Here is a 57,671-nt window from a genome sequence, read left to right on the forward strand (position 1 = left end):
TTGTTGATGAGATTAAAAATGGTAGTTTTGCCGGATCCATTCGGGCCGATTAATCCGATTACCTGTCCTTTTTCCAGGGAAAAGCTGATCTCATGCACAGCGCACAGCCCGCCGAAGTTTTTCACAATCCGTCTAACCTCGAAGAAGGCCACTTTTTTCGCCTCCGTTCATTTTTCTGAGCGCCATTTTCCTCAACCCGTCCAGTTCGCCGACAATGCCATTAGGCAGGAACATAATCACCAGACAGACCAGAATACCAAAGGCCAGTACGCTGGCTGCGCCCATCCGGGTGCGGAAAACCTCGCTCAACAAAATATAAATGGCCGCTCCTACGGCCGGGCCCCACAAAGTGGCCACCCCGCCCAGCATAACAACCAGAATGATCATTACCGATACATTGGCCAGGGAAAAAACCACGTTGGGATCGATAAAAGCGATATAATTCATGTAAAAGGCGCCGGTTAAACCGGTAATGAAAGCACTTGGCAAAAAAGCGAAAAGCTTGTATCTGGTGGTGGGTATGCCCAGTGATTCCGCAGCATCCTGATCTTCACGGATGGAAATGAAATAATAGCCGAACCTGGATTTGATCAGTAAGCCGGTAATGGTCAGGGAAAGAAAAAACAGACCCAGGGCCATATAGTAATAGGGTAATTTCATGGTGATTTTGGGAATAATCATAATTCCTTTGGCTCCATTGGTAAAAGTAACCCAGTTGATGAAAACCAAACGGAATATTTCCCCCAGGGCGAGCATGGCCAGGGCAAAATAGGGTCCCCGCAAGCGGAAGCAAATCAAGCCGACCGGAATACTGATCAATGTGCTGACCAGCGGTCCCAGCAAAAGCCCCCACCAGGGTGAAATGTTGTAATGCAGGGCCAGGATCCCCGCTGTGTAAGCACCCAGTCCGAAAAAAGCGGCATGTCCAAAGGAAACCTGGCCGGCGTAGCCGCCCAGCAGGTTCCAGGCAGTGCCGAGGGCGGCCCAGATCAGAATGGTGATTAAGATGTGCTGATGATAGGGGGCGCGGAAAACAAGCGGCAATAAAATGGCAACTATCGCTACAGTGATATTGATCAATACTTTTTTCATCGCTGTTTCACCTCTTCACCAGGCTTTTGATTCCGCCGGGCATGAACAGGAGCACCAGTAAAAAGACTACCAGCCCGACCACATCCTTGTAGCCCATGGAGATGTAAGTGGCTCCCAGCGACTCGGCGATACCCAGGGTCAACCCTCCCAAAAGGGCACCGGCGGTGCTGCCCATGCCGCCCAGGATGGTGATGATGAACGCCTTGGCGGTGAATAAATGACCGATGTCGGGCCACAGATAAAACATCGGCAGCAACAGGGAGCCGCCGGCGGCAGCAAAGGCCGAGCCCAGGCCAAAAGTAATCATGGTCACCCGGGAAACGTTGACACCCATGTAAACCGCCGCATCCCTGTCCTGGGCGGTTGCTCTGATGGTCATACCGAGATCCGTCCGATTCAAAAAGAGATGCAGTAAATATGTGAAAACCATGGCAATGACAAAGCCGATGGTCATGGGCACACTGACCGACATTTTTCCCAAAAACACCGTTTTCCCCGAGAAGCCAGTACTTACGGAAAGATAATCGGATTTAAATATAAAACGGATAACTTCAGTCAACACCAGCGAGATACCCACTGTCAGCAACACCTGGTTTTCCGGCAGGATGGAATCCACTTCAACCAGCCGGTTAATCATATACCTTTGAATCAGACTGCCGAGTACGAACAGGAGCAGCATCGATATGAACATTCCGGCATATGGATTAATATGCCAGAGCACGAAACAAATATAAGTTACATACATGCCCACCATGACCAAGGCCCCATGGGCCAGATTGACAATCTTCATTACCCCCATAATCAGGGTCATCCCGATGGCAATCAGGGCGTACATGCCGCCGAGCAAAAAACCGCTGATTAGTGTCTGTCCCAGTAAGTGCATAATTTAAGCCCCCTGTCCTGAAAAAACAAACCCGGGATGGTTTGATATTACCGCGCCTTGACGCATGACAGCAGCAAAAGCGAATCGTTTTAAAAGACAGGGGGGAGATCCCCCCTGCCGGCGGTGTTACCTTTCGTTCCATTTGGGTACCGGGAAAACATACTTGGCCGTGGATACATCCTGCGGCCAGATTACCTGCAGATTGCCCTTGAGCCATTGCACAACATAAGTGTTTGGTTTATCCTGGTTGGTGTACCCATCCCAGTCCTCAAACTTGATTGGTCCCATGATGGTCATCAGATCGGTTTCCTTGAGCGACTTTTGAATGCCCGCCGGTGTCAACTCCTTGGCCCTTTGCATCGCATCAGCAATCACATACATGGTGGCATAGGCCTGAGCGCCGTGATAATCAGGCTCCTTGTTGTATTTCTCTTTATATTTAGTGAAATAATCCTTTGCTCCCGGCCATTTGACATTGGGAATCCAGAGTGTGGTGGAGGCTACGTAATCAGAGGCATTGCCGGCGTTTTCCTTGAACTCGGGCATGGTATAACCCGCGCCGCCACCGATAAATAATTTGGTGTTCAGGTTCAGTTCCTTCATTTGCTTGACAATCATCGCCGCATCCATCACGTAGGAAACAGCAAAGACGATGTCCGGATTGCTTTTGCCCATGTTGGCCAGCATCGGCTTAAAGTCTATGGCGCCGGATTCATAGGATTGGTCAAAGACAATATTAATCCCCTTTTTCTGACAGGCGGTACGAAAAGCTTTGGCCGAACTGGTGCCGAAATCGGTATTTTCGTAAATGATGGCCGCCGTCTTTGGTTTGATTACCTTATCCATCATATCCCACAGGGCTTCCGTGTACTTGCTGGCCGGGGCGGCGGCACCGCGGAAGACCCACTGCCAGCCCTGTTTGGTGATGTCATCAGCCGAACCGGTAACCACCAAAAACGGTACGCCCATGGTTTGCGCCGAACCGGCAATTACCTTGGTGCAGGAACTGCTGTAGCCGCCGCTCAGCATGGCCACTTTGTCCTGGTTGATCAACTTTTCCGCCGCCGACTTGGCTACATCCTGCTTGCTTTGATCGTCTTCAAACATCAGTTTGATTTCCTTGCCGCCAACGCTGGTTTTACCTGCCGCCTTCAATTCATCGTAAGCCAGCTGGAAAGAGTTCTTTTCCATGGTGCCAAACATGGCCTCGCTACCGGTCAAAGGCAAAATGACCCCAATTTTTACTTCACCGGCCGCACTGCTTTTGCTGCTATTTCCGCAGCCGCCGGTCAACATGACGGTAAAAACCAGTATCACCGCCAGCACTATGGAGGAAATCTTTTTCACGTCAGTCCACCCCTTCTTCTAAATGGTTAACCTGGTTAAATCTACTCCGGGGTTAAAATTCAGACAAGTGCCAAACGACCAACTCTTCAGATAACGTCATTCAGCGCACCGGCTTTTTGACACCCCCCTTCCCGGACCATTTCCCCCGGGGTGAAAGCGGCATACCGGAAACCACACCGGCACCTCCCGGCGCAGGTCTGATCCGCTCCGGCCATCCACACCCGGGCGTAACTTGCAACTGATAGGTAAAATTCTATAAATTTGCGCAAATACCTGCCCGGTGGGAAAAAATATGCCCACGACCAGCGTGGACATGAGATGTGACGGCAATCTTCCGGCGGGGGCATTTTTCCCGGAAACGCGCCTTTTGTATAAATATCCCCCTCTACATACCCGCAACATAACGGCGGCATTCCGGCAGTGGAAGTTATTCCGTTTTCAACAACAAGCGGCATACTTCACCGGCAGTAATATACTCAATAAATGCTTTGGTTACAAAGCTGCCCAACCAGTCCTGGCCATGGGTCACGTAAAAACGGCGCGTCAGATCCAGGCCGTCCACGTCGTTTACCCGGTGCACCCGCCCCAGGGCCAGAAGGTCGTTTGCCGCCCAAAGCGAGACAACGCTTGCCCCCCTTCCGGCCTGTACAGCCGTAATCACAGCCCGGGTGCTGCCCAGTTCCATGACCACCCGGCTCTTATCCAACGCATAGCCCTTTTCGTTCAGCTTGCTTTCCAATGTGCGCCGGGTACCGGATCCCGGTTCACGCAATATCAGCGGCCCGGCCAGCAATTCCTCCACCGTTGCGGACTGCCGCCCGTACAGAGGGTGCCCGGGCGGGACAATCAGCACCAGTTCGTCGCCCAACCAGGGCAGGCAGGTCAATCCTTCGCCCGCCACCGGCGCACCGGTGATACCCAGATCAATTTCCCGCTCTTTCAACCAGCGGTCAACCTGACCGCTGCCGGCTACTTTCAAGGTCACCTGCACTCCCGGATGATGCTCTTTAAAACCCCCGATCAACAGGGGTAACAAATACTCACCGGGAATGGTACTGGCCCCGACCAGCAGGTGACCGGTTTGCAGACCACGCAATCCGGCCAGTCCTTCCTTGATCTTCTGATAATGGCGCAACATTTGCCGGGCTTCCGGATAGAGCAAATGACCGGCTTCGGTGAGGATTACCTTTTTATCCCCGCGCAGGAACAAGGTGGCGCCCAGGCTTTCTTCCAGCGACTTGATTTGAAAACTGACGGCCGGCTGGCTCATGTACAACTGCCGGGCCGCCCGGGTGAAACTCTGCAGTTCGGCCACCCGCACAAAGGCTTCCAGTTGCTTAAAATTCATTCCTTCCTACCCCGCCGACAGTACCGCCCGGGCCGCCTCCAATACGGCCAGGCGTACGTATTCTTTGGATAAACCGCCCTGCATGTAGACCACATAAGGTTCTCTCACCGGGGCATCGGCGCTCAATTCAATTGAGGCGCCCTGGACAAAAGTTCCGGCGGCCATAATCACCGGATCGCCGTAACCCGGCATGTCCCAGGGCTTGGGCTGAACATGGGCGTCTACCGGCGAAGCACCCTGTATGGCCCGGCAAAAAGCCTCCAACCGCCGGGGCGAACCCAGTGTAATGGCCTGGATGATGTCGGTGCGCGGTTCCCCGGCCGCGGGATAAACCGGAAAACCCAGCCGTTCAAAAAGCCGGGCGGCAAAGACAGCTCCTTTCAACGCTTCCGCCACCACATGCGGGGCCAGGAAAAGGCCCTGGAACATCAGCCGCTGAAAGTCCGGCGCCGGACCCACTTCGGCTCCGATGCCGGGAGCCGTCCAGCGGTTGGCGGCCATCTCCACGTAACGGCGGCGTCCGGCCACATAACCGCCGCCGGGCGCCAGACCGCCGCCCGGATTCTTGATCAGCGAACCGGCCACCAGGTCGGCCCCGGCCGCGGACGGCTCCATTTCTTCCACAAATTCTCCGTAGCAGTTGTCGACAAAGATTACCGCCCCGGGCTGTTTATCCCGGATCAGCCCGATCAGCCGCTGCATACTTTTCATATCCAGGGACGGGCGCAGGCTGTACCCCCGGGAACGCTGCAGCATCACCATACGGGTGCGTGGATTGAGCGCCGCCGCAATCCCCGCCGGATCGATCTCCCCGCCGGGCAGCAGATCCACCTGACGGTAGATGACACCCATCTCTTTCAATGAACCCGGGGCCTCCCCCCGCAGGCCGATCATTTCTTCCAGTGTATCATATGGGGTTCCCTGCACGGCCAGCAATTCATCGCCCGGGCGCAGCACGCCGAAAAGGCACAGGGCAATGGCATGGGTGCCGCTGACGATTTGACCGCGCACCAGTGCGCTCTCCGCACCGAACACCCGGGCATACACCGCTTCCAGCGCCTCCCGGCCGGCATCGCCGTAGCCATACCCGGTGCCGCCGCGCAAATGATAGTCGCTTACCCGCACCTCATGAAAAGCCGCCAGTATACGGGCATGATTCTGCAGCGCCCGTTCGTCCACCGTACGGTAATAAGGAATCACTTCCTGCTCCACTTCTCCGGCCAGAGCCGCTAAATCGATCAATGCCCTCACTTCTCCTATTTCGCATCTACGACCATGATTTTTTTGCACACAACTCACAGATAAAAAAGGTTGGTGGTCGTACCCCGTCGCTCCAATGCTCCGGGCCCGGCGAAAAAAAGTTTTCTTGTAAAACTAAGCTTCTGACCGCAGCGGCATCTGGTCGCTCCTCCGGTACGACCATCATCTTCATGAGCGGCCATTTTCATATACATATTTCCCCGCACGGACATCTGAATTTCACCCGCCCGGCGTGAACAAAAATATTTTACACCTTTTTCCGGCTTCCTGCTTGAAAAATTTTATCTTTCCGGCCCGGCCCCGCCCGCACGCAAAAGGGGCCGGTGCGCTTTTTGGGAATACAGCGCACCGGCCTGATCATATTTTTTCACATTAACGGCCATGTCTTTTAGAACACAACCCAGGAATGAAAAAGGTCTTTTTCATATTATAATCCCAGGTAAGCCTCCTGCAGCTTCCGGTCCGCCAGCAACTCACCGGCCGGGGCGGACAGGCTGATCCGGCCCCCCTCCAGCACATAGCCCCGGTCCGCCCGGAGCAGCGCCTCCTCCACATCCTGCTCCACCAGCAGGACGGTTGTGCCCTGTTCCCGGATCTGCAACACCAGGTCGAGCAGCATTTCGACCACCACCGGGGCCAGTCCCAGGCTCATTTCATCCAGAAGAAGCAGCGCAGGCCGGGACATCAACGAACGCCCCAGGGCGCACATCTGCTGTTCCCCGCCGCTCAAGGTACCCGCCGTTTGCCGGCGCCGCTCGCCCAGGCGGGGGAAAAGGCCGTAAATCCTTTCCAGATCCGCTTTTATTTCGCCGTCCCGGCGCAGAAAAGCACCCATAAGCAGGTTTTCCTCCACGGACATGCCGGCGAAAAGCCTTCTTCCCTGGGGGGTCATGTTGATGCCCAGACCGACTATTCGGTCGGTGGCCAGGCCGGTCAACTCCCGCCCGCGATAGGTGATGCTGCCCGACCAGGGGGCGAGCAGGCCCATGATCGTGCGCAACAGGGTTGTTTTACCAGCGCCGTTGACACCGATCAGAGCCACAATTTCACCGGCGTTGACCTCCAGGCTGAGATCCCAGATTATTGCCGTATCACCATATCCGGCTTTTAAATGGCTGATTTTTAACACCCGCTCACCCCCCCGGAGCCATTCGCCGCCGCTGTTTCCCGGTTCTGCACATAACGGCGGCCCAGGTAGGCTTCCTGCACCCGGCTCAACCCGACCACCTGCTCCGGCGGGCCGTCGGCAATCAGGCTGCCCTGGTGCAGTACGAGCACCCGGTCCGAAATGCCCATGATTACCCGCATCAGGTGTTCAATAACCAACATGGTGACGCCCCGGTCACGCAGGACCCGCAAAATCTGGATCGCCCGGTCCAGTTCGGCCGGGTTCAAGCCGGCCATCACCTCGTCCAGCAGCAGCAGTTTCGGTTTCAAGGCCAGCGCCCGGGCCAGCTGCAGGCGCTTTTGCTCCGGCAGGGACAGGTCCCGGCCCGGTACACCCGCCTTTGTCTCCAGTTCGCAAAGCTGCATGATGCCGTCAACTTCCGTCTCCAGCTTGCGTCCGCGTAGTCCGCCGGTCCAGCCGGCCAGACGGATGTTTTCACGCAGGGTCAAGTCGTTGAAGATACGGGTGACCTGAAAGGTGCGTACCAGCCCCAGCCGGGCGATGCGCCAGACCGGCAGGTGATCAACCCGGAGCGAGTGGAAATAGATTTCCCCCCGGTTTGGCCGGTCCGCCCCGCCGATCAGGTTGACCAGCGTGCTTTTGCCGGCGCCGTTGGGTCCGATCAGACCGGTAATACTGCCTTCAGTGAGGGAAAAAGAAATGCCTTCCAGCACCTGCAGGCCGCCGAAACTCTTGCCGACTTCCCGCACTTCCAGAATATCCATTCAACCGCGCAAGGGACGGGCTCCCCGGCGCTCCCCCCCTTTCGCCGGCCGGTGCACGCCCAGGATGCCCCGGGGCAAAAAGAGCACCACCGCCATAATACCCAGTCCCAGCAGCAAGGAAGAGGCGTTTTTGGAAAATGACATGGCCAGCTGGGTGAGCACGCCGATGATCACGGCGCCCAATACCGGGCCGGCCACTGTTCCCGCCCCGCCCATCAAGGTCATCACCAGCATGAAAACGGTGATGCCCGGATCAAAAACAGTGGGCGGATCGATGTAACTCTGCCAGAGGGCGTAAACCACCCCCACCATGGCCCCCAAAACAGCGGAAAGGGCAAAGGCCGTGCTTTTGGCCAGCACCGTATTCACCCCCACGGACTGGGCCGCCAGTTCGTCGGACTTGATGGCCAGCAGGATGTTGCCGAAATGGGAATTGATGATCAAATAGGTGCCGGCGGCGGCCAGCACGGCGATACCAAGCATCAGGTAATAAAATATTTTTCCCGAACCCAAAAGGGGCAGGGAAAAACCCTGTCCGCCGCCCAGAAAGTTGACATTGGTCACCACCGCCATGGTGGCTTCGGCCAGGGCCAGGGTGGCGATGGAAAAATAATGTCCCCGCAGGCGCAGCAGCGGCAGGCCCAGCACCAGGCCGAACAACCCGCTGCCCAGCACGGCCGCCAGGGCGGCATCAATATAAGGCCAGTGCAAATTGACGCTCAGCGCCGCCGCCAGTACGGCGCCCAATCCGAAAAAGGCCACATTGCCGAAGGAGGGATAGCCGGTCAGCCCTCCGATCAAATTCCAACTGGAAGCCAGGGCGGCATACATGGCAATACCGGTGGCCACCTGAATGAGATAATCATTGGATGTCAGCGGCAGTAAAAGCGCCGCCAGGACCACCACTGCAAACAGGGCGTAATTAACGCGTTTGCTCATCGCGCCGCCCTCCCCAGTACGCCGGTGGGGCGTATAATCAATACCAGCAGCAACAGCCCGAAGGTAATCACATTGACATAAGTGGGGCCGAAGACTACGGAACCCACCGCCTCCAGGAGGCCCAGGATCAATCCGCCCGCCAGCGGCCCCCAGGACGTGCCCACACCGCCCAGGATGGTTACCACAAAGGCGCCCACTGTCAGCGGGCCGCCGGCCGCCGGGGAGAATGTGTTGCTTAAACCGAAAAAGACGCCGCCCACCGCGGCCAGGCCGGAACCCAGCCCAAAGGTGAGGGCGTAGACGGCGGGTATTTTGATCCCCATCAGGCGGGCGGACTCCCGCTCCATGGCGGTGGCCCGGATTGCCCGGCCGGTGCGGCTGTATTCCAGGAACAGCCACAGTAAAACCGACAATACAATCAGGAAAAGCAGGGCCAGCAAACGCACCACGGGCAGCTCGATTCCCGCCAGGTGCAGGGATGCGTTGGCATAGCCGGTGTTGATCGATTTGTAATCGGCGCTGAACAAAAGAATCATCAAGTTGGCCAGCACAAAATCCATCCCGAATGTCAGTAGCAGGGTCATAAACAGGTTGGCGCTGATCACCCGGTTGATAATCCACAACTGCAACAAATAACCGGCGGCAAAAAACAATAAAAAGATTAACGGCAGGGAAAGAAAAGGATCAATACCCAGGCTGTTCAGCAATGTCAGGGCCAGGTAGGCCGCCAGAATCTGAAATGAGCCGTGGGCCAGGTTGATTAAATCCATTACCCCCCACTGCAGGGAAAAGGCCAGCGCCGAAATGCCCAGCACCCCTCCCTGTAAAATGCCGTTTACGATGATCTGCCCCCACAGATGCATGGTCTCTCCCGGAAAAGCCGGCTTGTCCGGCTGTCCGGAATTCCCTCCCCTCGCTGATGTTAGACGGTTGAGTGGAGCCGTTTGAGTCGCGCTCAAACGGCTCTGGAATGATTAGCGCTTGCTCCAGGGGGGCAAGGGGATATCCTTGATGTTCTTGTCAAAGGGAGCCGGCCAAACGGTGACAGCCTTGCCGTTTTGAATCTGGATCACTGGCAGGACCAGCCCTTTGATGCTCCCATTGGGCTCAATGGTAAAGCTGCCGTCGAACAGGTGCACCGTACCCAGACCGGCCAGGGCATCCCGCACTTTTTGCGGGTCCGCCGAACCGGCCTTCTGGATGGCCAACCCCATCATTTCCGCCGCAGCCGAGGCCATGGCGGCATGATAGTCGGGCTCGGTGCCGAAAGACTGCTTGTAAAGGGCGGCGTACTGTGCCGCCGTGCCGAATACGTCATCCTTGTACGGCAAATCCGGCGTCCACAGGCTGGCACCCAGCACACCCTCGGCATCCTTGCCCAGGTTCTGGGCAAACGCCGGCATGGTCGGTCCCACCGTGAAGGCCATCGCCTTGAAGTTGACGTTCATCTGTTTGGCTTGTTTGACCAGTTGCACCGCTTCTTCAAAGTGGCCGGTGCCAATCAACGCATCGGCTTTCTTTTGGGCGATCTGAGTCAGCTGTGAAGAAAGATCGGTGGCCCCGGACGGGTACTGGGCACTGTATACCACATCGAAGCCGTGGCTTTTGGCGTAGGCCTCGCCGCCCTGATCCGCCTCCTGGGAAAAGAGATCATCGGCATGCAGGAAGGCCACTGTTTTTATACCCCTGCCCTTGAGCAGATCCAGCACCGAACCCAGGTATTCACCGGAATAGGGGTAGCTGGAAAAGATGTACTTGTAACCCCGCTCAAAAATCTTTTTGGCTCCCCCGCCGGCGGCGATCATCGGCACTTTATGGCTTTCGGCCACGGTGCTGGCGGCAAAAATATTCGGCGAGGCGTACGGGCTGAGGAACAGCTTGATGCCGTCCTGGGTAATCATCTGTTCGGTCAATGATTTGTCGTTATCCGGCTTGCTCTGGTCATCCTTGAAAACCAGGTTGATTTTATACCGCTTGCCGCCCACCAGCAGGCCGCCCTGCTTGTTCACCACGTCCTGCCACAGGGTATAACCGTCATGGACCAGTTTTCCCTCGTTGGCCAGCGCCCCCGTAGCGGCATCCGGCGCGCCGATGGTAATGGTATCGGCTGCCGACGCGTTGGAAGTGTTTTGTTTCGCCCCCTGGGAACCGCAACCGGCCAGTGCCGCAACCAGCAGCAGTGATACGGCCATGAACAATCCGGTCAGTTTTACCGATTTGCGCACCAAACATCCCTTCCTTTCAAAAGCTACAATTTCTAGACATGCTGACACTACCTCCGGTCAAAATGCATGCAAATTCCGCCTTCCGGTCACCTCCCAGCTCCTGCGTGAAATTCCCCCAAACCCCATGCAGGAACCAAAACCACTTGATTCAGGAAGGAATGTAAACTTACCCAAGTCGCAATTTTCTGTCATTGTTAAACGGATCATTTCTCTACATAATGCAGTATTCCTGCATTAAAACGGTAAAAATATAAACCGGCGGCCAGGCCGCCGGCAATATCCGCTCCAAATATGTTACATAATTTGGATGCTTTCCGCATTTATTTTTGGGCCTGATCTCCGGCTGGTTTCAGGCGGCAGAGAAAATGGCGCAGAACTTTCGGTTCATATGTGAATTCCAAACCCCGCACCTGGTCGCGCCGCCGCCAAATTTCCGCCAGCGCATCGACAACGTAATCCATATGACGGTCGGTGTAAACCCGGCGCGGGATGGTCAGACGCATAAACTCAACGCCGGCCTTTTTTTGTTCACCTGTGCGGGGGTCACGCCCGAGAAGCAGGGAACCCACTTCAACCGCCCGCACACCTGATTCGATGTAGAGCTCGATGCAGAGCGCCTGAGCGGGGAATTGCCCGGCCGGTATGTGGGGTAGAAATTTACCGGCGTCTACAAAAACGGCGTGGCCGCCCACGGGCCATTGAATTGGGATACCGCACCGGCGCAATTCCTGACCGAGATATTCTACCTGTCCGATCCGGCTTTCCAGGTAATCCACATCCAAACCTTCCTGGAGTCCAACGGCCAGAGCTTCCATATCCCGGCCGGAAAGACCGCCGTAAGTTATGAACCCTTCCATCGGGACACAGCTAGCAGCCGCCGCCTGATAAAGCTCCTCATCCTCTTTAATGCCAATCAGGCCGCCCATGTTGACGATCGCATCCTTTTTGGCGCTCATCGTAAAGAAATCCGCCAGGGCATACATCTCACGGACAATTTCTTTTATGCTTTTGCCGGCATAACCGGACTCACGTTTTTTGATAAAGTAAGCATTTTCGGCAAAACGGGCCGAATCAATATTTATCTTCAGGCCGTATTTATCCGCAATCGCACGCACCCCGCGCATATTTTCCATTGATACGGGCTGCCCCCCGGCCGAGTTACAGGTGATGGTTATATTGATAAAGGCAATATTTTCCGCTCCTTTTTCCCTGATAAAGTGCTCCATTTTGTCCAGATCCACATTTCCCTTAAACGGATGTTCCTTCCCCGTGTCAAAAGCATCATCAATAACCAGGTCTGCAGGAATCATACCGTTCAGTTCGATATGCGCTATAGTCGTGTCAAAGTGCATGTTGCCAATCACATATTGTTTCTGACGGCGCATCAAGTGGGGAAAAAGAACTTGCTCCGCCCCGCGGCCCTGGTGGGTCGGAATGACGAAATTAAAATTAAAAATGTCTTTTACGGCATCTTTGACTTTGAAGAATGATCTGCTGCCGGCATAAGCCTCGTCACCAAGCATCAATGCTGACCACTGACGGTCACTCATGGCGCCCGTGCCGGAATCCGTAAGCAGATCGATATAGACATCCTCCGATTTGAGAAGAAACGGATTATATCCGGCCTCCTTGATTTTTTGCATTCGTTCCGCACGGGAAATCATACGAATCGGCTCCACCATCTTGATGCGATAGGGTTCGGCTTTTCTGGCCACATTGCTCTCCTCCTTTATATCAGAAAAACTTTAACATTTCGTTTCTCAAAATGCATTTGTGCAAAAACCATGCCAGTCCGGCAGGCCCCGCAACCGGGCGCTCCCGGCAAAGATATTTATCACTGCCGCGGCAATAAAAAAGCGCTGAAATAATTCAGCGCCGGACAATTTATCTTTATGCTGCCCTGGAACCGGCCCGCGCCTTGCTTTCAGCCGCCTTTTTGGCCTTAAATCCAAGCCAGAGAACAAGAATCCAGAACGGCAAAACATAAACCGCCTGTTTCATACTGTCTATGGTAAACATTAGGGCAATAATCATGACAAGAAAGACAAGGGCCAGGTAATTCGTCCAGGGATGCCCCGGGGTTTTAAAGACAAGTTTTTCCGCCTCTTTCCCTTTGGCCTGCCGGAACTTGAGGTTGGTAATGATAATGCTCGCCCAGTTGATGACGGCCGCAATCACCGCCACCGAAAGCAAATACATAAAAACTTTCCCCGGAATCAAATAATTGAGCAGAACAGCGACCAGAGTCAAAGCAGAGGAGATCAGTATCCCAATCAGCGGCACCCCTTTCCGGTTGAGCCTTGCGATAAACCGCGGCGCATTACCTTGCACGGCCAGACTGTACAACATGCGTCCGTTGCTGTAAATACCACTGTTATATACCGAAAGTGCCGCGGTCAGGACAACAACATTTAAAATTGCCGCCGCCGCTGGAATACCGATTTTAGAAAAGATCTGGACAAACGGGCTTCCGTCCAAACCGACCTTATTCCAGGGATAAATTATCATCATGATACTTAGCGCGCCAACATAGAAAATGAGAATACGCCACATAACCTGGTTAATCGCCCGGGGAATGGTTTTCTGCGGATTCTCGGCCTCGCCGGCCGTGATCCCGATCAGTTCGATCCCGCCAAAGCTAAACATGACGACAACCAGAGATTGAAAGAATCCCCATGTTCCATTCGGGAAGAAGCCGCCGTGTATCCAAAGGTTATGGAAACCAGTAGCCCGGCCGTTGATCCCGGTAAAAATTAAAAGAATTCCGAGAACAATCATGCCGAGAATAGCCGCAACTTTGATGATGGCAAACCAGAATTCAAATTCACCGTACATTTTCACGTTAGCAAGGTTGGCCATGGTGATAAGAACCAGAAAAACCAGCGCAGATACCCAGTGCGGTACAGCTGGAAACCAGTAATTAACATAAATCCCCACCGCCGTCAGTTCGGCCATACTGACTATTATATAGTTAAACCAGTAATTCCAGCCGGACAGGAAGCCGGGAAACTCTCCCCAGTATTTATAGGCGTAGTAACTAAATGATCCGGATACGGGCTCGTCCACTGACATTTCTCCCAGCATCCGCATGATTAAAAATATGACCACTCCGCCTGCAACGTAGGAAAGTGTGATTGCCGGACCGGCCAGTTTGATTGTTTCAGCCGACCCGTAAAACAGTCCGGTGCCAATGGCCCCGCCCAGGGCAATCATCTGGATATGCCGGTTCTTAAGCCCCCTCTGCATAGAGCCGGGTTCGCTCATACCCATATTACCATCCTTTCTTTCGCAATGATTTGAGGCTGCCTACCCGGAAAGAAATAGTGCAAGTCTTATGCCAATTTAAAAATAATACAGAAAGGTGGATCTGCCCGGCACGATAAAAAAAGTTGACAAGATTTTTTTACAGTGATAAAAATTTTTATCACTGCTCAAGGCCATACTTTTTCATTTTGTTCAGGATGGTGGTATTGGAAACACCCAGCACCCTTCCGGCCTGACGCGAGGACTTGCAGGTTTTCAAAACTTTTTCCAGAACCTGTTTTTCTACTTGCGCGACAATATCTTTTAGCGGCGGCCATTCCCCGTTAACCGGGATGTGCAGGGAAAAATATTTATTATCCAGGGACCCGTTAAATTTTGAACGGCACAAGTCCTCCCACTCGTAAAGAAGATCCGGATTAACTTCTGTAACATCGGTAACGTTTACAATCCTCTCCAGCATATTTTCCAGCTGGCGGACATTGCCCGGCCAGGGCAGGGACATCAGCAGCTCAAGGCTCTCCCTGGTCAAATGGATCCCCTTTTTGCCGTGTTTGACCGCGATATTACGCAGAAGGTGTTGGGCAATAATGGGGATATCTTCCTTTCGTTCACGCAAGGGCGGTATTTTAAGCGGAATAACATTGAGGCGGTAATATAAATCCTCACGAAATTCTCCCCTTTCAATCATTTCTTCTAAATCGCGGTGGGTGGCGGCAAGAATGCGGACATCAACCGGAATCTCCTTCGCACCGCCGACCCGCCGGATGGTCCCCTCCTGCAGGACACGCAGCAGGCGAACCTGCATTTGGGGTGAAATTTCACCGATTTCATCAAGAAAAAGGGTGCCGCGCCTGGCGTTTTCAAACAGGCCTTTCTTCCCGCCCCGGTTTGCCCCGGTAAAAGCGCCTTCCTCATAGCCAAAAAGCTCGCTCTCAAGCAGAGTGTCCGGCAGCGCCGCACAATTTACGGCGATAAACGGTCCGGAAGCACGGGAACTTTCGTGGTGGATGGCCCGGGCAAAGAGTTCCTTACCGGTACCGCTTTCCCCGCGCAAAAGAATGGTGGAACTACCCCTGGCTACGATTTTAGCCGTCTCCACCAGTTTCTTCATGGCCGGACTGTGGTGGATGATACTGTCAAAAGTTATTGCCCTGCTGCGCTCAACCCGGGAGAGAATCTCCTCCACCTGACGATAATCTTTGATGGTGGAAACCGCCCCGATGATTTGACCCCTGTCATTAAGGACCGGCCGGTCGCTTGTTAAAAAACGAATGATCTTATTACCTGTATTGATTTTGCATTCCTTTAAACTGTGGGATTTCCCGCTTTTTAGCGTTGTCAAAAGCGGCGGCTCCGCACGGAAAAGCTCTTCCACGTCCTGCCCGGTGGCCCTGTCAACACTTGAGTGCAAGATGCGGCAGGCAACTTCGTTGATATGGGTTATTTTCCCTTCACGGTTAATGGCCACGATTCCCTCACTCACGGAATTTAGAATGGTGCGCAGCTCATGTTCCCGTTCTTCATAAGGCATATGTTCCCTGAAACGTATCCCCAGCACTCCATCGACTTTTTTCAGTTCATCAAATAATTTATTGACACAGCCGGGTAAGGAGCGGAATTTGATCATCATACCTTTTTCCGGAACCGCTTCCATACTGATTTTATCAATATTATTCTTTTCGAATAACTCGAAAATATCATACCCCAGTCCGGGGCGGTCCCGAAAATCAATCTGTATCACAAACTCCTGGTGACTCACCGCTTTTTCACCTTCTCCCCAAATATCAGCCTTACGTACTGCCATTACTCTCAATGCTATTATTTTATATAACTATATCAGCGGACGAAAATGGCTGCAATATGCCCCCTGTTAATACCAAAAAAAGGGGGGCCTACAGGCCCTCCTTTGTCAATGATCCGGCAGCTACTGCCCCCTTTCCCGCGCCCGGTCCAGATCCTCCCTGGTAATGCTCATCAACTCCTGGCGGCTCAAATGGGCCCGGCCCACCAGCCGCACGGCCTGCTGGCGCATGGCCCGTTCAATCAGGTTGCGCACCAGCCGGGCGTTGCCGCTGTGCTCGTGCCGGAGACGCTCGGCTTCCAGCATCTGACGCAGCTCTTCCCGGGCGCCCGGCGACAGTGCGTACTGCCTTTTGCTCAGCATCAAATCGGCAATGGCCAGCAAATCCTGGGTGCTGTAATCGGGAAATGAAATCTGGAGCGGAAAACGGGAGCGCAGGCCGGGGTTGGATTCAATAAACCATTCCATCTCCTGCCGGTAACCGGCCAGAATCAAAACCAGGTTTTCCCGGTGATCCTCCATCCCTTTGACCAGAGCGTCAATGGCCTCCTTGCCGAAGTCCTTGTCCCCGCCCCGGGCCAGGGAATAGGCTTCATCAATGAACAATATGCCGCCCAGCGCCTTTTTGATCTGTTCGCGGGTCTTTTGAGCCGTATGTCCGATATATTCGCCCACCAGATCGGCCCGTTCCACTTCCACCAGATGCCCTTTGGGCAAAACACCCACCTCTTTGAACAGACGGCCGATAATCCGGGCGACCGTGGTTTTGCCGGTGCCGGGGTTGCCCTTGAAGATCATGTGCAGCACCTGCGGTTCGGTGACCAGTTTTTCTTTTTGCCGGCGCCGCTGAATCTCAACGTAGGCGTAAATTTCTGCGATCAGCTTTTTTACGCCCTGCAGTCCGACCAGAGTACGCAGTTCCTGCATGATTTCCTGCACCCGCTGACTGTCCGGCCCCGGTTGGCTTTTCTCAGGTTCGTGATTGGCGGGAACAACGGTCAGTCTCCTCCTGCCGCTCCCGTCCGTACTGTCCGGTTCACTGCCCTGATTCTGCCAAATCCTTACTTTCATCAAGCATCACTCACCTCACCGGCATGTTCACTTTTATTTATACGCGGCAAAGCGGACATCATTGCGCAAAAAAAAAAGGCCTCCCGCCGGGAGGCCGCAGCCGCCATCAGTCTAACTGGTTTTCGGCTCGGCAAAAGAGGTATTTACCGGGCGCACCGGGCTGATGGTGGAGATGGCGTGCTTGTAAACCATCATCTGCTTGCCGTCGCTTTCCAGAATAACGGTGAAATTATCAAACCCGCGGACCATTCCCTTCAACTGAAAGCCATTGACCAGGAAGATGGTCACCGGGATGCTCTCTTTACGTACCTGGTTTAAAAAAGCATCCTGTAAATTTATTTGCGGTTTAGTCATTAGAGGTCCCCCCATATGGAAATTTTTTTCTACTCACTTCTTCGACGCACCCGGCCATACTCCTGCCAGCCGTTGATTAATTTCTTGGGCCATTGCCGCCGGGCCGGAGTATGCTTCCACATCCAGCCAGGTGATCCGCTTATCCGCCCGGAACCAGGTGTATTGCCTTTTGGCAAAACGCCTGGTGTTTTTTTTCAACAGCTCCACCGCCTCTTCCCGGGAACACTCCCCGCGCAGAAAGGCGGCTATTTCTTTGTAACCCAGCCCCTGCATGGCCGGAAGCTGCGGACCGTAGCCGCGGTTTAACAGGCCCTTCACTTCCTCGATCAGGCCGGCACCGAGCATTTCTTCCACCCGGGCCTCAACGCGCCGGTAAAGGGCCGCCCGTTCCATCGCCAGACCGAACATCACCGGACGGTAATCATTTTTTCCTTCGTTCCGGTCACGAAAAGCAGACATGCTCCGGCCGGTCAGATGATGTACTTCCAGTGCCCGGATCACCCGTTTCAAATTGTTCGGATGGATCCGGACCGCCGCTCCGGCATCCACCGCCGCCAGCAGGCGGTGCACCGCGGACGGCCCCTCCCGGACGGCCAACTCCTGCATTTGCCGCCTGAACGCGGGATCAACGCCGGCCGGAGTGAAGGTGAAATGATCAATAACGGCACGGATGTATAATCCAGTGCCGCCCGCCAGTAATGGCAGCTTGCCCCGCCGGTGAATGTCTTCAATACAGTCCCGGGCCTGCCGCTGGTAAAGGGCCACATTATAATCCTGATCCGGATCAACCACATCGATCAGATGATGCGGGATGCCGCGCCGTTCGGCCATGGAAGGCTTGGCCGTGCCGATGTCCATGCCCCGGTAGACCAGCATGGAATCGGCGGAAACCACTTCCCCGTTCAACTGCCCGGCCAAAGCCACCGCCAGGGCGGTTTTGCCCGTAGCCGTGGGACCGGCGATGACCAGCAGGGGGATGGATATTTCCGTCACCGGCATCCCCCCCCTGTTTCAATCACCCCGTAAGCCACCGGCGAGTAGCGGCCCCCTTCAATCCGGTCCACCCCCAGACGGGCAAACTCGGCGCTGCCCCGGCGTTCTTTGATGACCACCCGCCGCCGGGCCACCCGCCGGGCCAGTTCGACCGCCCGCAAACTCAAGGGGGCGGGATCGGCCAGCAGGCGCAGCGGTTCAATGGCGGCGGAACGGCGGCGCGGCCGGCGGAACATGGGATCAAAATAAACCAGGTCAAAACTGTTTGCCGGCAATCCGGTCAGACAGGACCGGTGATCACAGGTGAGCACCTCCACCCGGCGCATGGCCGGCAGCAGGCCCGGCACGTGCTCCACGCCGTAATGGGCAAGGCCGTACGCCACCAGCGCCGCCAGCAGCGGCGAAGCTTCCAGACCGGTCACCCGGCCGTCCGCACCGCTGACAAAAGAAGCCACAACCGCGTCTGTGCCCAAACCCAAAGTGCAATCCAAAATGGCGTCTCCTGGCAGCAGTTCCATGGCCTTAATCATTTGGTCAGTTTTCCCGGCCAGCAAACCCTTTATACGCAAAACGGCCAGGCTGGGATGAAAAAATACCTCTTCCCCGGCGCTGATATATGCCACCCGCCGGTATGATACAACCAGGGCGCCGGACGCACCGTACCGGCCGGTGAGCTCCTCCAGGGAGCGGTTTTCCCGGGGCACCACCGGCAGGTTCAACAAACGGCCGAAATAACCGGCCAGTTCGGCCTGCTCCGGACCGGACCGCAGCGCCGTGGTGACAATGCATTGAACAGTCACAAATTTCCTCCGTAATTGAAGAATATCCGTTATTACGTAGCGTCAGATGCGCTTGAAGCGGTGGGCCAGCTCGTGCCCGGAAATCAGTACCACCGTCGGCCGTCCGTGCGGGCAGGTAAAGGGGGTTTCCGTCCGGGCCAGTTGCTCCAGCAGGGAGAGCATGGCCTCAACAGATAACCGGGCGCCGGATTTCACCGCCGCCCGGCAGGCCGCTTCCGCGGCCAGGTGATGCAGCAGGTCACGGCGGGATGGCGATCGTCCAGGGACGGCCAGAGCGGCCAGCACATCCCGGAAATAGGACTCCGGATCGGGAAATTCCACCGGTAGCCCGCGCACCAAAACTGCGCCGCCGCTCAAGTGCTCCAGTACAAACCCGAGCGCATCAAACAGCTCCTTATGCCCGGCCAACAGTTCCTCCTCGCGCAGGCTCAACTGCAGCAGCACCGGTTCCACCAGCATCTGAGCGGCTGTCCCCCGTGTTTCCATAGTGTTCATCATCTGCTCATAAAACACCCGTTCATGGGCGGCATGCTGATCGATCACATAAAGGCCGTTTTCTCCGGCGGCCAGGATATAGGTGGGCGGCAGCTGGCCCAGCACCTGCAAAACAGGAAAATCGCGCCCGGGGGCCGTATTTGCGGCAGTCTCCCCGCCGGCCCCCGCGAACCCGGCCGGCGGGGCATCTCCGGCCGAAAAAAAGGCCGCCGGTTCGGCCAGGGAAAGACGCAGCTGTTTCGCCTCCAGGCGGGCGGCCGGGATGATTACTGCCAAATCCCGTCCATCCGCCGGCGCCTCCGCAGTCCTTTTCATTTCCACCGGCGCCCGGTTGCCGGCTGCCGGCGGCATTTCCAGCGCCGCCGGCGCATCCGGCGACTTTTGCCGGTTGCTGTCCGCCGGGCATGACTTTTCCCCAGCTCCTGCCAGCGTGCCGGGGATGACCAGACCGGTCTGCAATGACTCCCGCACCGCCCGGGTGATCAGGGCGGCCAATTCCCGTTCCCGGAAAAGCCTGATCTCCAATTTAGCCGGATGCACATTGACGTCCACCAGTGACGGGTCCAGGGATATATACAGCACGGCCACCGGAAAACGGCCGGCGGGCAACAGGGTGTGGTAGGCCTCCTGAACCGCCGCGGCAGCCAGCGGGCTGTGTACGTAACGGCCGTTGATAAAAACAGTAATCTGGCGGCGGGAACTGCGATGCAGGGAGGGCAGTCCGGCAAAACCCTCAACCTGCGCCAGTTCCGTCCGCCGCTCGAACGGCACCATCTCCCGGACGAGTGAAATCCCCAGCACAACCGCCAGGGCATCCTTTATCCGGCCGTTACCCGGCGTGCGAAAGACTTCCCTTCCGTTGTGGGTAAAAACGATGCTTACATCCGGTCTGGCCATCGCCAGATAGCCGGCGGCATCACCGGCCAGCCCCCCCTCGGTACCCGGTGATTTCATATATTTGCGCCGGGCCGGGGTGTTGTAAAACAACCTGCTGACCGTAATGCCGGTGCCCGGGGCCAGGGCCGCCGGACCGCAGGCTGTTTCCCGCCCCCCCTGCAATTCCAGGCGGATACCCTCCACCCGGCCGGCCGGACGGGTTTTTAAAAGCACGTGGCTGACCGCGGCGATGCTGGCCAGGGCTTCCCCCCGGAAACCAAAGGTCCGCACCCGTTCCAGGTCGGCGGCCGAGTGGATTTTGCTGGTGGCGTAACGCTGAAAGGCCAGACGGGCATCCTCTTCCTCCATACCGCAGCCGTTGTCGGTAACGGTTATCTTCTCCAGGCCGCCGCCGGCAATCTCCACCGTGATCACGCCCGCCCCGGCGTCCAGGGCGTTTTCCATCAACTCCTTGACCACGGAAGCCGGTCTCTCCACTACCTCCCCGGCCGCAATCTGATTGGCCGTCAATTCGTCCAGCAAAACAATCCGGGACAAGCCTACTCCCCTGCCTTTGGCCCTTCTGACACCCATTCCTGTCCTTTCTCCCGTTCAAAGGCCAGACAGGTGTCGGTGGATTTATCCTGCATATAAACGTAAGCAAAATGGGACATTTTTTCTTTAGCCTGCTCATAGGCCTCATAAGCCTCGCCCTGGCAGGCGGCACAGGCGCTGAACGGCACGGAAACGCAAAATACACGCAACGGCCGGCCGTAACCACGGTCGGCCCGGGAATCAATGGTGATATATCCCGGGCAGGACGGGCAGAGACGCACTTTTTCCTGCTGTTCTTCTTCGATATAATCAGTGTCGTAATAAATTTGCTTGCGCCGTTGATAGAAGGTACCGGCACCGAAGATTTTTTCCAAATCCACCTGATCCCTGGTTTCCCAGACAGATAACAACTGTTCCACCATCCGTTGCACTCTGGCCACCCGTTCGGGGCTGTCCTGAAATTGGGACGGCCAGTTTTCCGGCTCGCGTACATAGGAGTAGTCCTGTCCGGCCAGGGCGAGCAAGATGGCCAGATTAACATAGGGCAGCGCCGTTTCAATGGCGTAGCCGCCTTCCAGTACGGCCAGATGGGGATTCAGCTTGCGGGTGAACTCGGCGTAGCCCCGGGCGGTAAAACGCATACTGCCCAGGGGGTCTGTGAAATGGTTGTCCTGCCCAGCCGAGTTGATGATGAATTCCGGCTGAAAATCCTTGACCACGGGTAAGACCAGATTATCAACCACGTAGTGGAAGGTCTCGTCCCCCAACCCCGGCGGCAGCGGGATGTTCAGCGTACGGGCATAAGCCCCCGGGCCGCCCAATTCGGTGGTGAAGCCGGTGCCCGGGTAAATAGTGCGCCCGTCCTGGTGAAAGGAAATAAACAGCACGTCCGGATCGTGATAAAAGATGTCCTGCGTGCCGTCTCCGTGATGCACGTCCGAATCCACAATCGCCACCCGGCGGATGCCGTGACGGCGGCGCAGGTACTCGACCAGAATGGCCTCATTGTTGATGTTGCAAAACCCGCGGTTGCCGTGCACCACCCGCATGGCATGGTGCCCCGGCGGCCGGACCAGGGCGAAGCCGTTTTTGATTTCACCGTTGAAAATACTGTCCCCCAAAAGAGTAGCTGAACCGGCGGCAATCAAATGCGCCTCGGTGACCTGGCTCTGCACCCGCGGTACACAAAAGTGCACCCGGGCGATGTCATGGGTGGTGACCAACCGGGGAGCGTACTCGATAATCGAGGGAAGATCAAGCACTCCTTCTTCAAAAATTTGATCCCTGGTATACAGCAAACGCTCTTCCCGTTCCGGGTGGGTGGGGGAGATGGCCCAGTCGAAGGCAGGGAAAAAGATCAGTCCGGTGCGTTTATTCCTCAAAGCCGGTTCCTCCCCTGTTGACATAATGCAAAATACCCCTTTCGGTCTGCACGGTAATATCGATTAAACGCCCCACGGTCACCCAATCCCGCACCATATTGAAAACGTCCCGCCGGGTCACCTCCACCCGGCCCAGATCACCGTCCAGACCGTAACGGGCGGCACGTTTGGCCAGCCAGTTCTTGGCCAGCTCGAGCGCCTTGTCTTCCCCGAAGGGGTGCTCCTCCAGCCGTGCTTGATAACCTTCCTCCTGAATACTGTAAACTCCCTGTTCGGTATCGGCATGCAAAGTGACCTGCAGGGTGGGCCGGGCCACCGCCGCTCCGATCGCGTTGGCCACCGGCGCATAGGGCGGGATCACCGGATCACAGCCCAGCCGAGCGGCAATCTGGGAAACAAAACCGGCCGCCCCGCCACCCACGCCGACCACCGTCTGCGGCCGCACTTTCTTCTTCTGCAATACCTCCCATACCCGGTAGGCCGGCTCCTGTTCCCAGCGGAAAAACATACCCTCTATTTCCCGGGCGATGGTTTCCACTACCAGGCTGGTGACCCGGCCGGCCACCTCGCCGGCCGGCAGTCCCAGCGGCGCCCCGATGGTGTCCATGGCTTCGCGTGCTTTTTCCACATCCCCCAGCCTGGTCAAACCGAGCACCCGCAGGGCGTCGGTGGGTGTGGGCAGCGGACCGCCCAGGCAATAGGGCAGGCCAAGCCGTTCGGAATAGACAATGATTTCCTTGCCCACCCGTTCAACCACGCTGTCACCGCCCACAGGCACGGATTTTACCGCCAGGGCGCGCACATGGGTGGGCATGTCGTCCACCGTGGCTCCCCGGGAGGCCAGCAGCGGCTGCCCGGACAGGATCAGGGCCAGATCGGTGGTGGTGCCGCCGATATCCACCACTACCGAGGTTTCGCCGGGCGGGGTCAACGCCTGCACACCCAATGTGCTGGCCGCCGGGCCGCTGAAAATGGTTTCCACCGGCACTTCCAGCGAACTTTCCAGGGGCAGGGTGCCGCCATCGGCTTTCAGGATGAACACATTACCCCCGATTCCCCGCTGCTGCAAGGCTTGCTGCACCGAACGGACAAAGAATTCATATTTTTCCCGGGTGGCACAGGTGAGATAGGTGGTGACCACCCGGCGGGGGAAGTTGAGCTGACCGGCCACCCGGTGTCCCAGTTCCTGGTGCATGTTCGGGTAGTTCCAGCGCATCCTGGCCTCCACTTCTTTTTCGTGACGGTTGTTGCGGGAAGAAAATTTGCCTACCACCGCTATCTTGTGGTAACCTTTGCCGGCCAGCGCATGGGCGGCATCGTCAACCTGACGCAGGTTGAGTGGAATTACTTCCCGGCCCCGGTAATCAATCGCCCCGTTGATAATATATACATCGGTCGGGTAACGGTAACGCTGATGGCTCAAGCCGGGGCCGGGCATCAAAATCATGCCCACCGGATCATATTTCTTTCCGGCAATCAAGTTGGTAATCATGGTGGTGCTGAACACCACCCGCTCCACGGTTTCTGCCGACACTCCCCGCAGGATCATGTCCAGTGCCTCCAGGAGAGTGGCCAGCAAATCATCCCGGGTAGGCACCTTGGCCGAAGCCCGGACCAGCCCCTGCTCCAGCAACACCGCATCGGTACAGGTCCCGCCCACATCCACACCAATGTACACACGCGCACCTCCTGCCTATGAGCCGCCGGCTCAAAAATCCGCCCGGCATTCCCGGACGGCGTTTTCATCCCCCCGGGTCAACATTTCATGCCAGCGCACAATGAAATTTAGCGCCTCCAGTGGTGTAATATCCAGCGCGTTCAATGAGGCCAGTTCTGTCAGCACCGCCCCGGCCGTCACCGGCACATCCCGGACGCCGCCATCCCGGGCGGCGTCCGGTGTTTCCAGGACCACGGCCGTATTTTCCGCACTCTCGCGCCGGCATTCCAGCGCCAACAAAATTTCCCGCGCCCGTTCCACTATTCCCGCCGGCAGGCCGGCCAACCGGGCCACCTGGATGCCGTAGCTGCGGTCTGCCCGGCCGGGCAGCACCCGGCGTAAAAAAACCACTTCCTCACCCTGCTCCTGTACCTTCACAGTATAATTTCTGACCCCCGGCAAACAATCCAGATCAGTCAGTTCATGATAATGCGTGGAAAACAGCGTCTTGGCCCCGACCCGGCAGACCAGGTATTCCACCAGTGCCCGGGCAATGCTGATCCCGTCATAGGTGCTGGTGCCCCTTCCCACTTCGTCCATAATCACCAGACTGCGCCTGGTGGCTGAACTGACAATTGTCTGGCACTCGCTCATTTCCACCATAAAGGTGCTCTGCCCCGCCGCCAGGTCGTCGCTGGCCCCCACCCGGGTGAAAATGCGATCCACCACCCCGATTTGCGCCTGTGCCGCCGGGATGAAGCTGCCGGCTTGTGCCATCAGCACCAGCAAGGCCACCTGACGCATATATGTGCTCTTGCCGGCCATGTTTGGTCCGGTCAAAATAATCAGGCGCTCCCGGTCATCCAGGCGCACATCGTTGGGTACGAACTCCCCCCGGGCCAACACCTGTTCAATTACCGGATGGCGCCCCTCCCGGACAACCAGGCGATCGCAATCGTCCACCTGCGGGCGGACGTAATTTCCCTTCACCGCCGCCTCGGCCAGGGAATAAAGGGCATCGACGCAAGCCACCGCACCGGCTGTACGCTGGATGCGCCGCACCTGGCCGGCGACCTGTTCCCTGATTTCCGTAAACAGGCGGTACTCCAACTGCACCAGCCGGTCCTCGGCGCCTAAAATTGTTTCTTCAAGCTTTTTCAGTTCGGGGGTGATAAACCTTTCCACGTTGGCCAGGGTTTGCTTGCGGATGTAATCAGCGGGCACCAGTTCCAGGTTGGCGCGGGTGACCTCCAGGTAGTAGCCGAAGACCTTGTTAAATCCCACTTTCAAGGAACGGATGCCGGTACGCTCCTTTTCCGCCGCCTCCAACCCGGCCAGCCACTTTTTGCCGTCGCGGCTGGCCATCCGCAAACTGTCCACTTCAGAGTGATAACCGTCCCGGATCAGTCCGCCCTCACGCACGGAAACAGGCGGGTCCTCGTTCAAGGCGGTTTGCAACAGGCGGTACAGGTCCGTCATTTCGTCCATTTCGTCGCACATTCTTTTGAACAGGGCGGCACGTCCGCCGGCCAGCAGGCTTTTGATGGCCGGCAGGGCGGCCAGGGATCCTTTCAAGGCCAGTAGATCCCGGGCGTTGGCCGTACCGTAAACCACCCTGGCCGCCAGACGCTCCATATCATGCACACCGTTTAAAGCCCGGCGCAGGGCGTCACGCAAAAAAACATCGCCGGCCAGTTCCGCCACCGCGTCCAGGCGCTCGTTGATCTCCGCCGCCACCAGCAGGGGGCGTTCAATCCAGGTCTTTAACAGGCGCCCGCCCATAGCGGTTAGCGTATGGTCCAACACCCAGAGCAAAGTGCCCCAGCGTGAACCGTCCCGCAATGATGCGGTCAGCTCCAGGTTGCGCCGGGCGGCGGTATCCAGCATCATATATTGGCCGGCGCTGTATACCTGAATCCGGCCGAACTGCCGCAAATCATTTTTTTGTGTCCGGTTCAGGTAGGCCAGCAGTCCGCCGGCCGCCCGGACAGCCAGGGGACGGTTGTGCAGTCCGAAACGCTGCGCCCAGGCCGGACCGAAATGTTTATCCAGCATCCGCCCGGCGCCGTCGGGCAAAAAAACGGCCGCGTCACAAGTGGTAATCGCCGTTCTTAAACGGCTTTGCACCGCCGCCGCCAGCTTGTCACCATTATTTCCACCGGCCAGCAACACCTCGGCCGGTTCCAGGCGGGCCACCTCATCCAGTAGCATGGCGGCAGCCTTTTCACCCGTCAACTGGGTGGCCAAAAGCAAGCCGGTGGTTACATCGGCCGCTGCCAGGCCGAATTCCTTGTCCGCCCCGGCCACGGCCAGCAGGAAATTATGCCGCTTGTCCTCCAGACCCTCCAGTACGGTACCCGGAGTAACCACCCGGGTCACCTCCCGCCGGACTATGCCCCGGCCGGAACCCGCTTCTTCAATCTGGTCACATACCGCCACCTTGAAGCCCTTGGCGGTTAAACGGGAAATATATGTACCGGCGGCATGATAAGGTACGCCGCACATGGGCACCCGGCCGGCCTCGCCGGCCTCGCGACCGGTGAGGGTAATCTCCAGTTCCCTGGACGCCGTCAGGGCATCGTCGAAAAACATTTCATAAAAGTCGCCTAAACGAAAGAAAAGGATGGCGTCCTGATAATTCTGTTTAATCTGCAAATATTGTTTCATCATGGGGGTGAAAGCCACACCAATCCCTCCCGGCTTCATTATATCATAAAGCGCCGTCCGGCAAAAGAAAAACCCCGGTGACAAGCCGGGGTAATCTTCAAACCGTTCAATATGACATTTAAACATGACAGCCGCTGCAACTGCTGCAGCATTCGTCCGAGCAGCCTTCCTGCCGGCCGGAGATTGCTTCGCTGATAATATTGTTGATTTGCTCCAGCATGCCTTCGAAGTCCTGCTGAGCACGAAAGAAATCGACAATCAGGGGGTGTTCCATCATCCGCCGTTCCATTTCCTCGGCATCCTTTTTTTGACTCTCGGTCAGCTGATGCCCCTGGGATTGAATCATTTGAAAGGCTTTTTGCTTATCCTGAAACTCCTGGATGATTTCCTGCGCCCGGGAATCCCCGAGCATGGCCTCCTGAGCGTCGCGCATGGCGGCCAGTTCCGGGGAGCGGGCAATTTCATCCCCCAGCAGCCTGGCCTGTTCAATTACAGACACGTGCTATTCACCTCCCGTCATCACCAAGTTAATCATGTCGAATAAGTTTTACTAACGCCGTTCCGGCCCGAAAACACCGGAACAAGGCCGGTATAACCTCCGACAAGCTTTTATTCACCGCCACCGGCCGGAACGCCTTCCAGGTGGGTCAGGGTGGCCCCGGTAATCTTGACCGGCACCAACCGGCCCGCCGGTACCGGAGGACCCGGGAAAAAGGTCAGCCGGTTGGTTCTGGTGCGTCCGCTGAGCAGCCGTGGATTGGTTTTACTTGTTCCCTCCACCAGAATTTCCTCCACCGCTCCAATCCGCTCCCGGTTCAGAGCCAGGGAAATCTCATTCTGGCGGGCAATCAATCGCTGAATCCGGTCCCGCTTCACATCCTCCGGAACCTGCCCGGGCATGTCCGCGGCCGGCGTACCCGGACGCCGGTTGTAAATAAAGGTAAAGGCTGCGGCAAAACGCACCCGTTCCACCAAATCCATGGTTTGGGCAAAATCTTCCTCCGTTTCGCCGGGAAAGCCGGCCATAATATCCGTGCTCAGGGCGGCACCGGGCAGCGCCCGGCGGATCCGGTCCACCAATGCCAGGTAATAGGCGCGGTCGTAACCCCGGTGCATCATTTTCAACACCCGGTCGCTGCCCGCCTGCACCGGCAGGTGGATATGCTCGCAAACCAATGAACAGCCGGCTATTGTTTCAACCAACCGGTCGCTGAAATCCCGCGGATGGGAAGTCATAAAACGGATGCGGGCCAGCCCGGGCACTTCGTTTACCGCCGCCAGCAGACCAGCGAAGCTTGCCTCCCCGGGCAGATCCTTGCCGTAGGAATTTACATTTTGCCCGAGCAGGGTCACTTCCCGGTATCCCTGCTCCACCAGTCGCCGGATTTCATTCAGGATATCCTCCGCACGCCGGCTGCGTTCACGCCCCCGCACATAAGGCACAATACAATAAGTACAAAAATTATTACAGCCGTAGCTGATATTCACCCAGGCGCGCACCCCGGGCGTGCGGCGCACCGGCAGATCCTCCCTGACCGCGCCCGCCTGCGGCCAGATTTCCGCCACCGTCCGCCCGGCTTCCCCGGCCTGCGCCAGCAATTCCGGCAGGCGGTGCAGGTTGTGGGTGCCGAATATCAAATCCACGGCTGGAAACCGTTGTCTGATCTGTCCGGCCATGCCTTTCTGCTGGATCATACAACCGGCGATGCCAATCAGCATGCCGGGGCGGGCGGCCTTCAACCGGCAAAGCCGTCCCAAAAGGCCGAAAACCTTGTTTTCCGCTGTTTCCCGCACACAGCAGGTATTGACCAGAATTACGCCGGCCTCTTCAGGCGCGGACGCTTCCCGGTAACCCATGGCTTCCAGCATACCGGCCATGACCTCGGAATCATGGTCGTTCATCTGACAGCCGAAGCTGATTACCGCGTATGTTTGCGGCACGCTCATGGCAATACTCCTCCGCCGCTTATTATAACTTATTCCACCCGGGGAGGCAAATGGCCGGGACGCCGGATTTAAAGCACCCGGTCCGTGTTGAGCAACAGCCACAGGCGGTCGTTTTTCTTCACCACACCCCGCAGAAAGTCCGCTCCCTCGCCGGCCACCGCCGGTGATTCCATTTCATCCTCGTGATAACGGCCCACTTCCAGCACATTGTCCACAATCAAGCCTACTTTTTGTCCTTCCCTTTCCACCACGATGATCCGGGTGGCTTCGTTATAGCCGGCGACAGGCAAATCCATGCGCCGATTCAAATTGAGCACCGGCACAATGCTCCCCCGCAGGTTGATAATCCCTTCCACATACGGTTTGGTGTTCGGCACCCGGGTAATGCCGGTCATGCGGATAATCTCCTGAATCTCCTGGATGGGCAGGGCGTACTGTTGATCGTTCAACTGAAAAACCACCAGTTGTTCTTCCGGCACCTTGTATTCCCCTTCCTGATGCCCCGCCTTAAAGGCAGGGCAATGATGGCAAAGGTTTTGACACGGCCGGATGAAAATCCTTCCGGTTTTCTTCGCAACCGGTTATTTTTTCGTTTCTTCCTTGACCAGCTTGTCCTTCGGCGCTCCGCACGCCTTGCACTTGCCCGGCTTGCAACGGGATTCCACCACATTGCCGCATTCGGCGCATTTATAAACGGCCACCGCCTACACCTCCTTCTCCGGGTGATTACCCGTCATATTCCCCGCCGCCGCCCGGATTTCACGGATCGCGCGGGCCGGATCGCCATGGTTGAATACAGCCGAACCGGCCACCAGCACCCCGGCCCCGGCGGCGGCCACCAGCGGGGCGGTATCAGTCCCGATCCCCCCGTCCACCTCGATTTCCGCCGCCGCGCCGGCCCGGGCCAGCATCTCCCGCAGGCGTTCAATTTTGGGCACAACGCCGGATATAAAAACCTGCCCCCCGAACCCCGGATTTACAGTCATCACCAGCACCAGGTCCACCAGCGGCAAAACATATTTCAACGCTTCCTCCGGAGTGGCCGGGTTCAAAGCCACTCCGGCCCTGACCCCCCGTTCCCGGATCCGCGCCAGGGTGCGGTGCAGGTGCCGGCAGGCCTCCACATGCACCGTCACCAAATCGGCGCCGGCCTGAATAAAATCATCGATGTAGTTCTCCGGCCGTTCAATCATCAGATGCACATCAAAAACCAGTTTGCTTTCCGGTCGCAATGCGGCCACCACCGGCGGCCCGATGGTAATATTGGGCACAAAATGCCCATCCATCACATCAATATGCAGGTAATCGGCGCCGGCCTGTTCCACCCGCCGCACATCCGCGGCCAGGCGGGCAAAATCAGCCGACAGGATTGAAGGGGCAAGCTTGACCACGATCAGTATCTCCTCTCCTGGATGAGCACTTCCTGTAGTAAAATCTGGTAATTTTCATAACGCCAGGGGGCGATTTCCCCGGCCGCCACCGCTTCTTTCACCGCGCAGCCGGGCTCGCTCACATGCAGGCATCCGGTAAACCGGCACGCGGCCTGACGCCAGGCTATTTCAGGATAAAAACCGGCCAGTTCCTCCCGGGTCAGCTCCGGCAGGTACAGGCTGGAAAAACCGGGTGTGTCGGCCACCAGACCGCCCCCGGGCAGGGGCAGCAGTTCCACATGCCGGGTGGTGTGCTTTCCGCGGCCCAGTTTGCGGCTGATGGCGCCTGTTTTTAACGACCAGCCGGGGTTAAGCGCGTTCAAAAGGCTGCTTTTGCCCACCCCGGATGGACCGGCCAGCACAGAAATACCGGTTTGCAACTGTGCCTGCAACTCCCCGATGCCGTCACCGGTGACGGCGCTGGTGCAAAGCACCGTGTAGCCGGCCAGGCGGTAACCGGCAATCTGCTCCGCCGCCTCTCCCGGTCCGAGATCCATTTTGTTGAAACAGAGCAGCGGCAAAACACCGGCGGCTGCCGCCTGAATTAAAAAACGGTCGATCAGCAGGGGGTTGGGTGCCGGATCCCGGCCGGCGCCGGTGATCACGGCACGCTCCACATTGGCCACCGGCGGACGCACCAGCGCCGTCCGCCGGGGCAGTACCTGCTCGATTACACCGGCATTTTCCGGCCGCAAGGTGAATGACACCCGGTCGCCCACCAGCACCGGCTGTTTTTCCCGGCGCAATCGGCCGCGCAGGACGCATTCCCGCTGCTGTCCGTTTTCCCACACATAAAAGAACCCGCCATAGGCCTTGACGATTATCCCTTCAGGCATGCCCGGCACCTCGTGCTCATTAAGACACCGTTTGTTCTTTGATCATATTGTTGTCGAGAAACACCTTGATCGTTCCCCGGCCGTAATACTGCACCTTGTACACCACCACATCCCCGGGTGCCTGTGTGCTGTTGTAGACGTCCCGGGTACCCTGGCTGTCGGTGACGGATATTCTGACCTGGTGTTTTTTCCCGTCATTGGGCACATCCACTTCCACACTGGCTGCGTGCTTAATTGGCCCCGGTCCCCTGCTTATGGTCACCTGCACGGCCGTACCCGGGACAACCGCGGTGTTGGCCGCCGGGTTCTGGCTGATCACCTGGCCGCGCGGGTAGTCCGTACTGTCCGCCTGCTGCACATTGGGGTCCAGTTTCAAACCGGCGCCGGCAAGCGCTGTGCCGGCCTGATCCAGTGTCATGCCGGCCAGGGAGGGTACCTGTATTTGCTGCGGCTTACTCCCCTGGGACACATAGACAGTGACCGGCGTTCCAGGCGGCACCTGTTTGCCGGGCGCCGGGTCCTGCTGATAAATATATCCCTGGTCCACCTGGTCGCTGTACCCCTGCCGCACCGGATCGGCCAACTGCAGTCCCTTGTCCGCCAGTCGTGCACGTGCATCCTGCGGTGACAACTGGTACAGGTTGGGCACTTCCTTCAGCTCCTGACCGCTGCTCACCGTCAGTGTGATCGTGCGCGGCGGCTTGACCTTCGGGCTGTCCGGGCCGATGTCCTGGGCGATGACACGGCCCGCCTCCACCTTGTCGCTGGGTTCCTGGCGCACCACCGTATTCAGCCCCAACGCGGCCAGTTTGTTGACGGCATCGGCTTCAGGCTGGCCGATCACACTGGGCACCTGTATCTCCGGTACATTGAAATAGTTATGCCACCACAAGCCGGCGCCGGTGAAAAGACCGAGCAGCACCGCAGCCAGAATCACCCGGCCCAAATAACGTGGCAGCTGCCTGCGGGAGGGCCGGTGGCCGTTTTTTGTTTCGTTTTTGACCGGGGGTGTCAATACCCGGGTGGCCATATCGTCCATGGGAATAAACCGGGTGGTCTCACCGGTGTCTTCCATCAGGGCGTCTTCCAGCGCCCGGGACATTTCCCGCGCACTGGCGAAACGGCGGTCCGGGTTCTTCTGCATCGCCCGCATCACCGCCGCCGACAGGGCGGGGGGAACGGCCGGGTTGACCTGGTCCGGCGGCTGCGGCTCTTCCTGAATATGCTTGATGGCCACGGCAATCGGACTGTCACCGGCAAAAGGCACCCTGCCGGTAAGCATCTCATAAAGCACCACACCCAGGGCATACAGGTCGGACTTGGGTCCGGCCACTTCACCCCGCGCCTGTTCCGGCGAGAGGTAATGCACCGTGCCGACGATGGTGTCGGTCTGGGTGCAGGTGGCGGCCGTGGCTTCCCGGGCGATACCGAAATCAGTCAGCTTGGCCCGGCCGGTTTTGGTGATCAATATGTTATGCGGTTTCACATCGCGGTGCACAATATTGTTTTCGTGGGCGTGCTCCAGGGCGTCACAGACCTGCCGGGCGATCTCCCCCGCCCGCGCCGGCTCCAGCTTGCCCTCGCGCCGGATGATTGATTTCAAATCCTCGCCGTCGATGTATTCCATGACCAGATACTGCAGCCCGGCTTCCTGCCCCACGTCATAAATACTGACAATGTTCGGGTGGGACAGACTGGCCACCGCCTGGGCCTCCCGCCTGAAGCGGCGGGTAAAATCCTGATCGGAGGAAAACTCCGGACGCAGCGTCTTGATCGTCACCAGGCGGTTGAGAAAGGCGTCCCGGCCTTTGTAAACAATGGCCATGCCGCCGCCGCCCAGTTGTTCCAGGATTTCATAACGGTTGCCCAACAACTTGCCAATCAAATCCGGTCACCTCGTCCAGGTAGAAATTGCTTGCCCCTTTCAGCTTAAATACCCGGCACTGTCAACGCCGCCCGCATGATTTCCCGGGCTACCGGCGCGGCCGCCTCCCCACCGTAGCCGGCATTTTCCAGCACCACAGCCACGGCCACCCGGGGGGAACCGGCCGGTGCAAAGCCGGTGAACCAGGCATGGGGCGCACCGGCCGGATTTTCCGCCGTGCCGGTCTTGCCGGCCACGGTCACGCCGGGGATGGCGGCCGCCCGGCCGGTACCGCTGTTGACCACCGCCACCATGTCAGCGGTCATCTCGCGTGCCGCCTCCGGTGTGGTGGCCGTTAGCCAGGGCTGCGGCTTGTCGCGCAGCATCACTGCGCCGCCCGGCGCCCGCACCTCCGCCAGCAGGTGCGGGCGCATGATTACGCCCCGGTTGGCAATGGCAGCGGCAATCAGTGCCATCTGCAGGGGATTGACCAGCACATGCCCCTGCCCGATGGCGCTTGAGGCCAGCTGCGGCCGGCTCATCTGGGCGGCCGGGGTCAGACTGCCCGGCCGGTAGGCGATTTCCGGAATGCTGCCGGGACCGCTGTCCCACGGATTTTTGGTCAGGCCGAAGTCCACCGCGGTCTGGTAAAATTTTTCCTTTCCCAGGTCCAACCCCAGCGTGGCGAAGTAAGTGTTGCAGGAAACCGTCAGCGCCTGACGAAAGTTGACCACCCCGTGCACCGCATTATCCTTCAAATAAAAACCGTTTACGGTCAGGCCGCCCCGGCAGTCGATCACCTTTTGCGCCACGGCCGGGTTGGCGGCCAGCGCCCCGCTGCCGGTGACCAGTTTGAACACCGAACCGGGCGGATAAGCACCCTGGGCCGCCCGGTCCAGCAGGGGGGCGGCACTGTTGCTTTGCAACTGATCGTAAACGGTAACCGGTTTGCCGTTTTTCTCCCCGGTCACCTGATCAATATTGTTCGGGTCAAAGCTGGGACTGCTGGCCAGTGCCAGAATGTCCCCCGTCCGCGGATCCAGGGCGGCCACCGCCCCTTTCCGGCCGGCCAGCAACTGCATGGCCAGGTGCTGCAGCCGGGCATCCAGGGTGACCACCACATTATCGCCCGCCTGCTGGCGGCCCAGCAACCGGTCCAGCAGCGCCTTCACCTTGTCTTCATCGGTCATGCCCAAAAGATAGCGGTCATAGGCCGATTCGAGACCGGTCCGGCCGTAGCGCGGTGAAACGAATCCCACCACCTGGGCGGCATCCGCCCCCTGGGGGTAGATGCGCCGGAGGGTGTTGTTTTCGCGCTTGTTTTCGGCCAGGGGCACACCCTCCCGGTCATAAATAACGCCCCGGACTATTTTGGCCTCATAGGCGGCCAGGCGGCGGTTGTGCGGGTCGGCGGCCAGCGCCGGCCCCTGCAGAACGTTGATATAGCCCAGGTAAAACGACAACAGGATAAAACAGCTCAATAAAAGATAGGCCAGCCGGCGGATGTTAGTTTGCATGATACTCCCCTGCTTCGTGGGAAATAACTAATAACAAACCCAGAATGATAAAGTTGGCCACCAGCGAACTGCCGCCGTAACTGACAAAGGGGAGCGTCACCCCGGTCAGGGGCAGCAACTTGGTCACCCCGCCGATGATGATGAAGGCCTGCAGGCCCATCAGGGCGGTCAAACCGGCCGCCAGTAGGGCGGCAAAATCATTCCGGGCGGACAGGGCGATACGGAATCCCCGGTAAACAAAAAACATATACAAAACAATCACTGCCATACCGCCCAGCAAACCCGTTTCCTCCGTAATGGCGGCAAATATGAAATCGGTGTGCACTGCCGGAATATACCCGGGATGACCGGCGCCCAAACCGGCCCCGGTCATCCCGCCGGCGGCCAGGGCAAAAAGGGACTGCACCACCTGGTAGCCTGACGTTTCTACATAGCGCCAGGGATTGAGCCAGACCTCCACCCGCTGGCGCACGTGCCCGAACAACTGGAAACTGCCGGCCGCACCGGCCAGAAACAAAGCCAGCCCGAAAAAAACGTAGGCCACCCGGGCGGTGCTGATATAAACCATGGCCAGAAAAGTGCCGAAATAGATTAAAGCGGTGCCCAGATCTTTTTGGAAGATCAGCAGCAAAAGAGAAATACCCCACATGCCCAAAAGCGGTCCCCATTCCTGCGGACCGGGCAAGCCGATGCCCAGTACACTGCGCGTGCCCTCGCTCAAAACCAGCCTGTTTTCGGATAGGAAGGAGGCCAGAAAAAGGACGAGCAATATTTTCACAAACTCCGAAGGCTGGACCTGAAAACCGCCCAGGTTCAACCAACTCCGCGCCCCGCCCTGCTCCACGCCGAAAAAGATGGGCAGCAGCAGGGCCACCGCTCCGGCCAGGGCGTAAATATATTTATAATCGGCGAGCACCCGGTAATTGTGTAACAAAAAAGTGATCAGCAGCAGGACCACCAGTCCGGCCAGCAGCCAGACAAACTGGCGCCAGGCGTAAAAAGGGTTGATGCGGTAAAGAAAAACCAGGCTGGTCGCTGAAAATACAGCCACCAGGGGGAGCAGGAAAGGATCACCCCGGAACCCGGCCACCTGCCAGATCAGGCTTACGGTTATAAAAGCGACCGTACCGAGTACGGCGCCGGCCGGCGCCATCAGTCCGGACGCCGGATGCATCAGATACAGTACTGTCGCGCCGGCCAGCATGTACAACCCGACCACTGCGAGCAGCAAAAGCTCGCAGCGGCGGGGCTGACCGGCGGCTATTGCGGAATCATTGCCCCGGGCACCAATGAGCGATTTCATCCATTCCCGCATCTTCAGTCCACCGCCAGCAAGATAATGGTGATATTGTCCGTCCCGCCCCGGTCCAGGGCGGCCTGCACCAGGTCTTTTACCGCCTGCTCCGGGCCGTCCGCCCGGTAAGCCAGGAAGGCGATCTCCTCCGCCCGCAAATGTCCGGTCAGACCGTCGGTACATAATAAAATCATATCTTCTGCTGCCAGAGTGACTTCCAGGCAATCTACATCCACCTGGTTCCCGGTGCCCAGCGCGCGGGTAAGTACATTGCGGCGGGGGTGTTCACGCGCCTGTTCGGCCGTCAATCCGCCGCTTTTGACCAGTTCCTGGACCAGGGAATGATCCTCGGTCAACTGGCTGATCCGGCCCTGCCTTAAAAGATAGCCCCGGCTGTCGCCGACATGGGCCATGAACAGCCGGTCATCCCGGATTAAAGCGGCGCTCAGGGTCGTACCCATACCCCGGCACCCGGCCTCGCTCAAGGACAGCCGGTAAACCGCCCGGTTGGCCTCCTGCACGCCCCGGGCCAGCAATGCGCCGTCACCACCGGAAGTGTTCCGGTTAAGGCGCAGGTAACGTTCCAGTTCTTCCAAAGCCGTTTTACTGGCCACTTCCCCGGCCCGGTGACCGCCCATGCCGTCCGCCACCGCAAACAGCCCCAGATCCGGGCAGATACACAGGCTGTCCTCGTTGGTCCGGCGCACATAACCGGTTTCAGTCGCATGACTCCATTTCATAAGCCCACCTCACAAACTGAAAGGTAACCCCACCGATCCGCACCCGGTCTCCATCGGCCAGTACGGTGGGCCGCTCCAGGCGCACTTCGTTCAAATAAGTCCCGTTCAAACTGCCCAGATCCTCCAGCCAGTACTGTCCTTCACGGCTGAATATATGGGCGTGCTCCAGGGAAGCAAAAGGATCCGCAATGACCAGGTCGTTTTTGGTTCCCCGGCCCAGGGAGGTGTTCTCACCCAGGGGAAAATTCATACCCGCCTGCAGTCCGGGATCCGGGCTGGCCAGCACCACCAGCCGGCTGCCGCCGGAACCGGCGGACGGTTGCTGTTGCCGGCCGGACGGCACCGGGGCCGGTACCTGTCTGCCGGCATCCGCGGAAAGAACGGCTTCCTCGCGCAAACCCAGATACATCAGGCGCACCAGCAGGAAGAGAAAAAGGTAGAGTAAAAACAAAAAAAGGTAACGCAAAACAGCCAGCAATACGCCCAGCATCATGGCACCTCGAAAACGCACAGGGTGGTGCCGATTTTGATGGTATCACCCGGCGCCAAAACTTTGCTGTTCACCCGCACGCCATTGACATAAACGCCGTTGGTGCTGCCCAAATCGGTAATCACATATTCCCCCTGCCGGAAACTGATCTGGGCGTGGCGTCTGGACACACTCGTGTCGGCCAGCACCAGATCGCAGGTATCCCGCCGCCCGATCACCAGGGGGCGGTTCTCCAAAGTAAAAACCCTGCCCTGCTGCGGGCCGGCGGTAATCTCCAGCCGGGCCGCCGGCTTTTCCGGCACCGCCGGGACCGGTGCGGTATTGCGGGCGGGATAAAAACGCAGTGTATCTTCAAATGTTTCTTCCGCGGCGGCGCCGTCCTCATCCGCCTCTTTTGCTGGCCCCGCCGCGGCGGTGGTTCCGGGCGCAGCCGAGCCAAACGCCCCGGTCACCCGCAGCTGCCCCCCTTCCAGGGCCGGGTCGGCTTCCAGAGTTACCCGGGGCGGCGCCACCAGGGTGAAATTTTTTTCCGCGGCCTTTTGCACCAGGTAGTCTTCCAGCTCCCGGGCCAGCATGGGGGCAATGGACGACACCGCCCCGTAGTCTTCGGGATGCAGGAAAACTATGTACTCGTTGGGCACATAAACCCGGCTGATGCTGACCCGTTTGCGATCACGCATTTCCCGGGCCAGCCTTTTGGCCATTTCCAGGGGCTGCACCCGGCCTTTGAATTTATCCCGGAAAAAACCTTCAATGTATTTCTCCAAACTTCCTTCCAGGCCGGAAAAGAGTCCCATTGTTTCACCTCAATCCTTCATCATGCCGGCGGACCGCCGCCGCAACTGCCCGCAGGCGGCATCAATGTCGGCGCCCAGTTCGCGCCGCACTGTGGCATTGACCCCCTGCTCCCGCAGGATGCCCAGAAATTGACGCACCCGCTCCGGCGCACTGCGTTTAAAGCCGCGCCCGGCCACCGGATTAAACGGGATCAGGTTCACATGGCAGGGCAACCCGCGCAAAAGCCGGGCCAACTGGCACGCCTGGCCGGGCGCGTCATTGACGCCGGACAGCAGGGCGTACTCAAAGGTAATCCGGCGCCCGGTCAGAGCAGCATACTCCCGACAGGCCGGCAGCAGCTCCCCCAGCGGGTAGCGCCGGTTGACCGGCACCAGCCGGTCGCGCAGGCTGTCCGCCGGCGCATGCAGTGAAACAGCCAGGGTGATGGCCAGCCGGCGGCGGGCCAGTTCCCTGATCCGGGGTACCAGGCCGCAGGTGGACAGTGTGATATGCCGGTAACTGATATTCAAACCGTAAGAGGAGGTGATGTTTTCCAGAAAGCGCATTACCGGGTCGAAATTATCCAGCGGTTCACCGGAACCCATCAGCACCACATGACTTATTCTTTGCCCGCTGTCCCGTCCGATGGCCAGTACCTGGCCGTAAATTTCACCGGCCGAAAGCGGACGCACCAGGCCGCCCAGGGTGGAGGCACAAAAGCGGCAGCCCATACGACAACCCACCTGGGTGGAAACACAAGCCGACCGGCCGTAGGAATGGCGCATCAATACGCTTTCCACCGCCTGGCCGTCGGACAGCCCGAAAAGATACTTTACCGTGTCTTTGCGGCGGGAAACCTGCTTTTTGACCATACTCAGCCCGCCGATTACGGCTGTCTCCTGCAAGCGCTCACGCAACGCCAGGGGCAGGTCGGTCATTTCCGCCCAGGAAACGGCGCCCCTCTGAAAAAGCCAGCGGGCCAGTTGCCCGGCCCGGAAAGGGGGTTCCCCCAGTCCGGCCATAAATTCCGTCAACAGGGTCAGATTCATATCCATAAGCAGAGACTTCATTTTCCCGACTCCCGACGCTAACATTATACCACATGTTTTTACCGTTCAATCCATTTTCCGGTGCAGGCGGGCGATAAAAAAGCCGTCCGTATCATGCAGGTGGGGCAAAAGCTGTATGTAACCCTGTTTGAACGTCCCCTGCCGGTCCAGGCCGGACGGCAGCCAGGCCGTCAGATCCGCCGCCGCGAAATCCGGATGGGCGGCCAAAAAGGCGGCCACCTGTTCCTGGTTTTCGGCCCGGGAGATCGTGCAGGTGCTGTAAACCAGCACGCCGCCCGGTTTTACGCATCGCGCCGCGGCCGCCAGCATTTCCTTTTGCAGCAGGGCCAGGGTTTTAATCTCATCCTCCGTGCGGCGCCAGCGGATGTCGGGACGGCGGCGCAGCACGCCCAGGCCGGAGCAGGGAGCGTCCAGCAACACATAACCGGCCCGGCGGGCGAAACGCTCCCCCAGTTGCCGGGCGTCGGCCTCCAGTGTGCGCACGCAGGTTACGCCCAACCGGCGGCAGTTATCCGCAATCAGCTTCAGCTTGTGCCGGTGCAAATCGCAGGCGACAATCTCGCCCCGGTTCCCCATCAACTGGGCCAGATGGGTGGTCTTCCCGCCCGGCGCGGCGGCCAAATCAAGCACCAGCGCTCCGGGCACGGGGGAGAGGGCGCGCCCGGCCAGCATGGAAGCCTCGTCCTGCGCCTGAAACAACCCCTGCTCAAACGGGGGAAAATCGTGCAGGGAGGGAAAACCACCGGTAATAAGACCCTCCGGGGCATAACGGGTGTACTCCACCGTCAGTCCGGCCTGCTTCAACTTGACTGCCAGCTCTTCCCGGCTTGTTTTCAATGAATTTACCCGGATGGTGTTCGGTGCCGGCGTATTATCGGCCCGGCACAGCTCCCGGGTCTGTGCCGGGCCGAGTTCGGCCAGCCACCGGTGCACCAGCCAGCGCGGATGGGAATGAACCACTGTCAGGTGCGCCACCGGATCTTCTTCCCAGGCGGGAAAGGGGATTTCCTTCAGTCCCCGGGCCAGGCTGCGCAGCACGCCGTTGACGAAGCCGGCCGTACCCGGCCGTCCGTGCCGGCGGGCCAACCGGGCGGACTCATTGCACGCCGCCGGCGCCGGCACCCGGTCCATGAACATGAGCTGGTAGGCGCCCAGGCGCAAAATAATACGTACCGGCGGGGTTTGACCGGCCAGGGTGCGGCCGCGCAAAAAGTGCTCCAACGCCCAGTCCAAAGTATTGCGGGAGCGTAACACACCGTACACCAGTTGCGTGGCAAAGGCCCGGTCCAACCGGCCCGGATGAAAACGTTCCAACGCCCGGTCCAGGGCGATATTGACGTAGGCGTTCTTTTCCTCCACCGCCAAAAGGACCTGCCAGGCCAATTCCCTGGCGTCAATTCCGGCCAGCGTCAATCACTCCCCCGCAGGAATTCTCCAATCGCCGCCTCCACCTTTCCCAGATCGACCCGTGTATTCAAACAGGGTCCGCAAGGACGCTCATTGGTCACGCCCAGGACGGGAATGGGGCTGGCATCAAGAATGCCGCTGGTCAAATCCCGTTCGCAGGCGATGGCCACGATTGCAAGCGGCCGGTATTCCCGTACATATTTACGCGCCAGCGTCCCACCGGTGGCCATGCCGATGTGGATACCGTATTTCTCCCGCAGGTCAAGCAACCGGGTCACGTCACAACGGCCGCAACGGCGGCAGTTGTTGATATCGGTGGTGATTTTGTGCGGGCACTCGCTGCGCTGCAAGCAATGCGGCGCCAGCAGCAGCAGTTCCTCCGGCCGGGCTTTCAGGCGCCTGGCCCGGACCAACTGGTTGTTTACTTCAACAAAGGATCTTTTGATCCGGTCCGCGTCGATATGCATCACACAACCAAGCAGCAAGGCCAGCGGGAAAAACAAATGGACCACCACGCGCATCGGTCCCTGTAATGGAGCCGGAGTGCGCGCAACCAGCAGGGCATAGACGATACCGGCCAGTCCGCAGGCGGAAAACAACAGCGCCGCCGCCAGCAGGCCGATCATGACCAGCAGCAGCAACTGGTAAAGCAGCGGACGCCCCGGGTAAAAAAACAGATACCAGGCGGCCGCCGCCGCCAGTACCGCTGCCATCACGCTGAAGGCCAGCAGGCCCAGAAACAGGCGCTTGTGAACCTGGAACTGCTTCAGGCCGGCGGCATTCATCAACACTCACCACCCAGCACCGTGCCCGCGGACAGGGGACGGCCGCGCAGAAAAACAGACGCCGGCAGGCGCCGGCCGCCCTGCGCCTGTAGTTCCAGGATTTCCAGACAACCCTGTCCGGTCAGAACCAAAAGCTCCTCTCTGTTGGCGGTCAACACCTGTCCGGCCACGGCGTCCGCCACTGCGGAAGCCGCATCCCGCGGGAGCGCCCGCCAAATTTTGATCAGCCGCCCATCAAGACAGGTACGCGCCCCGGGCCGGGGATCCAGGCCGCGCACCTGGTCGGCTATGGCCCGGGCCGGCCGCTGCCAGTCGATTATTTCATCCTGCCGGGTCAGCGGCGGCGCATAGGTAGCCTGTGCATCGTCCTGGGGGCGGGGCGTGATCTTTCCCGCCGCCCAGCGGGGGAGGGTTTCCAGCAGCAATTCCGCCCCCAGACCGGCCAACCGGTCTTGCACCAGCCCGGTGGTATCCGTCCCGGTCACCGGTACGGCCTTTTGCAAAAGCACCGCGCCGGTGTCCAGACCTTCATTCATCAACATAATGCTGACCCCCGTCTCCCGCTCCCCGTTCATCACCGCGCGGTGAACGGGCGCCGCGCCGCGGTAGCGGGGCAAAAGGGAGGCATGGATGTTCAAACAGCCCAGGCGCGGCAGGTTCAAAACGGCCGGAGACAAAATCTGCCCGTAGGCCGCCACCACCACCACATCCGGTTCCAGGCGGGCCAGTTGGGCCAAAAAGGATGCCTCTTTTATCCGCTCCGGCTGCAGCACGGTCAGCCCGTGCTCCCGGGCCGCCTGTTTGACCGGTCCGGGCAGCAGTTTCTTACCCCGCCCGCGTGGCCGGTCCGGCTGCGTGACCACCGCCACCACCCGGTAACCGGCCCGGATCAGGGATTGCAGTGCCGGCACGGCAAAATCCGGGGTGCCCATGAAAACCACACGCATCATAACCGCCTCATGATTCATTTATTGCCATTTCCGTACAGATCAAGCCGCACAAAAGATAGCGCTTTCTCCCGGCCGCCGCCCGTTCCGGGGCGTCTTAACGGCGGCCCGGCTTCAGCTTGCGCACATTGACGGCCTTGTCAATAAACAAAATGCCATCCAGGTGATCAATTTCATGCTGAAACGCCCGGGCTTTGTATCCGGTGGCTTCATATGAAACTTCCCGGCCCTGGCGGTTCAGCCCCTTCACCTTTACCCAGGCGGCCCGGGTCACATCGCCGATTAAATCGGGAAAACTCAGGCAGCCCTCCACATCCGTCTCCTCTCCTTCAGACAGTACTATTTCCGGATTGATCAGCTCCACCAGGCCGTCTCCGGCATCCACGACCACCACCCGCTTGGCCACTCCCACCTGGGGAGCGGCCAGACCGACTCCTTTGGCGTCGTACATAGTCTCACGCATATTATCCAGGAGCTTGGTGATGTTGGCGTTAATCCTGGTCACCGGCCGGCATTTTTCCCTTAAGACGTCGTCCCCGTAAAGCACAACTTTATAAATGGCCATGGGGCCACCCCCTTTCTTCACATCATATTTTGCGGATCCAGATCCACCGCCACGGCAACTGTGCGCAACTGCCGCTCATACCCGGCCAGTCCGGCGGTCACAGCCTCTCTCAACTTTTGCGGCGCGTCGGCCCTGAGCACCAACTGCCAGCGAAAACGGTCCTTCACCCGGACCAGGGGGGCCGGCGCCGGCCCCATCACCTGCACCGCCCCGCCGGCGGCAAAGCCGGCCAGGGCCGCCGCCGCTTTTTCCACTTCCTCTTCACTGGCGCCGGTAAACAGCACCCGGCACAGATGGGAAAAAGGCGGATAGCCCAAAGCCCGCCGGATGGACATTTCCTGGCTGAAAAAGCCGCCGTAGTCATGCCGGCGGGCAGCGTCAACGGCGTAATGAGCGGGAGAATAGGTCTGCACAAGCACCTCGCCGCCCCGGTCACCACGCCCGGCCCGGCCGGCCACCTGGGTAAGCAGCTGAAATGTTCTCTCACTGGCCCGGAAATCGGGCATATGCAGGGTAGTATCGGCGTTGACCACGCCCACCAGCGTGACGCCCGGCATATCCAGGCCCTTGGCCACCATCTGCGTACCGATCAATATATCCGCTTCGCCCCGGCCGAAGGCATCCAGAATCTCCCGGTGGGAACCGCGCCGGCCGGTGGTGTCCTTATCCAGGCGCAGCACACGGGCGGCGGGAAACAGCCGGCGCACTTCCTGCTCCACTTTCTGCGTGCCGGTGCCGTAAAAACCCATTTGCCGGCCGGTGCAGGCCGGACAGCGGGAGGGAGCCAGCACGCTGTAATTGCAATAATGGCAGCGCAAACGGCCATTGGCGTGATAAGTAAGGGAAATATCACAATGCGGGCATTTGAGCACCAGCCCGCACTCGCGGCAGACGATAAAAGTAGCATAACCGCGCCGGTTCAAAAATAAAATGGCCTGCTCCTTGCGGCTGAGGCGCTCCGCCAGCGCTTCCTGCAAAGCCCCGCTGAAGATCCCCCGCCGGCCGGCACGGTATTCACGGCGCAAATCGACCACCCGCACCGGCGGCAAAGGCCGGCGCGCGATGCGGTAAGGCAGGTTGAGCAACCGGTAGGGACCGCCGGACAGCGTCCGGCAGTACGACTCCAGCGCCGGTGTGGCGCTGCCCAGCACGGCCACCGCGCCATACTGCCGGGCCAGGCGCAGGGCCACCGCCCGGGCGTGGTAACGGGGCGTTTCTTCCTGTTTGTATGAGGACTCGTGCTCTTCATCGACAATCACCAGCCCGGGGCGGTCCAAAGGGGCGAACACCGCGGAGCGGGCGCCCAGCACCACCGGCGCCGTGCCGTTTTGAATGCGCTGATATTCGTCATATCTTTCCCCCGCCGCCAGGCCGCTATGTAGCACGGCCACCCGCCCGCCGAAACGGCCGCGGAATACGTCCACCATCTGCGGCGTGAGGGCGATTTCCGGCACCAGGGCCACCGCCTGCCGGCCCCGCTCCAGGGCGGCGGCAATACCGCGCAGGTAAACCTCCGTTTTACCGCTGCCGGTAATCCCGTGCAGCAAAAAGACCTGTTCCTTTTCCCGATCCAGGGCGGCGGCAATCTCCCGTACCGCCTCCGCCTGCGGAACGTTCAGCACCGGCGGCGGCGACGGGCGCAGAGGTGTCCCGGCGACCGGATCCCGGCGCACCATTTGCTCCTCCACCTGCAGCCACCCCCGGGCCACCAGGCTGTTCACCAACCCGGGTGATACCCCGGCCCGGCGGGCCAACTCCATCCGGGTCAGTCCGGGGCTGTTCTGCGCCAGCTGCCAAACGGCGTTTTGTTTGGGTGTTTGCGGCGCACCGGAAACACCCGCGGCCGGCCACAGGCCGCGCACCCGGCGCGGACCGGCCGTTTGCAGCAGCGGCCAGATCATGGCCTGCAGCGCGCTGACCAGCGGACACAGGTAGTAGGCGGCCACCCAGCGGGCCAGCGCCAGTTGCCCCGGGGTAAACAATGGTCCTTTATCGAGCAGCGCCGCCACTTCTTTGATCCCGGACTCCTGCGGCGGTACGCCAAATCCGACCACATAGCCTTCCAGCTTGCGCCGTCCGAAGGGTACCAGCACCCGGCTGCCCGTCTCCACCTGCCCCTGCAGGCCGGCGGGCACCCGGTAATGAAAAATTTTGTCCACCCGGCGCAGGGCCAGGTTGACCAGTACTTCGGCAAACAAATAAAAATTTCACCTGCCATCCGTTGCTGCAGTTAATCACCCGCACGTCCGCCGTCACCCGCCGCGCCTTTCCCGGATGATTTGCCGCGTCCGTTGATATTAATACGCGGCACGCATTTTTCCACCGCGGCTACCTTGGCCCCGTTCCAGGTTACCGGATCACCCCATGACTTTACCGGCGGTGAAGAAAAACGGACCGGAAACATTTGTCCGGAAATGACAAGATCCGGTGCGGAATTCCCACCGGAGGACGAGGTGGCATCCGGGGCAAAAACCCCCGGCGCTCCCCGACGCCGGGGGGGTGCCGGACCGGGTGCGCCGCTCGGTTCCTTTTTTTTCCACTCGCGATAGCGGGGGGCATGCACAAGGGTAATGCCGCTTAAGGTTATTTCCTCCTCGCTGAGCTGACCGTTTTCAAAACGCCGCCGGATTTCCGCCCGGGGAACAAATGCTGAAAACTCGGCCGGTACGCGCAGATTGCTTCTCCGGGTCATGCTCACCACCACGTCGCCAATCCGGATTTCGGCCTGATCATCCTGGCGGTGACATTCCCCGTATCCCGCCCGGGGCGGGAGAAAGGACTGCGCCGGCTTGTTTGCCGGGAAGAATAACACGTAAATCACCCCCCGTCCTTATTTTACTCCGGAGAGTGCTTACAGGTGTACCATAATAAACCTTATTCCCTGCAACTTGACGGTTTCCCTGCCGGCCGGCCGGAAAAGTATTGACTGAAACCGTTAATATATTTACAATTAATATACATGAAAAAGGGAGCCGCCCCCTGCCGGATCATTTTCATTCCACCAAAGGAGCAAAACAATGCCGGCGTCTTCAGGCAATAAAAACCGTTATCATGCCATCCGACTGGTCATCGAATTGACCCGCACCATGGATCAGCTGGACGATTTGCTGGCCGGGCATTTTGCCCGTTTCAACCTGTCCCAGCCCAAATTCAACGCCCTGATGGAACTGCGCCTGGCCGGGGACGCCGGTCTGCCACTTTCCGAACTGGGTCAGCGCATGCTTGTTTCCCGCGCCAATATCACCGGTCTGGTGGACCGGCTGGAAAGGGACGGTCTGGTCACCCGGGAGGCGGATTCCGCCGACAGGCGGATCATCCGGGCCAGGATTACACCCCGGGCGCAGGAACTGCTGACATTCATGCTGCCCCTGCACAACGAACTGGTTTACCGGGCCATGTCATTCCTGACGGACGATGAACAGCAAGTCATGCTCGGCCTTTTGCTCAAGCTGCAACAGGGATGGCAGGGGCTGTAGAATAAACAAGGAGGTTTTTTTATGCAATGCGCCAGATGTAAAATGGAAATCGACGATCCCGGCGACTGCTACGATTATTATGGTCAAACACTTTGCGAGGACTGCTATGTAGCCGCCCTGGAACCGCCCAAACCGTGCGATCCGGCGGCGGTTTCCAGCGCCACCGCCACCCGCCGGCAAATGGGGCAGCGGGGGACCGAAGGGTTGACACCGTTGCAACAAAAAATATATCACTACCTCAAAGAAAAAGGGCCGGTGACCAGGGAAGCGCTGGCCGCAGCCCTGGACATCCCCCCCTGGGAACTGGAAAAACAGTTTGCCGTCCTGCGGCACTGTGAGCTGACCCGTGCTTTCAAAGAAGGCAACCAGGTTTTGGTGACCGTTTGGGAAAAACCGTAACACAGCCGGCCATGAACCGGCGTATCCGGCCGGGATGTTCACTCCCGGCCGGCGCGGCGCAGCTGCAGTACGGCATCCCAAATCTGGTGCGCCACGGACAGCTTGTCCAGACAGGGCAGGGGAACAACAGCCCCGCCGGGATAAACCAGTTTGACAATATTGGTGTCGCTGTCGAAGCCGGCCCCGGGCATGGTCACATCATTGGCCACCAGCAAATCGACATTCTTTTGCGCTGCTTTTTGACGGGCGTTGGCTTCCAGATCGCCGGTTTCCGCCGCAAACCCCACCACCGTCTGATGGGGTTGTTTTTGCCGGCCCAACGCAGCCAGGATGTCGGGTGTCCTTTCCAGTTCCAGGACAAGTAGTGCCTGATGCTTTTTGATTTTTTCCGCAGCCGCTTCCCGTGGCCGGTAATCGGCCACCGCCGCCGCCTTGGCCACCACATCCTGCTGCGGGAACAGCTCCATCACCGTCCGGTGCATCTCCTGCGCCGTTTCCACGCATACCACGCGCACACCGGCCGGCGCCTCCCGGCCGCGGGCGGCTGTCACCAGCGTCACCTGCGCCCCGCGTCTGACCGCGGCACGGGCAAGCGCATAACCCATTTTACCCGAGCTGCGGTTGGAAAGGTAGCGCACCGGATCTAGCGGTTCCCTGGTCCCGCCGGCGGTAACCAGCACCTTCAACCCCTTCATGTCCGGCGTGGTCAACAGCCGGACAATGTATTCCCGGATCACCGCCGGATCGGCCAGGCGTCCCCGTCCCTGCTCGCCGCAGGCCAGATGGCCGGTCTCCGGCCCGCAAACGGAGCAGCCTCTTTCCCGCAAACAGTTCAGATTGGCCTGCACCCGGGGGTGATCGTACATATGCACATTCATAGCGGGGCAGAAAAGCACCGGGCAGGTGGCGGCCAGCAGGGTGGTGCTGAGCAGGTCGTCACCCAGCCCGCAGGCCGCCTTGGCCAGAATATTGGCCGTCGCCGGCGCCACCACCAGCAGGTCCGCCCGGGCCAGTTCGATATGCGGCACATGCCAGCCGGGCGGACAGGCAAACAAATCCGTATGTACCGGATTACCCGTCAGGGTCTGAAATGTCAACGGCCGGATGAATTGCTGCGCCGCCGCGGTCATGATCACATGCACCTGCGCCCCGTCACGGACCAGGGCGCTGGCCAGTTCTGCGGCCTTGTAGGCCGCAATGCCTCCGCTCACCCCCAGGGTGATGCGCCGGTTTTCCAGCATAAAATTTTCCTCCGGACCTATTTCGGGTTGTTTTTCACCCGCCGGTATTTAATTTTGCCGGCGGCTATTTCCTGCAGGGCCATACTGACCGGTTTGCTGGGCAGGGTGTTTTCTTCTTCGCCGTCGGCGGTCAGTTCTCTCGCCCGCTTGGCGGCAATGACCACCAGCGTATACCGGCTATCGACTTTTTTCATCAACAGATCTAAAGAAGGCTGGTTCATAATAACCCCCTACCATCCCTGATACCACCGGGCGCGCCCGGGACGGCAGCGCTCGGCTGTTAAAATGGACCGGATGACGGATACGGCATCCTCCAACCGGTCATTTTGAACCACGTAATCATAACGGGAAAGCATCCGTACTTCCCGCTCCGCCCACTGCAGGCGCCTGGCGATTTCCTCCGGGGCATCACTGGCCCGCCCGCGCAGCCGCGCCGCCAATATTTCACGGGACGGCGGCAGGACAAAGAGCAGGACCGCATCCGGAATTTTCTCTTTAATCTGCAGGCCGCCCTGTACGTCAATTTCAAGCAGCACATCCGTCCCCCGGGACAGGGCGTCATCCACCGCCGCACGGGGGGTGCCGTAATAATAATCGTATACCCCGGCCCATTCCAACAGCTCGTCCTGCGCCATCATCTGTTCAAATCGTTCCCGGGAGACAAAAAAATAATCCACCCCGTCCACTTCCCGCGCTCTGGGCGGCCGGGTGGTGGCCGATACGGAAAGCTGCAGGCGGGGCTCTTCTTGCAACAGCATCCGGCAAATCGTGCCCTTGCCGGCGCCGGAAGGACCCGAGAGGACCAGAAGCATGCCTGGATGTGTAATCACCGCCGCCCGCCCCTAATCCAGAGGTTCTTCCGCCGGGACCGGCACCGGTTCCCGGCCGCCCAACCGGTGAGCCACTGTTTCCGGCTGCACCGCAGACAGAATCACATGATCACTGTCGGTAATAATCACGGCCCGGGTGCGCCGCCCGTAGGTAGCGTCCACCAGCATACCCCGGTCGCGGGCTTCGCTGATGATCCGTTTAATCGGCGCTGATTCGGGACTCACAATGGCGATAATGCGGTTGGCCGAAACAATATTGCCGAAGCCGATATTTATCAACCTGATCTCCATGGCCTTTCCCCCTTTTATCCGGCGCGACCGGGCTATTCGATATTCTGCACCTGTTCACGTATTTTTTCCAGCTCGCTTTTTACCTCCACCACCGCCCGTCCGATTTCAAGATCCCCCGCCTTGGAAGCTATGGTGTTAATTTCGCGGTTCATCTCCTGCAGCAGGAAATCCAGTTTGCGGCCCACGGCCTCTTCCGCGGCCAGGAAATTGCGCATCTGGGCCAGATGGCTGTACAGGCGCACCACTTCCTCGTTGATGTTCGAGCGCTCGGCAAAAAGGGCCGCCTCGGTGGCCAGGCGGGCTTCATCCAGTGGACCGCCGGCAAGCCATTCCGCCAGACGCTGTTTCAAACGGGTGTGATATTCTTTGACCACCTGCGGCGACCGGGCTTCAATCTGCCGGGTCAGTTCCTCGATCCGTGCCAGCCGCTCCAGCAAGTCCACCTGCAACCGGGCACCTTCCGCCCGGCGCATGGACATTAATCCGTCCACGGCCGCGGTCAGCGCCTGCTGCACAAAAGGCCACCATTCCTCCACGTCCGTAGCCGGTTCTTCCGTTACCAGCACCCCGGGCATGCCGAACAACCAGGTCGGGGAAACCTCCCCGGGCAGGGCCAACTCCGCCTGCAATTCTTTCATTGCCTTATAATACGATCCCGCCAGGCCTTTGTCAACTTTTACAAGCGGGCTTTGCTCCGCAGCGTCTTCCAGGGAAATATAGCCGTCCACCCGTCCCCGCCGGACGGCGGTTTGAATTTGACGGCGGGCGCGCTCCTCAAGGGAGACCATGTTCCTGGGCAGGCGCAGTACAATTTCGCAATAACGGTGGTTGACCGCCTTTAATTCCACGGTGAATTTCTTCCCGCCGCCGGCGGCTTCCCCCCGGCCGAAACCGGTCATGCTTGTTAACAACCCGAGCCCTCCGATACGCTAGATTCAACCCGGCCCTGCCGACGGCCGTGCCGGTGCGGACTGTTTTCACTCCATCGCGGCCAGCATCTGCTGGATACGGTCCATTCCTTCCCGGATGTTTTCCATGGAAGTGGCGTAAGACATCCGGAAGCAGCGATCGTCGCCAAAAGCCACCCCGGGCACCACCGCCACTTTTGCCTGTTCCAGCAGTATGGCCGCCAGGTCGCCGGCCCCCTTGATCATCCGACCCCGGCAGGAACGGCCCAAGTAGGCTTCCATGCCGGGAAACAGGTAAAAAGCCCCGCCCGGCCGGCTGCAGGTCAACCCGGGAATGGCCAGCACCCGCTCCAGCATGTAGTCGCGGCGCCGGTTAAACTCGGATACCATCTGCCTTAATGGCTCCTGGGTGCCGGTCAACGCCGCCACGCTGGCCGCCTGGGCGAAAGAAGTCGGGTTGGAGGTGGCGTGGCTTTGCAGATCGGCCATCGCCCTGGCCACCGGCGCCGGCGCGGCGGCGTAGCCGATGCGCCATCCGGTCATGGCGTACGCCTTGGACATGCCGTTAATCACCACGGTCTGCTCTTTCAATTGCGGGCTTAACGAGGCGATACTGACATGCCGCCGGCCGTCGTAAATCAAATGCTCATAAATTTCATCGGAAATTACGGCGATCCCTTCCCTGGTCAGCACTTCACCCAGAGCAACCAGTTCTCCGGCGGAATACACCGCCCCGGTGGGGTTGCCCGGGCTGTTGATGATCAGCAGCCGGGTACGCCGGTTAAGCACCGATTCCAGTTCTTCAGGCGTCAATTTATACCCGTTTTGCGCCCGGGTCTGAACGATCACCGGCACTCCCCCGGCCAGCTTGATCTGTTCCAGATAGCTCACCCAGTAGGGCGCCGGCAGAATTACCTCGTCCCCCGGCTGCACCAGCACCTGAATGGCATTGTACAGGGAGTGTTTGGCCCCTACCGAAACCACGATCTGACCGGGCTGATAATCCAGGCCGTTGTCATTTTTTAGTTTTGCGGCAATTGCTTCTTTTAACTGCTGCGTGCCGGACACCGGGGTGTATTTGGTCATCCCGGCGTTGAGGGCGGCAATGGCCGCCTCCTTGATGTGAGCCGGAGTGTCAAAATCCGGTTCCCCCACCCCGAAGTTGATTACTTTTTCTCCGGCGGCGATCATTTTCTTCGCCTGCGCGTCTATGGCCAGTGTGGGCGACGGGCTGATATTTTTTGCCCGGTCGGCCAGTCTCATGAGAGGTCACTTCCTTAAAGTTATGGTTGTAAGTACCAACTCATAGCATGTTCAGCATAGTTGCCCTGTAAAACCGGCGGCCACAAACACACGGTCCGGGAGTTAAAATTTCACCGGCCCGATGTTTTTCTTGATCCGTTCCACCGCCTCCTGCAGCCGCTCCGTGGGCAGCGTTAAAGAAATGCGGAAATAGCCGGCGCCGGCAGACCCGTATCCGCTGCCGGGGGTAATCACCACCGCGGCCTTTTCCAGCATTGCTTCGGTGAAAGAAGCGTCGGTATATCCGGCCGGCACGGGCGCCCAGACGTAAAATGTGGCCCGCGGCTTTTCCAGACGCCAGCCCAATCCGTTCAAGGCCTCCACCAGCATGTCCCGGCGCCGGCGGTAGATGCCGTTGACCCGGTCAACAACCGCATAGGGGCCGTTCAACCCGGCCATGGCGGCATACTGGACGGCCTGGAACTGGCCGGAATCCAGGTTGGACTTGAGCCGGCCGAGTGCTTCCACCGCCTCCGGGCAACCGGCGGCCCAACCGATGCGCCAGCCCGTCATGTTGAAAGGTTTGGAAACAGAATTGAATTCCAGCCCGATCTCTTTCGCCCCCGGCACCTGCAGGAAACTGGGCGGCCGGTAGCCGTCATAGGCGATTTCGGAATAAGCGGCATCGTGGCAGACCAGGATGTTGTACTCCCGGGCAAAAGCGACCACTTCCCGGAAAAATTCTTCACCGGCCACCGCCCCGGTGGGGTTGTTGGGGTAATTGATGAACATCATTTTCGCCTTGCGGGCCACTGCGGACGGAATATCCGCCAGCACGGGCAGAAAGCCGTTTTCCGCCTGCAAGGGCATGTAGTGGGGCACGGCGCCGGCCAGAACAGCCCCCCCGGCGTATACCGGATAGCCGGGATCAGGCAGCAACACTGTATCCCCGGGATTCAGGTAGCACCAGGAAATATGGGCGATGCCCTCCTTGGAGCCAATCAGCGTGACCACTTCACTTTGAGCATCCAGTTCCACCCCGAAGCGGCGGCTGTACCAGCCGGCCACAGCGCGGCGGTAGTCAAGCAGGCCGGCAGATGAAGGATACTGGTGGTTGGCCGGATTTTTGGCCTCTTTGATCAACTCCTGCACGATGTGCTCCGGCGTCGGCTGATCGGGATCGCCGATGCCAAGACTGATAATATCCACCCCGGCCGCCCGTTTTTGCTCAATCAACCGCTCAATGCGGGCAAAAAGGTAGGGAGGCAGGTTTTGAATACGCTGCGCCTGTTCAAACGGCAAAATCTGTTCCCTCCTGGCAATCGCTATTTTTTAATACAAGCCGCCGGCAAAAGCACCGGCCGGCCGGTCCGGGCGGACAACGGCCGCTGCGCCCCGCTCCGGACGGCGGCGGTTCACGGGTAAACAGCTAGACCGGCCGGCCGGTATACTCCCCGGCAAAGACCTCCGCCGCCGGTCCGGTCATATAGACGTGATTGTCTTCGGCCCACTGGATATCCAGCGTACCGCCGGGCAGGTGCACTTTCACCGTACGCTCGGTCAGGCCGTTGAGTGCGCCGCCCACCGCCGCGGCGCAGGCGCCGGTGCCGCAGGCCAGGGTCGGGCCGGCCCCGCGTTCCCAGACGCGCATCCTGACCTCCCCGCGGTTGAGCACTTCGATAAACTCGACATTGGTTTTACGTGGAAAGGCCGGATGGTTTTCCAGCTTCGGCCCCAATTCCGTCAGCGGTACCCGGTCTACATGGGCCGTGAAGATCAGGCAATGCGGATTGCCCATGGATACGGCCGTCACCCGGAAGCTGCCGCCGTTTAAAGCAAGCGGTTCGTCAACCACCCGGCCCGGTGGTCCGGTCATGGGGATATCCGTCCGTTCCAGCCGGGGTTCACCCATATCCACCCGCACCGCCTGCACCCGCCCGTTTTGCCGGATCAGCCGGGGCCGCATAATCCCGGCCAGCGTGGCGATGCGCATTTCATCCTGCCTCAAGCCGCCGTGTTCATAAAGATATTTGGCCGCGCAGCGGATACCGTTGCCGCACATTTCGGGCTCGCTGCCGTCGGAATTGATTATTTGCATTTGAATGTCGGCTCCGTCAACCGGCCGCAACAAAACCAGCCCGTCGGCGCCGATGCCGAAATGCCGGTCGCAAACCAGCCGGCCCAGGGCGGACAAATCCTCCCCGGCCACGGGCAGTTCCTGGCGGCGGGTGTCCACCAGCACAAAATCGTTGCCCAGACCGTGGTATTTATAAAAATGCAAGCTGCACCCCCCTTTGCCGTTTTCTCTGTTCCGGCCGTACACCATACATTTTACCTCATTTTCAGCACTATGTGTATTATTTCCTGTTTATTTCGGACAGATTATTTTTTTTGCCGGCGAAGCCGCGGGATTGTTTCACACCTTTAAATAGGAGATTTTTTCCTTCACCCGCAACTGCAGTTGTTTAAGCAGAGTACCCGCCAGCGGAGGGGCGAGGGCCACACCGGCGATTATGCTCCATTGCAGGCCGGTCAGGGGCGCGGTATGGAAAACGGTTTGCAGACGGGGAATGTAGTTGACCGCCATCTGCAGTACGGCGGACAGGCCGGCCGCCAGCAGCAGGTGCCGGTTGGAAAACAGCCCCACTTCCAAGATGGTGTGTTTTTCGGAACGGCAGGTAAATACGAAAAACAACTGGCTGAAAACCAGGGTATTGAAAGCCATGGTGCGGGCCAGGGTCAGATTGCCGGAACCGCCGTAAAGACCCCAGGCGAAGACCAGCAATGTGCCCAGACCAATCACGGCGCCGCTGCCCAGGATGCGCCAGGCCAACCCGTGGGCGAAAACGCTTTCCTGCGGGTGCCGCGGCCGGCGGAACATGATGTCCCGGTCGGCGGGATCCACCCCCAGAGCCATGGCCGGCAGTCCGTCGGTAACCAGGTTCATCCACAGGATCTGGATGGGCAACAGGGGCAGCGGCAGGCCGGCCAGCACGGCCAGCAGCATCACCAGCACCTCGCCCACGTTGCAGGAGAGCAGGTAACGGATGAATTTGCGGATGTTGTCATAGATTCCCCGCCCTTCTTCCACCGCCGCCACGATGGTGGCAAAATTGTCATCAGCCAGCACCATGGCCGACGCCTCCCTGGTCACATCAGTACCGGTAATGCCCATGGCAATGCCGATGTCGGCCTCCTTTACCGCCGGCGCATCATTGACCCCGTCCCCGGTCATGGCCACCACCTGGCCGCCCTGCTTCAAGGCCCGGACGATACGCAGCTTGTGCCGCGGGGACACCCGGGCGTAAACGGGAACATCACCGGCCGCCCGGCACAGTTCATCATCGTTCATGGCATCCAGTTCCGCTCCGCCAAGGATGTTTTCCCCCCGTCCCAGGATGCCCAGTTCACCGGCTACGGCGGCCGCGGTCAGCCGGTGATCGCCGGTGATCATCACCACCCGGATGCCGGCCCGGCGGCAGCGCTGTACCGCAGCCAGGGCGCTGGGCCGCGGCGGGTCAATCATCCCGGCCAACCCGGCAAAGATCAGGCTTTGCTCCACCCGGTCCTCATCCACTTCCCCGGAACCGCCGGGCAGTTCCCGCCAGGCCAGGGCAAGCACTCTGAGCGCGCGGCCGGCCAGAGCGGCATTCTGTTTCAATATCTCCGCCCGCTCCCGCGCGGTCAGCGGCACCACCCGGCCGTTCCGCAAACAATGGCTGCACAGTTCGAGCACCACGTCGGGCGCTCCCTTTACGTAGGCGTGCAGCTTGCCATCCGCCTGCCGGTAAACAACGGTCATCCGCTTGCGCTCCGCATCAAAGGGAAACTCCGCCATCCGCTGCTCGCGGCGCTCCAGTTCCTCCCGCCAGAAGCCAGCTTTGGCGGCCATGACCAAAAGGGCGCCTTCGGTGGGGTCGCCGTTGATATCCCAGGTTTTCACCCGCCGGGGGACCAAGCCGCGGAAAAGACCGCCGATGGGAGTTTCCCCGCGGGTGAGCACGGCATTGTTGCACAGTGCGGCAATGCGGAAAAAAATCTGGTATTCAAATGATTGGCAGGAAAGAGTGGAGGCGATTTCTCCTTTCGGATCATACCCCTCGCCGCCGATTTCCGCCTCATGACCACCGATCAAGGCCCGGCGCACGGTCATCTCGTTTTTGGTCAGCGTGCCGGTTTTGTCCGAGCAGATCACTGTGGCGCAGCCCAGGGTTTCCACCGCCGGCAGTTTGCGGATGATTGCCTGGCGGCGGATCATCCGCTGCACGCCGATGGCCAGCGCCACAGTGACAATGGCCGGCAGCCCTTCCGGAATAGCCGCCACCGCCAGGCTGACTCCGGCCAAAAACATCTGGTAAGCCGGTTCACCGCGGTAAATCCCAATCACCACCACCAGGGCGCAGACAGCCAGGCAAAAAGCCACCAAACCCTTGCCCAACTGGGCCAGCCGGCGCTGCAGCGGGGTTTCCTCCGTACCGGCTTCCTGGATCAACCCGGCGATACGCCCCATCTCCGTGGCCATACCGGTGGCCACCACCAGTCCCCGCCCGCGGCCGCGGGTGATCACCGTGCCCAGAAAAGCCATATTGCGGGCATCGCCCGGTGTCACCGGACCGGGGATGACGGCGGTGTGCTTTTTCACCGGCGCCGACTCGCCGGTCAACGCCGATTCCTCCACTTCCAGGTTCACCGTTTGCACCAGACGCAGGTCGGCCGGCACACGGTCGCCGGTTTCCAGCAGGACAATATCGCCGGGCACCAGTTCCGCAGCCGGAATCCGGCCTTCCATCCGGTTGCGGATCACCCGGGCTTCCGGCGCGGTAAGTTCCTTGAGTGCCTCCATTGAACGCTCGGCCCGGAATTCCTGCACACAGCCAAGCACGGCATTGACCAGCACTATAATCATAATGGTCACCGCATCGGCATATTCGCCCAGAAATCCCGAGATCACCGTGGCGGCCAGCAGAACAAGCACCATGAAATCGCTGAACTGGTCCAGAAACAACCGCCACAGCGGCACCCGGGGCGCCCTGGCCAGCTGGTTGGGCCCAAAACGCGCCGCCCGCTCTTTTGCCTCCCGGTCCGTCAATCCCCTGGCCGCGTCGGCGTTCAGCACCGCCGCCACTTCCTCCCCGCTTAAGGAATACCACTGTTCAGCCATTTCCAACACCTCCGGTTTGTCCAATTAAAAGATATTCGCCGCGGCTGGGAAAAATAACCTCGCCGGTAAACGCGTCCAACACCCGGTCCGCTTTCTCCAGCGTATTTTTACATACTTTTCCCATACTTTTTTCACTGCTTTGTGGCAAAGCTGGAATATGCTCGGAATAGACGTTCAAGCGAACAGGGATGACCGATGTGAAACTGCTGGCCCGCCTGACCAAGTACACCATTACCGGAACGGTCAATACGGTGATTGACTTTGCTGTTTACAACCTGATCATCCTGTTTTGGGGCACCGGCGGCGTGGTGGCCATGCTGGCCAACACCCTGGGCTTTGCCTGCGCCAATTTAAACAGTTATTTGATGAACAGTTTCTGGACCTTCCGGGATTGCAGCCGGCGCGGCGGACGCGAGGGGTTGAGATTTTTCCTGGCCGGTCTGGGTACGCTAGGCATCAGCAGCACGCTGCTCTGGGCCTTGCTGTCCGGCAATCCGGGCGGCGGCCCGGCCTGGCTCAACCTGGCCAAATTGACGGCCGGACTGGCCGGCAGCGGGATAAATTTTATTTTATACCGGCTGGTGGTCTTCCGCCGGCGGACCGCGGCAATCCCGGCCGAACAATGGCCTGCGGCGCAGCTTTATCCGGGGTGCTATTTAAGTTTGATCATCCCGGCTTACAATGAAGCGGACCGCATCGGCCGGACGCTGCAGGAGGCGGGAGAATACCTGCTGCGGCTGCAGCGGCCGGTGGAATTGCTGGTCGTGGACGACGGCAGTACCGATGATACGGCGCGAAAGGTACTGGCCGCCCGGGCACGTTTTCCGTTTATCCGCCTCATATCCCAGCCGGCCAACCGGGGCAAGGGGGCGGCGGTACGCCGCGGCATCCAGGAGGCGACGGGGGAACTGGCCGTTTTCTTTGACGCCGACCTCTCCTTTCCGGTGGAAAAACTGTCTGATTTCATTTTCCAGCTGGAGAAAGGTTACGCCGCAGTGCTCGGTAGCCGCGTGAATGCCGGGCGGGAAGCATGTGCCGGCCGCTGGCGGCCGCTGGTCAGCCGCGGCGCCCGCCTGATGGCGCACGTACTCGGTCTGGGGGCTGTCGGGGACACCCAGTGCGGTTTCAAGGGTTTCCGGCGCCGGGAAATTCTGCCCCTTTTATCCCGCACCAGAATCGACCGCTTTGCTTTCGATTTGGAATGGATCTATCTAATCCGGCGCCGGGGACTGACCGTGGCTGAAATCCCTTTGACCTGGCAGCACCGCAGCGGCTCGTCGGTACGCTGGCCGGACATACTGGAATCGCTGCTCAGTGTGCTGAAAATCCGGCTCTGGGCCTGGGAAGGAGTGTATGACTTGCCGGTCAAAAAAAAAACAAACGCCTTCCTTTTCATTTAATCAGCGCCGTCATCATTTTTATCGCGGCGCTGGCCGTCCGGTTGCCCTACCTCTGGACGGTGCCCGGCTTTGTGGACGAATGGGGCGAGGTGGGCCTGGCCTACAAAATCTACCAGGGACTGGCCCTGCCCCTGCATAACAACGCCCACGAC

The 57,671-nt window shown here is 59.1% G+C and carries 54 protein-coding genes (2 of these 54 only partly in view); 4 read left to right on the plus strand and 50 right to left on the minus strand.

Annotation, left to right across the window (positions count from 1 at the left end; translation table 11 throughout):
• The 41 genes from A6M21_RS10505 to A6M21_RS10710 form a co-directional block, all read right to left on the minus strand.
• A protein-coding gene (locus A6M21_RS10505) for an ABC transporter ATP-binding protein (protein WP_066668537.1) crosses the window boundary here: on the minus strand, nucleotides 1-152 show its beginning. Its footprint begins 568 nt before the window's first position; 152 of the gene's 720 nt are visible here — the first part of the coding sequence; its start codon is at nucleotides 150-152; the stop codon falls past the left edge of the window.
• Nucleotides 133-1,092 (minus strand): branched-chain amino acid ABC transporter permease, encoded by a 960-nt coding sequence (locus A6M21_RS10510; RefSeq protein WP_066668539.1) that lies wholly within the window; start codon nucleotides 1,090-1,092, stop codon nucleotides 133-135. Before A6M21_RS10510 ends, A6M21_RS10505 begins: the two co-directional genes overlap by 20 nt.
• 7 nt (nucleotides 1,093-1,099) lie before the next feature.
• Complete coding sequence (locus A6M21_RS10515; RefSeq protein WP_066668541.1) at nucleotides 1,100-1,975, minus strand: branched-chain amino acid ABC transporter permease; 876 nt, start codon at nucleotides 1,973-1,975, stop codon at nucleotides 1,100-1,102.
• Nucleotides 1,976-2,101: 126 nt separating this feature from the next.
• Complete coding sequence (locus tag A6M21_RS10520; protein WP_242868824.1) at nucleotides 2,102-3,322, minus strand: ABC transporter substrate-binding protein; 1,221 nt, start codon at nucleotides 3,320-3,322, stop codon at nucleotides 2,102-2,104.
• 427 nt (nucleotides 3,323-3,749) lie between these two features.
• The gene (locus tag A6M21_RS10530) at nucleotides 3,750-4,670 is read right to left on the minus strand and encodes a selenium metabolism-associated LysR family transcriptional regulator (protein WP_066668544.1); all 921 of its coding nucleotides are present in this window, start codon (nucleotides 4,668-4,670) and stop codon (nucleotides 3,750-3,752) included.
• A gap of 6 nt (nucleotides 4,671-4,676) precedes the next feature.
• Nucleotides 4,677-5,909 carry a methionine gamma-lyase family protein gene (locus A6M21_RS10535; protein ID WP_078060580.1) on the minus strand — a complete coding sequence of 411 codons (1,233 nt, stop codon included), beginning with the start codon at nucleotides 5,907-5,909 and terminating at the stop codon, nucleotides 4,677-4,679.
• A 448-nt stretch (nucleotides 5,910-6,357) separates the two neighbouring features.
• On the minus strand, nucleotides 6,358-7,059 hold the full coding sequence (locus A6M21_RS10540) for an ABC transporter ATP-binding protein (RefSeq protein WP_066668553.1): 702 nt from the start codon (nucleotides 7,057-7,059) through the stop codon (nucleotides 6,358-6,360).
• The gene (locus A6M21_RS10545; RefSeq protein ID WP_066668555.1) at nucleotides 7,053-7,823 is read right to left on the minus strand and encodes an ABC transporter ATP-binding protein; all 771 of its coding nucleotides are present in this window, start codon (nucleotides 7,821-7,823) and stop codon (nucleotides 7,053-7,055) included. Before A6M21_RS10545 ends, A6M21_RS10540 begins: the two co-directional genes overlap by 7 nt.
• Nucleotides 7,824-8,762, minus strand: coding sequence for a branched-chain amino acid ABC transporter permease (locus tag A6M21_RS10550; protein ID WP_066668557.1), 939 nt, complete (start codon nucleotides 8,760-8,762; stop codon nucleotides 7,824-7,826). It abuts the gene before it with no gap.
• Nucleotides 8,759-9,625, minus strand: coding sequence for a branched-chain amino acid ABC transporter permease (locus A6M21_RS10555; protein WP_066668559.1), 867 nt, complete (start codon nucleotides 9,623-9,625; stop codon nucleotides 8,759-8,761). Before A6M21_RS10555 ends, A6M21_RS10550 begins: the two co-directional genes overlap by 4 nt.
• Before the next feature lie 111 nt (nucleotides 9,626-9,736).
• A complete protein-coding gene (locus A6M21_RS10560; protein ID WP_151191897.1) occupies nucleotides 9,737-10,987 on the minus strand; it encodes an amino acid ABC transporter substrate-binding protein in 1,251 nt (416 codons plus the stop codon).
• A gap of 320 nt (nucleotides 10,988-11,307) precedes the next feature.
• Nucleotides 11,308-12,702, minus strand: a complete 1,395-nt coding sequence (locus tag A6M21_RS10565; RefSeq protein ID WP_066668561.1) for a tryptophanase — start codon at nucleotides 12,700-12,702, stop codon at nucleotides 11,308-11,310.
• Nucleotides 12,703-12,877: 175 nt separating this feature from the next.
• Entirely contained in the window at nucleotides 12,878-14,251 is a 1,374-nt protein-coding gene (locus A6M21_RS10570) for an amino acid permease (RefSeq protein ID WP_151191905.1), read from the minus strand.
• Nucleotides 14,252-14,411: 160 nt separating this feature from the next.
• Nucleotides 14,412-16,010, minus strand: coding sequence for a sigma 54-interacting transcriptional regulator (locus tag A6M21_RS10575; protein ID WP_151191906.1), 1,599 nt, complete (start codon nucleotides 16,008-16,010; stop codon nucleotides 14,412-14,414).
• A gap of 165 nt (nucleotides 16,011-16,175) precedes the next feature.
• Nucleotides 16,176-17,126, minus strand: a complete 951-nt coding sequence (locus A6M21_RS10580; protein WP_066668571.1) for an AAA family ATPase — start codon at nucleotides 17,124-17,126, stop codon at nucleotides 16,176-16,178.
• A 108-nt stretch (nucleotides 17,127-17,234) separates the two neighbouring features.
• Nucleotides 17,235-17,477 (minus strand): RNA chaperone Hfq, encoded by a 243-nt coding sequence (hfq, locus tag A6M21_RS10585; RefSeq protein WP_066668573.1) that lies wholly within the window; start codon nucleotides 17,475-17,477, stop codon nucleotides 17,235-17,237.
• A gap of 33 nt (nucleotides 17,478-17,510) precedes the next feature.
• Complete coding sequence (gene miaA / locus A6M21_RS10590) at nucleotides 17,511-18,470, minus strand: tRNA (adenosine(37)-N6)-dimethylallyltransferase MiaA (protein ID WP_242868825.1); 960 nt, start codon at nucleotides 18,468-18,470, stop codon at nucleotides 17,511-17,513.
• On the minus strand, nucleotides 18,467-19,270 hold the full coding sequence (locus A6M21_RS10595; RefSeq protein WP_066668577.1) for a class I SAM-dependent methyltransferase: 804 nt from the start codon (nucleotides 19,268-19,270) through the stop codon (nucleotides 18,467-18,469). Before A6M21_RS10595 ends, miaA begins: the two co-directional genes overlap by 4 nt.
• A 42-nt stretch (nucleotides 19,271-19,312) precedes the next feature.
• The gene (gene mutL / locus A6M21_RS10600; RefSeq protein WP_078060575.1) at nucleotides 19,313-21,235 is read right to left on the minus strand and encodes a DNA mismatch repair endonuclease MutL; all 1,923 of its coding nucleotides are present in this window, start codon (nucleotides 21,233-21,235) and stop codon (nucleotides 19,313-19,315) included.
• On the minus strand, nucleotides 21,202-22,578 hold the full coding sequence (locus A6M21_RS10605; protein ID WP_242868826.1) for a histone deacetylase family protein: 1,377 nt from the start codon (nucleotides 22,576-22,578) through the stop codon (nucleotides 21,202-21,204). Before A6M21_RS10605 ends, mutL begins: the two co-directional genes overlap by 34 nt.
• Nucleotides 22,568-24,256, minus strand: a complete 1,689-nt coding sequence (locus tag A6M21_RS10610) for a hydantoinase/oxoprolinase family protein (RefSeq protein WP_066668582.1) — start codon at nucleotides 24,254-24,256, stop codon at nucleotides 22,568-22,570. Before A6M21_RS10610 ends, A6M21_RS10605 begins: the two co-directional genes overlap by 11 nt.
• A 30-nt stretch (nucleotides 24,257-24,286) precedes the next feature.
• Nucleotides 24,287-26,920: a DNA mismatch repair protein MutS gene (gene mutS, locus A6M21_RS10615; protein WP_066668690.1), complete on the minus strand. Its 2,634-nt coding sequence runs from the start codon at nucleotides 26,918-26,920 to the stop codon at nucleotides 24,287-24,289.
• 100 nt (nucleotides 26,921-27,020) lie between these two features.
• Entirely contained in the window at nucleotides 27,021-27,401 is a 381-nt protein-coding gene (locus A6M21_RS10620) for a YlbF/YmcA family competence regulator (RefSeq protein ID WP_066668584.1), read from the minus strand.
• Between the two features lie 110 nt (nucleotides 27,402-27,511).
• Complete coding sequence (miaB, locus tag A6M21_RS10625; protein ID WP_066668586.1) at nucleotides 27,512-28,849, minus strand: tRNA (N6-isopentenyl adenosine(37)-C2)-methylthiotransferase MiaB; 1,338 nt, start codon at nucleotides 28,847-28,849, stop codon at nucleotides 27,512-27,514.
• A 68-nt stretch (nucleotides 28,850-28,917) separates the two neighbouring features.
• Complete coding sequence (locus A6M21_RS10630) at nucleotides 28,918-29,328, minus strand: chemotaxis protein CheW (RefSeq protein WP_066668588.1); 411 nt, start codon at nucleotides 29,326-29,328, stop codon at nucleotides 28,918-28,920.
• 102 nt (nucleotides 29,329-29,430) lie between these two features.
• Entirely contained in the window at nucleotides 29,431-29,550 is a 120-nt protein-coding gene (locus tag A6M21_RS10635) for an RCKP-type rubredoxin-like domain-containing protein (protein WP_066668589.1), read from the minus strand.
• Nucleotides 29,551-29,553: 3 nt separating this feature from the next.
• Complete coding sequence (gene rpe / locus A6M21_RS10640; protein ID WP_066668590.1) at nucleotides 29,554-30,240, minus strand: ribulose-phosphate 3-epimerase; 687 nt, start codon at nucleotides 30,238-30,240, stop codon at nucleotides 29,554-29,556.
• Between the two features lie 2 nt (nucleotides 30,241-30,242).
• Complete coding sequence (gene rsgA, locus A6M21_RS10645) at nucleotides 30,243-31,115, minus strand: ribosome small subunit-dependent GTPase A (protein ID WP_066668591.1); 873 nt, start codon at nucleotides 31,113-31,115, stop codon at nucleotides 30,243-30,245.
• Between the two features lie 19 nt (nucleotides 31,116-31,134).
• Entirely contained in the window at nucleotides 31,135-33,000 is a 1,866-nt protein-coding gene (pknB, locus tag A6M21_RS10650; RefSeq protein ID WP_066668592.1) for a Stk1 family PASTA domain-containing Ser/Thr kinase, read from the minus strand.
• 44 nt (nucleotides 33,001-33,044) lie between these two features.
• Nucleotides 33,045-34,496 carry a peptidoglycan D,D-transpeptidase FtsI family protein gene (locus A6M21_RS10655; protein WP_066668594.1) on the minus strand — a complete coding sequence of 484 codons (1,452 nt, stop codon included), beginning with the start codon at nucleotides 34,494-34,496 and terminating at the stop codon, nucleotides 33,045-33,047.
• Nucleotides 34,486-35,799: an FtsW/RodA/SpoVE family cell cycle protein gene (locus A6M21_RS10660; protein WP_078060581.1), complete on the minus strand. Its 1,314-nt coding sequence runs from the start codon at nucleotides 35,797-35,799 to the stop codon at nucleotides 34,486-34,488. Before A6M21_RS10660 ends, A6M21_RS10655 begins: the two co-directional genes overlap by 11 nt.
• A gap of 14 nt (nucleotides 35,800-35,813) precedes the next feature.
• Complete coding sequence (locus A6M21_RS10665; protein WP_066668596.1) at nucleotides 35,814-36,530, minus strand: Stp1/IreP family PP2C-type Ser/Thr phosphatase; 717 nt, start codon at nucleotides 36,528-36,530, stop codon at nucleotides 35,814-35,816.
• Nucleotides 36,508-37,020 carry an FHA domain-containing protein gene (locus A6M21_RS10670; protein WP_066668600.1) on the minus strand — a complete coding sequence of 171 codons (513 nt, stop codon included), beginning with the start codon at nucleotides 37,018-37,020 and terminating at the stop codon, nucleotides 36,508-36,510. Before A6M21_RS10670 ends, A6M21_RS10665 begins: the two co-directional genes overlap by 23 nt.
• Nucleotides 37,020-37,817 (minus strand): FHA domain-containing protein, encoded by a 798-nt coding sequence (locus A6M21_RS10675; protein ID WP_066668605.1) that lies wholly within the window; start codon nucleotides 37,815-37,817, stop codon nucleotides 37,020-37,022. The genes A6M21_RS10670 and A6M21_RS10675 overlap by 1 nt, the downstream gene beginning before the upstream one ends.
• A gap of 9 nt (nucleotides 37,818-37,826) precedes the next feature.
• On the minus strand, nucleotides 37,827-38,867 hold the full coding sequence (gene rlmN / locus A6M21_RS10680; RefSeq protein WP_151191899.1) for a dual-specificity RNA methyltransferase RlmN: 1,041 nt from the start codon (nucleotides 38,865-38,867) through the stop codon (nucleotides 37,827-37,829).
• A 45-nt stretch (nucleotides 38,868-38,912) separates the two neighbouring features.
• The gene (gene rsmB / locus A6M21_RS10685) at nucleotides 38,913-40,280 is read right to left on the minus strand and encodes a 16S rRNA (cytosine(967)-C(5))-methyltransferase RsmB (protein WP_345788097.1); all 1,368 of its coding nucleotides are present in this window, start codon (nucleotides 40,278-40,280) and stop codon (nucleotides 38,913-38,915) included.
• A complete protein-coding gene (locus A6M21_RS10690; protein WP_151191900.1) occupies nucleotides 40,277-41,059 on the minus strand; it encodes a DUF116 domain-containing protein in 783 nt (260 codons plus the stop codon). Before A6M21_RS10690 ends, rsmB begins: the two co-directional genes overlap by 4 nt.
• Nucleotides 41,059-42,006, minus strand: a complete 948-nt coding sequence (gene fmt / locus A6M21_RS10695; RefSeq protein WP_066668611.1) for a methionyl-tRNA formyltransferase — start codon at nucleotides 42,004-42,006, stop codon at nucleotides 41,059-41,061. The genes A6M21_RS10690 and fmt overlap by 1 nt, the downstream gene beginning before the upstream one ends.
• A gap of 97 nt (nucleotides 42,007-42,103) precedes the next feature.
• On the minus strand, nucleotides 42,104-42,571 hold the full coding sequence (def, locus tag A6M21_RS10700; protein WP_066668612.1) for a peptide deformylase: 468 nt from the start codon (nucleotides 42,569-42,571) through the stop codon (nucleotides 42,104-42,106).
• Between the two features lie 17 nt (nucleotides 42,572-42,588).
• Nucleotides 42,589-44,769 (minus strand): replication restart helicase PriA, encoded by a 2,181-nt coding sequence (gene priA, locus A6M21_RS10705; protein ID WP_066668618.1) that lies wholly within the window; start codon nucleotides 44,767-44,769, stop codon nucleotides 42,589-42,591.
• 32 nt (nucleotides 44,770-44,801) lie between these two features.
• Nucleotides 44,802-45,383 (minus strand): hypothetical protein, encoded by a 582-nt coding sequence (locus tag A6M21_RS10710; protein ID WP_151191901.1) that lies wholly within the window; start codon nucleotides 45,381-45,383, stop codon nucleotides 44,802-44,804.
• A 205-nt stretch (nucleotides 45,384-45,588) separates the two neighbouring features.
• On the opposite strand from A6M21_RS10710, the gene A6M21_RS10715 reads away from it, so the two are divergent.
• Both A6M21_RS10715 and A6M21_RS10720 read left to right on the plus strand, forming a co-directional pair.
• Nucleotides 45,589-46,047: a MarR family winged helix-turn-helix transcriptional regulator gene (locus A6M21_RS10715; protein WP_066668622.1), complete on the plus strand. Its 459-nt coding sequence runs from the start codon at nucleotides 45,589-45,591 to the stop codon at nucleotides 46,045-46,047.
• 21 nt (nucleotides 46,048-46,068) lie between these two features.
• Nucleotides 46,069-46,446, plus strand: a complete 378-nt coding sequence (locus A6M21_RS10720; RefSeq protein ID WP_066668624.1) for a helix-turn-helix domain-containing protein — start codon at nucleotides 46,069-46,071, stop codon at nucleotides 46,444-46,446.
• A gap of 38 nt (nucleotides 46,447-46,484) precedes the next feature.
• On the opposite strand, the gene coaBC is transcribed toward A6M21_RS10720, so the two are convergent.
• The 9 genes from coaBC to A6M21_RS10765 form a co-directional block, all read right to left on the minus strand.
• The gene (coaBC, locus tag A6M21_RS10725) at nucleotides 46,485-47,687 is read right to left on the minus strand and encodes a bifunctional phosphopantothenoylcysteine decarboxylase/phosphopantothenate--cysteine ligase CoaBC (protein WP_066668626.1); all 1,203 of its coding nucleotides are present in this window, start codon (nucleotides 47,685-47,687) and stop codon (nucleotides 46,485-46,487) included.
• Nucleotides 47,688-47,704: 17 nt separating this feature from the next.
• Nucleotides 47,705-47,908, minus strand: coding sequence for a DNA-directed RNA polymerase subunit omega (gene rpoZ / locus A6M21_RS10730; protein WP_201721872.1), 204 nt, complete (start codon nucleotides 47,906-47,908; stop codon nucleotides 47,705-47,707).
• A 9-nt stretch (nucleotides 47,909-47,917) separates the two neighbouring features.
• On the minus strand, nucleotides 47,918-48,499 hold the full coding sequence (gene gmk, locus A6M21_RS10735; RefSeq protein WP_066668630.1) for a guanylate kinase: 582 nt from the start codon (nucleotides 48,497-48,499) through the stop codon (nucleotides 47,918-47,920).
• A 30-nt stretch (nucleotides 48,500-48,529) separates the two neighbouring features.
• Nucleotides 48,530-48,808 carry an extracellular matrix/biofilm regulator RemA gene (gene remA / locus A6M21_RS10740; protein ID WP_066668632.1) on the minus strand — a complete coding sequence of 93 codons (279 nt, stop codon included), beginning with the start codon at nucleotides 48,806-48,808 and terminating at the stop codon, nucleotides 48,530-48,532.
• Between the two features lie 32 nt (nucleotides 48,809-48,840).
• Nucleotides 48,841-49,719, minus strand: coding sequence for a YicC/YloC family endoribonuclease (locus A6M21_RS10745; protein ID WP_066668634.1), 879 nt, complete (start codon nucleotides 49,717-49,719; stop codon nucleotides 48,841-48,843).
• A 66-nt stretch (nucleotides 49,720-49,785) separates the two neighbouring features.
• Complete coding sequence (locus A6M21_RS10750) at nucleotides 49,786-50,979, minus strand: pyridoxal phosphate-dependent aminotransferase (RefSeq protein WP_066668636.1); 1,194 nt, start codon at nucleotides 50,977-50,979, stop codon at nucleotides 49,786-49,788.
• Nucleotides 50,980-51,081: 102 nt separating this feature from the next.
• On the minus strand, nucleotides 51,082-52,260 hold the full coding sequence (locus A6M21_RS10755; protein ID WP_066668637.1) for an LL-diaminopimelate aminotransferase: 1,179 nt from the start codon (nucleotides 52,258-52,260) through the stop codon (nucleotides 51,082-51,084).
• A 127-nt stretch (nucleotides 52,261-52,387) separates the two neighbouring features.
• Nucleotides 52,388-53,239 carry a diaminopimelate epimerase gene (gene dapF, locus A6M21_RS10760; protein WP_066668701.1) on the minus strand — a complete coding sequence of 284 codons (852 nt, stop codon included), beginning with the start codon at nucleotides 53,237-53,239 and terminating at the stop codon, nucleotides 52,388-52,390.
• A 135-nt stretch (nucleotides 53,240-53,374) separates the two neighbouring features.
• The gene (locus A6M21_RS10765) at nucleotides 53,375-56,119 is read right to left on the minus strand and encodes a calcium-translocating P-type ATPase, SERCA-type (RefSeq protein ID WP_066668639.1); all 2,745 of its coding nucleotides are present in this window, start codon (nucleotides 56,117-56,119) and stop codon (nucleotides 53,375-53,377) included.
• A gap of 188 nt (nucleotides 56,120-56,307) precedes the next feature.
• Between A6M21_RS10765 and A6M21_RS10775 the strand changes: the two genes are divergently transcribed.
• The gene (locus tag A6M21_RS10775) at nucleotides 56,308-57,519 is read left to right on the plus strand and encodes a glycosyltransferase (RefSeq protein ID WP_066668647.1); all 1,212 of its coding nucleotides are present in this window, start codon (nucleotides 56,308-56,310) and stop codon (nucleotides 57,517-57,519) included.
• Nucleotides 57,520-57,560: 41 nt separating this feature from the next.
• Nucleotides 57,561-57,671: the start of an ArnT family glycosyltransferase gene (locus A6M21_RS10780; RefSeq protein WP_066668648.1), read on the plus strand. 1,431 nt of this gene lie beyond the right edge of the window; only the first 111 of its 1,542 coding nucleotides appear in the window; its start codon is at nucleotides 57,561-57,563; the stop codon falls past the right edge of the window.

The organism is Desulfotomaculum copahuensis, from assembly GCF_001655685.1.
Classification (GTDB): domain Bacteria; phylum Bacillota; class Desulfotomaculia; order Desulfotomaculales; family Desulfovirgulaceae; genus Desulfotomaculum_G; species Desulfotomaculum_G copahuensis.

What these genes read in the sequence shown, in the direction of transcription:
- A6M21_RS10765 (WP_066668639.1), bottom strand. Translation starts at nt 56,119, where the DNA reads ATGGCTGAACAGTGGTATTCCTTAAGCGGGGAGGAAGTGGCGGCGGTG.
- coaBC (WP_066668626.1), bottom strand. Translation starts at nt 47,687, where the DNA reads ATGCTGGAAAACCGGCGCATCACCCTGGGGGTGAGCGGAGGCATTGCG.
- A6M21_RS10655 (WP_066668594.1), bottom strand. Translation starts at nt 34,496, where the DNA reads ATGCAAACTAACATCCGCCGGCTGGCCTATCTTTTATTGAGCTGTTTT.
- miaB (WP_066668586.1), bottom strand. Translation starts at nt 28,849, where the DNA reads ATGAGCGTGCCGCAAACATACGCGGTAATCAGCTTCGGCTGTCAGATG.
- A6M21_RS10675 (WP_066668605.1), bottom strand. Translation starts at nt 37,817, where the DNA reads ATGGGACTCTTTTCCGGCCTGGAAGGAAGTTTGGAGAAATACATTGAA.
- A6M21_RS10550 (WP_066668557.1), bottom strand. Translation starts at nt 8,762, where the DNA reads ATGAGCAAACGCGTTAATTACGCCCTGTTTGCAGTGGTGGTCCTGGCG.
- rpoZ (WP_201721872.1), bottom strand. Translation starts at nt 47,908, where the DNA reads ATGAACCAGCCTTCTTTAGATCTGTTGATGAAAAAAGTCGATAGCCGG.
- mutL (WP_078060575.1), bottom strand. Translation starts at nt 21,235, where the DNA reads ATGGGTGTCAGAAGGGCCAAAGGCAGGGGAGTAGGCTTGTCCCGGATT.
- A6M21_RS10510 (WP_066668539.1), bottom strand. Translation starts at nt 1,092, where the DNA reads ATGAAAAAAGTATTGATCAATATCACTGTAGCGATAGTTGCCATTTTA.
- A6M21_RS10555 (WP_066668559.1), bottom strand. Translation starts at nt 9,625, where the DNA reads ATGCATCTGTGGGGGCAGATCATCGTAAACGGCATTTTACAGGGAGGG.
- fmt (WP_066668611.1), bottom strand. Translation starts at nt 42,006, where the DNA reads ATGCGTGTGGTTTTCATGGGCACCCCGGATTTTGCCGTGCCGGCACTG.
- A6M21_RS10670 (WP_066668600.1), bottom strand. Translation starts at nt 37,020, where the DNA reads ATGCTGGGCGTATTGCTGGCTGTTTTGCGTTACCTTTTTTTGTTTTTA.
- A6M21_RS10545 (WP_066668555.1), bottom strand. Translation starts at nt 7,823, where the DNA reads ATGGATATTCTGGAAGTGCGGGAAGTCGGCAAGAGTTTCGGCGGCCTG.
- def (WP_066668612.1), bottom strand. Translation starts at nt 42,571, where the DNA reads ATGGCCATTTATAAAGTTGTGCTTTACGGGGACGACGTCTTAAGGGAA.
- A6M21_RS10690 (WP_151191900.1), bottom strand. Translation starts at nt 41,059, where the DNA reads ATGAATGCCGCCGGCCTGAAGCAGTTCCAGGTTCACAAGCGCCTGTTT.
- A6M21_RS10530 (WP_066668544.1), bottom strand. Translation starts at nt 4,670, where the DNA reads ATGAATTTTAAGCAACTGGAAGCCTTTGTGCGGGTGGCCGAACTGCAG.
- A6M21_RS10570 (WP_151191905.1), bottom strand. Translation starts at nt 14,251, where the DNA reads ATGAGCGAACCCGGCTCTATGCAGAGGGGGCTTAAGAACCGGCATATC.
- rlmN (WP_151191899.1), bottom strand. Translation starts at nt 38,867, where the DNA reads ATGAAGTCTCTGCTTATGGATATGAATCTGACCCTGTTGACGGAATTT.
- rsgA (WP_066668591.1), bottom strand. Translation starts at nt 31,115, where the DNA reads ATGCCTGAAGGGATAATCGTCAAGGCCTATGGCGGGTTCTTTTATGTG.
- A6M21_RS10775 (WP_066668647.1), top strand. Translation starts at nt 56,308, where the DNA reads ATGACCGATGTGAAACTGCTGGCCCGCCTGACCAAGTACACCATTACC.
- A6M21_RS10660 (WP_078060581.1), bottom strand. Translation starts at nt 35,799, where the DNA reads ATGAAATCGCTCATTGGTGCCCGGGGCAATGATTCCGCAATAGCCGCC.
- hfq (WP_066668573.1), bottom strand. Translation starts at nt 17,477, where the DNA reads ATGACTAAACCGCAAATAAATTTACAGGATGCTTTTTTAAACCAGGTA.
- A6M21_RS10665 (WP_066668596.1), bottom strand. Translation starts at nt 36,530, where the DNA reads ATGAAATGGAGTCATGCGACTGAAACCGGTTATGTGCGCCGGACCAAC.
- gmk (WP_066668630.1), bottom strand. Translation starts at nt 48,499, where the DNA reads ATGCTTCTGGTCCTCTCGGGTCCTTCCGGCGCCGGCAAGGGCACGATT.
- A6M21_RS10515 (WP_066668541.1), bottom strand. Translation starts at nt 1,975, where the DNA reads ATGCACTTACTGGGACAGACACTAATCAGCGGTTTTTTGCTCGGCGGC.
- A6M21_RS10715 (WP_066668622.1), top strand. Translation starts at nt 45,589, where the DNA reads ATGCCGGCGTCTTCAGGCAATAAAAACCGTTATCATGCCATCCGACTG.
- A6M21_RS10720 (WP_066668624.1), top strand. Translation starts at nt 46,069, where the DNA reads ATGCAATGCGCCAGATGTAAAATGGAAATCGACGATCCCGGCGACTGC.
- remA (WP_066668632.1), bottom strand. Translation starts at nt 48,808, where the DNA reads ATGGAGATCAGGTTGATAAATATCGGCTTCGGCAATATTGTTTCGGCC.
- A6M21_RS10750 (WP_066668636.1), bottom strand. Translation starts at nt 50,979, where the DNA reads ATGAGACTGGCCGACCGGGCAAAAAATATCAGCCCGTCGCCCACACTG.